Here is a 55,218-nt window from a genome sequence, read left to right as displayed (position 1 = left end):
CCTGATGGTCGTCGAGTGAGGCGCGGATGTTCGACAAGATCCTGATCGCCAATCGGGGCGAGATCGCCCTCCGCGTGATTCGCGCCTGCCGCGAGATGGGAATTGCATCAGTCGCGGTCCATTCGACCGCCGACGCCGATGCGATGCACGTCCGCATGGCCGACGAATCCGTCTGTATCGGGCCCGCGCCGTCGTCGGCCAGCTATCTCTCGATGCCCGCCATCATCTCGGCCTGCGAGATCACCGGCGCGCAGGCGATCCATCCGGGCTACGGCTTTCTGTCCGAAAACGCCGCCTTCGTGCAGATGGTGGAAGACCACGGCATCACCTTCATCGGCCCGCGCGCGGAACATATCCGCATCATGGGCGACAAGATCACCGCCAAGGACACGATGAAGAACCTGGGCGTGCCCTGCGTGCCCGGCAGCGACGGGGGCGTCGATGACGTGGAGGCCGCCCGCAAGGTCGCCGCGGCGATCGGCTATCCCGTCATCATCAAGGCCACGGCGGGCGGCGGCGGGCGCGGCATGAAGGTCGCCCAGGATGAAAAGGGGCTGGAGGTCGCCTTCCGCACCGCCCGGGCCGAGGCCAAGGCCGCCTTCGGCAATCCCGATGTCTATATCGAGAAATACCTGCAAAAGCCGCGCCACATCGAGATCCAGGTCTTTGGCGACGGCAAGGGCCGCGCCGTCCATCTGGGCGAGCGCGACTGTTCCCTGCAGCGCCGTCACCAGAAGGTGCTGGAGGAAGCCCCCGGGCCCACGATCACTCCGGCCGAACGCGCCCGGATCGGCCAGATCTGCGCCGAGGCCGTGGCCAAGATCGGCTATGCCGGCGCCGGCACCATCGAGTTCCTCTATGAGGACGGCGAGTTCTACTTCATCGAGATGAACACCCGCCTGCAGGTCGAACACCCGGTGACCGAGGCGATCTTCGGGGTGGACCTCGTCCGCCAGCAGATCCTTGTCGCCGCGGGCTACGAGATGGAGTTCCGCCAGGAAGACCTGTCGATCCGCGGCCATTCCATCGAGGTTCGGATCAACGCCGAAAAGGTGCCGGGATTCTCGCCCTGCCCTGGCCGAATCACCCAGTATCACGCCCCGGGCGGCCTTGGCGTGCGGATCGACAGCGCGCTTTACGACGGCTATTCGATCCCACCCTACTATGACAGCCTGATCGGCAAGCTGATCGTGCATGGCCGCGACCGGGCCGAGGCCCTGGCCCGGCTGGATCGCGCCCTGGGCGAACTGATCGTGGACGGCATCGACACGACCGTGCCCCTGTTCACGGCGCTCTTGCAGGAACCCGACATTCTGGCCGGCAACTATTCGATCCACTGGCTGGAGCGCTGGCTGGACCACAAGTTCGGCTGACCGGACCCATGCTGACGCCGGCGCAACTGCTGAAGGGCTATGCGCGCGGCGTCTTTCCCATGGCGGAAAGCGCCTATGACCCCCGGCTTTACTGGTATGATCCGCCGCTGCGGGGAATCCTGCCGGTGGGCCGGGTCCACGCCTCGCGGTCGCTGCTGCGCGACCTGCGCCGCGGGGGCTGGTCGGCGCATCTGGATTGCGACTTCGGCCATGTGCTGGATGCCTGCGCAGACCGGGAGGCGACCTGGATCAATGCGCCGCTGATGCGGCTCTATCACCAGCTTCACCGGGCCGGCCATGCCCATGCGCTGGAGGTCCGGCATGACGGCGCCTTCGCGGGTGGCATCTTCGGCGTGACCCTGGGGGCGGCGTTCTTCGGGGAATCCATGGTCTCGGCCCGGACCAACGGGTCCAAGATGGCGCTGCTATGGATGTCCAGCCATCTGAAGCGCTGCGGCTTCACCCTGTTCGACACCCAGTTCCTGACCCCGCATTTGGCCCGCATGGGCGGCCAGGAAATACCGCGTGATCAGTATCACAGGCTTCTGGCCCGGGCCCTGGCGCGGCACGCCAGCCTGTCCGCGCATCCCCTGCCCTCGGCCGATCAGCTTTGGCAGGAAATCACCCAGACGTCATAGCGGGTATCGTCAAGCGCCGACAGCGCGGGCGAGGACGCGATCATCCAGCCGCTGAACAGCGTGACGTTCTGTGCCGTGTCGGTGATCGTCAGTTGCGCATAGGCATCCGAACTGGGATCGCCGGCGGGATAGCGGCACTCGCCCAGACGGACCTCCAGCCGGCCATAGCGGACGGCCTGCCCGACCTGGACCGGCAGATCGGTCGTGCGGCCGGAAATCTTGTCCAGCCCCCGCAGCAGTGCACCATCTGCCCGCGCGACTTCCTGCGCGGCGGCCGGGCTTGCCAAGGCCGCCAACAGAAGGGCGGCACGGATCACGGCTGGGCCTCTTCGTCTTGTGCCTGACTGTCAACGAATTTCATCATCAGCGACAGCAGGCTGACGGCGCCCTGCACATCCTCGATCTCGTCTCCCGGCGCAAGATTCTCGGGGCTGCCGCCGGGCTGGATCAGGATATAGGCACCGCCCAGCAAACCGTCCGTCTGGATCAGCGCCGCGCTGTCGGACGGCAGGGCAATGCCCTCGGGGATCGTCAGCCGCGCGTCGGCCATGTAGGTCTGGGGGTTCAGCTGGACATCCGAGACGCGGCCGACCCGAACCCCGGCGAGGCGGACCTCGGTGCCCACGGCAATGCCGTCCACGTCAGGAAAGGATGCCCTCACCTCATAGCCCGGCTCTCGCGCGAAGCCGTCGCCAAAGCCCCAGATCAGGAACCCGGCGGCAGCCGCCAGAACGGCGGCACCGGCCAAAAGTTCGGCCCGATGCTCGACCGCAGGCGCCATCTTATTCCGGCCGCCAGGCGTCGTAATCGCGCCGTGCCGGCTGGTCCGCGTGATAAAGCGACCCCTCGGGATAATAGGCTCCGGGCGTCCCGGTCTGGTTCTCGCGATGCGGTTTTTCCCAAGCCTTGTGCTGCAGCGGAGCCTTGGTGGGCGGCTCGTTCCAGGTGTGGTGCAGCCAGCCATGCCATTCCGGGCTGACCCGGCTGGCCTGGGATTCGCCGCTGAAGATCACCCAGCGGCGCGAGCCGTCCTTGTTCTGGTAGAAGATGTTGCCCTCGGCATCCTCGCCGACCTTGATGCCGTTCCGCCAGGTCCAGAACTGGGTATTGATCGTCTGGCTGTTCCACCAGGTCAGGGCGCGAAGCAGGAAGGACATCAGCGGAAACCTCTTAGTCTTGGCTGGCAACGATATGGCGCAAAGCGCGGCGAAGATCCAGCCTGCCCGCGCATCTGCGGCGCATCGAGAAAGGGGGCCTTGCGGCCCCCTCCGTCAACCAGCCGAAGCCGTTTCCTTCTTGGGATCGGCGTGGATCAGCAGCGGCTTGGTCGCGGCGTTGTCCACCGCTTCCTCGTTCACCACGACCTCCTCGACACTGTCCATGCCGGGCAGTTCGAACATGGTGTCCAGCAGGATATCCTCCATGATGGACCGCAGCCCGCGTGCGCCGGTCTTGCGCTTGATGGCGCGCCTGGCGATGGCCTGCAGCGCGTCCTCGGTAAAGGTCAGCTGCACGCCTTCCAGATCGAACAGGCGCTGATACTGCTTGACCAGGGCGTTCTTCGGCTTGGTCAGGATGATGATCAGCGCTTCCTCGTCCAGGTCGGTCAGGGTCGCGATCACCGGCAGACGGCCCACGAATTCCGGGATCAGGCCGAATTTCAGCAGATCCTCGGGCTCAAGCTCCTTGAACAGCTCGCCCACGCCGCGGTCGTCGTTTTCCTTGACCGAAGCGCCGAAGCCCATGGCCGTGCCCTTGTTGCGCTGCGCGATGATCCGGTCGAGACCGGCAAAGGCGCCGCCACAGATGAACAGGATGTTGGTCGTGTCCACCTGCAGGAATTCCTGCTGGGGATGCTTGCGCCCGCCCTGCGGCGGCACCGAGGCCACCGTTCCCTCCATGATCTTCAGCAGGGCCTGTTGCACGCCCTCGCCCGACACGTCGCGGGTGATCGAGGGATTGTCGGACTTGCGGGTGATCTTGTCGACCTCGTCGATATAGACGATGCCACGCTGTGCGCGCTCGACGTTGTACTCGGACGCCTGCAGCAGCTTCAGGATGATGTTCTCGACATCCTCGCCCACATAGCCCGCCTCGGTCAGCGTGGTCGCGTCGGCCATGGTGAAAGGCACGTCCAGGATGCGGGCCAGGGTCTGGGCCAGCAACGTCTTGCCGCAGCCGGTCGGGCCGATCAGCAGGATGTTCGATTTGGCAAGTTCGATATCGCCCTTGGTGCCGTGGTTCAGCCGTTTGTAGTGGTTGTGGACCGCCACGGACAGAACCCGCTTGGCATGTTCCTGGCCGATCACGTAATCGTCCAGCACCCCGCAGATTTCCCGGGGCGTCGGCACCCCGTCGCCCGATTTCAGCCCCGAGGACTTGGTTTCCTCGCGGATGATGTCCATGCACAGTTCGACGCATTCGTCGCAGATGAACACGGTCGGGCCCGCAATCAGCTTGCGCACCTCATGCTGGCTCTTGCCGCAAAAGCTGCAATAGAGCGTGTTCTTGCTGTCACTGCCGGACTGGTTCGCCATCGTCCACGTTCCTCGATTGCCGCAGGTCTGCCTACCTGCGGGCGGCACCGGTTGCCCTGCGCCGCGTCTGAATTGATCCGTGGCAGATGGGCCGCCACGGGGTCTGTCCTTTATGTTAGGGTTGACGCGCTTCCGTCACAATCCCCAACAAGTCTATTTCTTTTCGGGTTCCGCCTTGCCGCGCGGGGCGACAACCTCGTCTATCAGGCCCCATTCCTTCGCCTCCTCGGGCGACATGAAGCGGTCACGCTCCAGCGCCTCCTCGACCTCGGCCAGGCTGCGGCCGGTATGGGTCACGTAAATCTCGTTCAGGCGGCGCTTCAGCTTTTCGGTCTCGCGCGCGTGGATCAGGATGTCGGTCGCCTGCCCCTGGAACCCGCCCGAGGGCTGGTGGACCATCACCCGGCTGTTCGGCAAGGAATAGCGCAGCCCCGGTTCGCCCGCCGCCAGCAGCAGCGACCCCATCGAGGCCGCCTGCCCCACGACCAGCGTCGACACGCGCGGACGGATATATTGCATGGTATCATAGATCGACAGACCCGAGGTCACGACGCCGCCGGGGCTGTTGATATACATGCTGATGTCCTTGTTCGGATTTTCCGCTTCCAGGAACAGCAACTGTGCGCAGATCAGCGTGGACATGCCGTCATGGACGGGTCCCGAGACAAAGATGATCCGTTCCTTGAGCAGCCGCGAGAAGATGTCATAGGCCCGTTCCCCGCGCGAGGTCTGTTCGACCACCATGGGAACGAGGGTGTTCATGTAGAATTCTGCCGGATCGGTCATCGTCTGTCCTTGCCTTGTGTCCCTGTTCCCGCGATTCGCCAGGGCGCATGTCCCATCTGTTAGCCGCGAAAGGTTGACAGAGTCTTAGTAACGGGCAAGGTCCGCCGCAAGGCATGGAACGAACTTCGCCCCAATGGGCAGCAGGAGGCACGCGTGAAGCTGATCGTCGGCCTGGGCAATCCCGGCGCAAAATACGCGGCGAACCGTCACAACATCGGCTTCATGGCCGTTGACCGGATCGCCGCCGATCACGGCTTTTCCCCGTGGAAGGCGCGCTTCCACGGGCTTGCCGCGGAAGGGCGGCTTGGGACGATGCGCGTCACCCTGCTCAAGCCGCAGACCTTCATGAACCTGTCGGGCCAGTCCGTGGGCGAGGCGATGCGCTATCTGAAGCTGACGCCCGCCGAGGTGATCGTGATGCATGACGAACTGGACCTTGCCCCCGGCAAGTGCCGCGTCAAGCAGGGTGGCGGCCATGCGGGCCATAACGGCCTGCGGTCCATCCACCAGCATATCGGCGCCGATTATGGCCGCGTCCGGCTGGGAGTCGGCCATCCGGGCGACAAGGAGCGGGTCGCGGGCCATGTGCTGTCGGACTTCGCCAAGGCGGATCAGGGCTGGCTGGACGATCTGCTGCGCGGCGTCTCGGACGGGGCAGCGGCCCTGGCCCAGGGTGACGGTCCACGCTTCCAGAACCTGGTGGCGGCGCGGCTGCAGCCCGCGCGGAATAGCGGCACCCGGCCCGCGCCGGAAAAGCCGGCACCTGCCATCCCTGCTCCGGCACCGGCCCCAGCGGTCGAACCCGCCAGCCTCACGGACAAGTTGCGGCAACTGAGCGAGCGATTTCGCCAGACATGATCTGGGGGGCTTGGCTGACTCGCCGCATGGCTGTAGCCTGTCAAGGGGAGGACGCGCCATGGAACCATCGCTGAACGTGCTGGGAACCCGGCTCGAACCGTGCTCGATGAAGCCGCTGACCGGGTTCTATCGCAACGGCTGCTGCGATACCGGACAAGGCGACGCGGGTAGCCACACCGTCTGCGTCGTGGTCGATGCGGAATTCCTCGCGCTGTCGAAATACCTGGGCAACGACCTGACGACGCCCCGGCCCGAGTTCCGCTTCGAGGGCCTGAAGCCGGGTGACCGCTGGTGCCTTTGCGCGGCACGGTTCCTGCAGGCGGCGCAGGAATTCGCCGCCCCCGGCGTGGTGCTGGAAGCGACCCATGTCCGCGCCCTGGACATCATCCCCCTGGAACTGCTGAGGGCTCATGCCGTCGACGCGCAGGGCTGATCTTGCCGCTGTCGCGCTTGCCTGCCTGCTTCCCACCGCCGGCCTGTCGCAGCAGTTGGCGGACGGCACACCGATCCATGCCGACGATGGGCGCAGGCTTGCCGAATACCACGCCGCTGCGGGCGAGGCGTTGCTGGACGCCTTTTCGGGCGGCGATCCCGCCGACCTGGCGACGCTGGCCGGTGTCCTGCGAGGCGATCCGCTGCCGCCGGAAGGGGCCAGGGCGGTGATGCCGGGCGACTGGTCCTGCCGGGTCATCAAGATGGGCCGGCTGCTGCCGATCACCGTCTATCAGCCGTTCCGCTGCCGGATCGGCAGCGACGGCAGCCTAGAGAAGCTGACGGGTTCGCAGCGGACCAAGGGGCAGATCCACCAAGACGGCGAGCGGCTGGTCTATCTGGGCACAGGCTTCATCGCGGGCGATACGCCGCCGCCTTATGCCGACCTGCCGCCCTTTTCCGCTGGCTCGGACCCGCAGAGGGTGCCCGAACTGGGGGTGGTCGAGATGATAGACGAAAACAGGGGCCGGGTGATGTTTCCCGACCCCCATCTTGAATCCCGTTTCAATGTTCTGGCGCTAAGCCGTTGAGGCCGCTCAGATCCTGATATCGGCGCCCAGGTGCTTGGCAACGGTGAAGATGTCCTTGTCGCCGCGTCCGCACATGTTCATCACGATGATATGGTCGCGCGGCAGATCGGGGGCGATCTTCATCACATGGGCCAGGGCATGGCTGGGTTCCAGCGCCGGAATGATGCCTTCCTGCGCGCAGCAGAGCTGGAAGGCGGCCAAAGCCTCGTCATCGGTGATGCTGACATATTCGGCGCGGCCCGTGTCGTTCAGCCAGGCATGCTCCGGCCCGATGCCCGGATAATCCAGGCCCGCGCTGATCGAATGGCCTTCCAGGATCTGCCCGTCGTCATCCTGCAACAGATAGGTGCGGTTGCCGTGCAGCACGCCCGCGCGCCCGCCCGAGAGGCTTGCGCAATGCTGCATCCGGTCGTCCACGCCCTTGCCGCCGGCCTCGACTCCGATGATGCGGACTTCCTTGTCGTCCAGGAAGGGATGGAACAGCCCCATGGCGTTCGACCCGCCGCCGATCGCCGCGACGATTGTATCGGGCAGACGACCCTCGCGGGGCAGGATCTGCTCCTTGACCTCTTTCCCGATGATCGACTGGAAATCGCGCACCATCGCCGGATAGGGATGCGGGCCCGCGACCGTGCCGATGCAATAGAAGGTGTCGCGCACATTGGTCACCCAATCGCGCAGGGCGTCGTTCATCGCGTCCTTCAGCGTGCCGCGGCCGCTGGTGACGGGCACCACCTCGGCCCCCAGAAGGCGCATCCGGAAAACGTTCGGCGCCTGGCGTTCCACATCGGTGGCGCCCATGTAGACGATGCATTTCAGGCCAAAGCGCGCGCAGACGGTGGCGGTCGCCACGCCATGCTGGCCCGCACCGGTTTCGGCAATGATCCGCGTCTTGCCCATGCGGCGGGCCAGCAGGATCTGCCCCAGCACGTTGTTGATCTTGTGCGCGCCGGTGTGGTTCAGCTCGTCGCGCTTCATGTAGATCTTGGCGCCGCCCAGGTACTCGGTCAGGCGCTCCGCGAAATACAGGGGCGACGGGCGGCCGACGTAATGCGTCCACAGGTCGTCCATCTCGGCCCAGAACTCGGGGTCCGTCTTCGCGCGCTCGTATTCGGCTTCCAGGTCCAGCACCAGCGGCATCAGCGTCTCGCTGACGAAGCGGCCGCCATAAATGCCGAACCGCCCCTGTTCGTCGGGGCCGGTCTTGTAGCTGTTCACCAGATCATCTGCCATGGGACGCGCCTTCGCTGGAATACTCTCGGAAGCCTAGAGGGCTTTCTTATAGCCGATATGGCTGGGGGTGAAGCCCAGCCGGTCATAGAAGCGCTGCGCATCAAGCCGCGACTTGTTCGTCGTCAGTTGCATCTGGCTGCAGCCTGCATCACGCGCGCGCCGTTCGGCATCCGCGATCAGTTGCGCACCGATCCCCATGCCTCGACGGTCCGATGCGACCCTGACGCCCTCGATCTGGGCACGAAGGGCGGCAGAGGAGGAAAGCCCCGCAATGATGAGAAGCTGGTAGCAGGCCACGATGTCATCGTCCGTCGTGCCGACGATCAGGTGATTGTTCCCCTGTGCCTGCATGGCGTCGAAGGCTGCAAGATAGACGCTCATGTCCGTAGTCTCGCGGTCCTGGCCCAGCATGTCATCGGCCAGCATTGCGGCGACGGCCGGAACATCGTCGCGACCTGCGGGACGGAAACGGACGATCATCCGGCGGCCGCGATAAATGCGCGGATCAGCCCCTCGTCCTTCAACCCGGGCTCGGATTCCACTCCTGACGAGACATCGACGGCCGGAGCACCGGTCAGGCGGATCGCCTCGGCCACATTCTGCGCCGTCAGCCCGCCCGCCAGCATCCAGGGGCGCAGCCACTTGCGCCCGACCAGCAGGCGCCAGTCGAAGGACAGGCCGTTGCCGCCGGGAAGATCCGCGCCCTTGGGCGGCTTGGCATCGACCAGCAGCATGTCGGCCACCAGCCCGTAATCGGTCAAGGCGGGCAGGTCCGAAGGACCCGACAATCCCACGGACTTCATGACCGGCAGGCCGGTCAAGGCCTTGACGGCGGCGACCCGGTGAGGCGACTCGGACCCATGAAGCTGGATGATGTCCAGCGGCACCTTTGCCAGAGTTTCCTCCAGCATGGCGTCATCGGGATCGACGAACAGGCCGACGCGGGCCACGCCGACCGGCACATGTGCCGCCAACTCCGCCGCCTCATCGACAGAGACAGCGCGCGGCGATTTCGGGAAAAAGACAAGGCCGACATAACGCGCCCCGGCCTCGGCCGCAGCGACGATATGTTCCGGCCTGCGCAGCCCGCAGATCTTGACCTGAGCCATCGTCAGCGGTTGGCGGGCAGCGTCGTGCCGGACGCGGGCTCGGCCGAGGCGACGGGGGTGGCGGGCGCCGCGGCAGGCTTCGGGCGATCGAGGATCGCCAGAACCTCATCCTTCGGGGAGGCGTGACGTTCGCGCAGGTGGCCTACCTCATTTTCCAGACGGGCGGCACGGGCGGCCTTGGCGCGCAGTTCGCGCCGGATATGCGATTCACGCAGCCATTCCCACACCAGTCCGGCCAGCATCCCAAGCGCGAAGGCCAGGAAGATCACCAGGAACAGGGGAAGGTCAACCGACCAGCGCCCGCCCAGGTATTGGCCGAAATTCGCCGGGAAGGCGGACAGCGTAACGATGTCGCGGTTGGCCAGGGCAACCGCGATCAGGATGATTGCCAAAGCCACGATGAAGATCAGACGAAGAAAGCGCATCGACAGTCCTTGCTTGCGGCCGCAAACCGCGGCCGGGTTTCCTGCGGCGGTTTAGCGCCGTCAGGCGTCCCCGTTCAACCGATCGCGCAGCAATTTTCCGGTCTTGAAGAAGGGCACGTATTTCTGGTTCACATCGACGGCCTCGCCTGTCCGGGGGTTTCGTCCCGTCCTGGCGTCGCGCTTCTTGACCGAGAAGGCGCCAAAGCCGCGCAACTCGACCCGGTCCCCCCGAGCCATGGCGTCGATGATCTCCTCGAAGACCGTGTTCACGATCCTTTCGACGTCACGCCGGAACAGATGCGGGTTTTCGTCAGCGATAAGCTGGATCAGTTCGGAACGGATCATCATCCCCCCAGTAGTGTAGCGGCTGCAAGACGTCGTTCGCGGGACTTGCGATACAGGCAACGCAGGAAAAGGTGCCCAGTTTCAATAGCGATGCCAGTTTTGGCCCGGCCGCGCAAGAGAACTGAAGGCCCCCGGGACGTCGTTTCGGCACGAAAACGCCCGCCCCTGCAACCGCAGGGACGGGCCATGTCGGATGGCTGAAACCGGGATCAGTTGCCGCGGTTCAGCGCGGCGCCCAGGATGTCGCCCAGCGACGCGCCCGAATCCGAGCTGCCGTACTGGTCGATGGCTTCCTTTTCCTCGGCGATCTCGCGGGCCTTGATCGACAGGCCCAGACGACGGGTCTTGGTGTCGATGTTGGTGACCCGCGCATCGACCTTGTCGCCGACGCCGAAGCGCTCGGGGCGCTGGTCCTGACGGTCGCGGGCCAGATCCGAACGGCGGATGAACGACTTGACGCCGTTGTATTCCACCTCGATCCCGCCATCCTCGATCGCGGTGACCTCGACGGTCACGACCGAGCCACGCTTCACGCCGTCAACGGCTTCGGCCATGTGCTCGTTTTCCAAGGCCTTGATCGACAGGCTGATGCGTTCCTTCTCGACGTCCACGTCCTGGACGACGGCCTTGACCACGTCGCCCTTGCGGAAGTCCTGGATCGCGTCCTCGCCGCGGGCATCCCACGAGATGTCCGACAGGTGGACCATGCCGTCGATGTCGCCTTCGAGGCCGACGAACAGACCGAATTCGGTGATGTTCTTGACTTCGCCCTCGATGACGGTGCCCGACGGATGGGTTTCCGCGAAGACTTCCCACGGGTTGCGCTGCGTCTGCTTCAGACCCAGCGACACGCGGCGCTTGGCCTCGTCGATCTCCAGCACCATCACTTCGACTTCCTGAGAGGTCGAGACGATCTTGCCCGGATGGACGTTCTTCTTGGTCCAGCTCATTTCCGACACGTGGACCAGGCCTTCGACACCCGCTTCCAGCTCGACGAACGCGCCGTAGTCGGTGATGTTGGTCACGCGGCCCTGGTGGACCGAGCCGATCGGGAACTTGTCGCCCACGGTATCCCACGGATCGGCCTGCAGCTGCTTCATGCCCAGGCTGATGCGGTGGCTGTCCTTGTTGATCTTGATCACCTGGACCTTGACGGTCTCGCCGATGTTCAGGATCTCGGACGGGTGGTTGACGCGGCGCCATGCCATGTCGGTGACGTGCAGCAGGCCGTCAACGCCGCCCAGATCGACGAAGGCACCGTATTCGGTGATGTTCTTGACGACACCGTTCACGGTCTGGCCTTCGGTCAGGTTGGCGATGACCTCGGCGCGCTGTTCGGCGCGGCTCTCTTCCAGGATGGCGCGGCGCGACACGACGATGTTGCCACGGCGACGGTCCATCTTCAGGATCTGGAACGGCTGCTTCAGACCCATCAGCGGGCCGGCATCGCGCACGGGGCGGACATCGACCTGCGAACCGGGCAGGAAGGCCACGGCGCCGCCCAGGTCGACGGTGAAGCCGCCCTTGACGCGGCCGAAGATGGCGCCTTCGACGCGCTCTTCATCGGCATAGGCTTTTTCCAGGCGGTCCCAGGCTTCCTCGCGGCGAGCCTTCTCGCGGCTAATCGAGGCTTCGCCGCGGGCGTTTTCCACGCGGTCCAGATAGACCTCGACCTCGTCGCCGACCTTCAGGTTCGGCTCTTCGCCGGGATTTGCGAATTCCTTCAGATCGACGCGGCCTTCCATCTTGTAGCCGACGTCGATGATGGCCTGACCCGCCTCGATGGCGATGACACGGCCCTTGACAACCGAACCTTCGTCCGGCGTGTCGATGTCGAAGCTTTCGTTCAGGAGGGCTTCGAATTCCTCCATGGTCGCTTTAGCGCACATATATATTCAGTTTCCTTTACAACGATGTCACTGGCCATGCGGTTGGCTCCGCCGGTCTTTATGGCGCCTTTCGGGAACGACAAAGGGTCGCGGCTTGACGCCCGACCCGTTTCAATGCGGCCTGTTCTGACCATTTCGCCCCAAAGACTGGCGCTCGTATAATCGGCTTTTGCCTGTAACTCAATGCAAAAGTGCAGGAACAGGGGGATATGTCCTTGTGGAGATATCGCTTGCCGCACTGTGGGCAGGCGCGATAGGTTCTGCCGAACATATCGAACGAGGTTCCGATGCGCCCTTCCCTGCTTGCCGCGGCCGCCCTGACCCTGACCGCCCTGCCCGCCTGGGCCGAGGATGTCAGCGTCTTCGCCGCCGCATCCCTGAAGAACGCGCTGGACGAGGTGGCGGCGCAGTTCACCAAGGACACCGGCGATACCGTGACGATTTCCTATGCAGGCTCTAATGCGCTCGCCAAGCAGATCATCCAAGGCGCGCCCGCCGATCTTTTCCTCTCGGCCAACAGCGAATGGGTGGACGAGGTCGAGAAGGCCGGCCTGGTCATGGCGCGCGGCGACATTCTGGGCAACCGGCTGGTGCTGATCGCCCATGGAGCAAATGCGGCGCCGGTGCAGATCGGGACCGACACGGATCTGGCCGGGCTGCTGGACGGCGGCAAGCTGGCGATGGCGCTGGTCGATTCCGTTCCCGCCGGGCAATACGGCAAGGCGGCGCTGGAAAACCTTGGCCTGTGGAACAATGTTCAGGCGGACGTGGCGCAATCCGACAACGTGCGCGCGGCCCTGGCCCTGGTCGCGACCGGGGAAGCGCCCTACGGCATCGTCTATGCCACCGACGCCACGGCCGAGGACAACGTGACCGTCGTGGGCGAATTTCCTGCCGACAGCTATCCGACGATCACCTATCCGGCCGCCCTGCTGAGGGGGGCTGCGGACGACGCCGACCGCGCCTTCTATGACGCCTTGTCGGGCGGCGCTGCCGATGCAATCTTCCAGAAGCATGGATTCACGGTGACCGACTGACTTGACCGACTGGCTGACCCCCGAGGCGTGGCAGGCCGTCCGCCTGTCGCTGAAGGTTTCGCTGTGGGCGGTGGCGGTCAGCCTGCCCGCGGGCATCCTCGTGGCCTACGCCCTGGCGCGGTGGCGCTTTCCGGGTCATGGGCTGCTGAACGGCCTGGTGCACCTGCCTCTGGTGCTGCCGCCGGTCGTCACGGGCTATCTGCTGCTGCTGACCTTCGGGCGGCGCGGCACGGTCGGCCAATGGCTGGACCAGATCGGCATCGTCTTCGCCTTCCGCTGGACGGGCGCGGCGCTTGCCGCCGCCATCATGGCGTTTCCCCTGATGGTCCGCGCCATCCGCCTGGCCATCGAGGCCGTCGATCCGAAGCTGGAACAGGCGGCCTCCACCCTGGGGGCGCCGCGTCCATGGGTCTTCCTGACCGTGACCCTGCCGCTGATCCTGCCGGGCATCCTTGCGGGGGCCATCCTGGCCTTTGCCAAGGCGATTGGGGAATTCGGGGCAACCATCACATTTGTCTCGAACATCCCCGGCCAGACGCAGACCCTGCCCTCGGCCATCTATGCCTTCCTGCAGGTGCCGGGGGGCGAGGCTGCGGCAGCCCGGCTGGTTGTCATCGCCGTCGTCATCGCCATGGCCGGGCTGTTCCTGTCGGAGTGGCTGTCGCGCCTGATCGCGCGCCGCATCCGGGGGACGTGATGCTGAAGGTCGCGCTGCGCCATGCCTTTCCGGGCTTTACGCTGGACGCCGCCTTCGAGGCGCCCGCCGGGCTGACGGCGCTGTTCGGGCAGTCGGGATCGGGCAAGACGACCATTGTCAATGCCGTCGCGGGACTGCTGCGGCCATCGTCCGGTCGCGTCACGGTCGGGGACACGGTTCTGACCGACAGCGACCGGGGCATCTTCCTGCCGCCGCATCGGCGCGGCATCGGCTATGTCTTCCAGGAGGCGCGGCTGTTCCCGCACCTGACCGTCCGCCAGAACCTGCTGTTCGGCCACTGGTTCACCGCGCCCGGGCGCACATCCGACCTGTCCCGCGTCGTCGAGATGCTGGGCATCGGCCATCTGCTGGCCCGCCGTCCCGCCGCCCTGTCGGGCGGCGAACGCCAGAGGGTCGCGCTTGGCCGAGCAATCCTGTCCCACCCCCGCCTGCTGCTGATGGATGAGCCTCTGGCCGCGTTGGACCAGCCCCGGAAAGAGGAAATCCTGCCCTATCTGGAGCGCCTGCGCGATCATGCGGGACTGCCGATCCTCTACGTCAGCCATTCCACGGCCGAGGTCGCCCGCCTTGCCACGACGGTCGTGCTGGTCGACGGGGGCCGCGTGACAGCTGCGGGGCCGGTTGCCGACATGCTGTCCGATCCGGCCACCGCGCCCTTGTTCGGCTCGTCGGACATCGGGGCCATCCTGGCCGCGCGGGTCGATGCGCAGGAGGCCGACGGACTGACGCGGCTGGCCACGTCTTCCGGCCCGCTGTTCCTGCCCCGCGTCGCGGCACCGGTCGGCGCCCCGCTGCGGCTGCGGATCCTGGCGCAGGACGTTATGATCGCGACCGCCGCACCGCAGGGGATCTCGGCGCTCAACGTGATCCCGGCCCGGGTACGCGATCTGACCGACAGCGGCGGCAGCGTCCTTGTGCGACTGGAGGCTGGCGACCAGGTGATCCTGGCGCGGATCACGGCGCGCTCGGCCAGGGCGCTGCACCTGGCGCCCGGCCTTGCGGTTCACGCGGTGCTGAAGGCGGTTTCGGTGGCTCCCGGCACGATCGGCTTTTCCGCCGGCTGATGGGCAACCCAGATCCCGCTTTCGTGGGAAAAGTATTCGTATTCTGGCGGGCGGAAGGACGGCTCGTCCATGGGCGCGACATGGCGTTCGATGGTCAGCAGCGGCCCGTCGATCTGCAGCACCGCAAATTCGTTCTGCCGGTCCGACGGGCGGCCGCACAGCGCCGTGCCCGCCTGGATCTGCAGCACGCCCGGATGCGCCGTCTGGTCCAGCATCGCGCCGGTCGCCCAGACATGCAGATGGCCTGACAGCACGATCCGCGCGCCCGCACGCTCCAGCCGGGCCAGGGCCTCGGGCGCGCGGCGGGTCAGTTCCTTGTCCACCTCCGCCAGGTGCTCCAGCGGGTGATGCAGGGCGACCACGTTCATGGACAGCGGGTCAAGGCCCCCGACCAGCCGCCCGATTTCTCCCTCCCGGATGACGCCGCGCTGGACGGCACAGGGATCGACGCTGTTCAGCGCCAGGACACGCACCCTGCCCGCCTGCCGCGTGGGCGTCAGTTCAGGCCCCATCGCGCGGCGATAGCCCGCATAAGGCGCCAGGTACCGGACAAGGACGTTGTAAAGCGGCACGTCATGGTTGCCCGGCACAGCCATCACCGGTGCCTGGATGCGCGACAGGAAGGCCGCCGCCTGGTCGTACTGGTCGCGCCGGCCGCGATGCGTCACGTCGCCGGTCACCACCACCAGATCGGCGCCGGCGCCATTGACGCGCTCCAGCAGGTGGTCGGTCAAACCGGCGCGGTGAAAGCCGAAATGCAGATCCGACAGGTGGACGATCCGTGTCACGCCTTGGCGTCCTTGGTCTTGCTGCTGCCATCGGCAGGCACAAGCACCTTCAGGGCACCGTGGCGGACCTGCAGGTGGAAGGGGCTGACCATGCGCGTCTTCTCGCCGTCATGGGCGATGAGTTGCTGGCGCCTGCCGGTCTCGATCGTCAGGCTGTCGGTGATGATGAGGTCAAAGTCGTTGTCCTTGGCGCTGAGCCCGAAGGCCAGCCGGAAGGCCGATTGCAGCAGCGGCAGGGGACGTCGCGCCTTGGCGATCAGCACCGCGAAATTGCCCGCGCGGATCGCATCCGCCCCGTCCAGCCCGAAGGAGTCCAGCTGATACGCGCTGTGGGCGACAAAGACCAGGGCCGTGGTGAAATGGCGCTCTTCCCCGCCGACGCGGGCGACAAGATGCATCGGGTGACGCAGCCGCCGCATCGCCACAAGCACCGACCAATAGGCCGCAAGGCGCGACCGGCCCCACCTCTTGTAGATGCCCTCGCGCGTCTTCAGGATATGCGGATAGGCGCCCAGGCTGACATTGTTCAGGAAGATCAGGTTCTCGATCTGGCCGACATCGACCGGTTTTGCCTTGGCGTCCAGCAGGGTCGCCAAGGCATCCTCGATAGTTTCGCCCACGCCCAGGTCGCGCGCGAAATAGTTGAAGGTCCCGCCCGGCAGCACGCCCATCAGCGTATCGGTGCCCGTCAGGGCGCCCGCGACCGCCGCCTGCGTGCCGTCGCCGCCAAAGGCCAAGACGATATCGAAGCCATCCTCGACGGCTTGGCGGGCCAGACGCGACAGTTGATCCCCCCGGTCCGTCAGGCGCAGGGCCAGTTCGGCGACCTTGCCCGTCAGCGCGTCCCGTATGGCGGCGACCTGTTCATCGCCGTCCTTCTTGCCCGATCCGCGATTGGCGATCACGCATAAACGGCAGGCGGAAAGATCCACCTTCTCGGCTGTGTCGCGCATCCGTCCCCCAGTGTGATTTCCACCATCAACACCCGGGACATGGGGGCGGTTTCATGACATCCCGATCAAAGACGCTGCGCGGCCTCGTGGACCGAGGGACGCAGGCCCGCGCCGCCCGCCTGCACATAGGACTTCAACTGGTCGCGCATCCGGGGCTCCCAGTAATCCTTCAGGTGGGCGGCGATCTTGTCGGGCGCATGGCCTGGCTGGGTGTCGAAAAAGGTGGCGATCTGGTTGGCCATGGTGACCATCTTTTCAGGCGACATCGGAAACCTTGGCATCCAGCCGTTCGGGGTGGGTAAACAGGTCGAAGCCCTCGCCGCGCGCGAAGGCGGCAAGGGTCAGCCCTGCGCCTTCAGCCAGGCGCAGGGCGTGCAGCGTGGGGGCAGAAACGGCGATCAGAATGGCGCAGCCCGCCATGACGCATTTCTGCACCATCTCGGTGGAGACCCGGCTGGTCAGGACGATGGCGCCCTGCGCGGGGTCCATTCCCTGCCGGGCCATCGCACCGATCAGCTTGTCCAGGGCGTTGTGGCGCCCGACATCCTCACGCGCCAGGACGACGCCTCGGCCCGGCAACAGGAAGCCCGCCGCATGGACGGCGCGGGTGCGGTCGTGTAGAGGCTGCCAGCCGCGCAGGGATTCGGTCGCGGCGGCGATCTCCTCGACAGTCAGAATGGGACCCGCCTGCTCCAGATCCGGCAGGTTGCGCACCGCCGCCTCGATGCTGTCGATACCGCAAAGGCCGCAGCCGACTGGCCCGGCGAGCGTCCGGCGGCGCGCGGCAAGGGCAGCGCCCCGATCCTCGGCCAGCCACATCTGCGCCTCAATCCCCTTGGGATGGGCGATCACGTCGCAACTGGCGATCTGGTCGATGCCGGTCACGATTCCCTCGGTCAGGGAAAAGCCCACGGCGAAGTCCTGCACATCCGCAGGCGTCGCCATCATCACGGCATAGGTCGTGCCGTCATAGACCATGGCGATGGCGGTTTCCTCGGGCAGCGCGCGCGTCACCGCAACGCTGCTGCCCCCACTTAACAAGGCGGGCCGGTGATGGGTCGCATCCATGGCCCCGAAGGGCGGCGGCAAGTCCATGCCCTACTCCGCCGCGGTCAGGATGCGCCGCGACCGTTCGGCCTGCTCGTTGTAGCTTTCCTGCCATTCCGACGGACCGTTCGAGGGGCTGACCTGCACCGCCGTCACCTTGAATTCCGGGCAGTTCGTCGCCCAGTCCGAGAAGTCGGTGGTCACCACATTGGCCTGCGTCGCCGGGTGATGGAAGGTCGTATAGACCACCCCCGCCGCCACGCGGTCGGTCAGGGTCGCGCGGAGCGTCGTTTCCCCCGCGCGGGACGCCAGCCGCACCCAATCCCCGTCGTTGATGCCGCGGTTTTCGGCGTCATGCGGGTTGATCTCCAGCACGTCCTCGGGGTGCCAGACGACGTTTTCGGTCCGCCGGGTCTGCGCGCCCACGTTATACTGCGACAGGATCCGGCCGGTGGTCAGCAGCAGCGGGAAGCGCGGACCGGTGCGTTCGTCGGTCGCCACGTATTCGGTGACCATGAAATGCCCCTTGCCGGATACGAAGCCGTCCACATGCATCAGCGGCGTGCCGTCCGGCACCTTCTCGTTGCATGGCCACTGGACCGAACCCTTCTCCTCCAGCACGTCGTAGGTAACGCCGGCGAAGCTGGGGGTCGTGGCGGCGATCTCCTCCATGATCTGGCTGGGATGGGTATAGTGCCAGCCCGCGCCCATGGCATTTGCCAGAAGCTGCGTGACTTCCCAGTCCTCATAGCCGTTGCGGGGGGCCATCACCTTGCGGACGCGGTTGATGCGGCGTTCGGCATTGGTGAAGGTGCCGTCCTTTTCTAGGAAGGACGAGCCCGGCAGGAAGACATGGGCATAGTTCGCGGTCTCGTTCAGGAACAGGTCGTGGACGATCACGCATTCCATCGCCGCAAGGCCAGCCGCGACGTGATGGGTGTCGGGGTCGGACTGCAGGATATCCTCGCCCTGGCAATAGAGGCCCTTGAACGTCCCCTCGACCGCCGCGTCCAGCATGTTGGGGATGCGCAACCCGGGTTCGGGGTCGATCTCGCAACCCCAGGCCTGCTCATAGATCGCGCGGACGTCTGGCAGCTTGACGTGGCGATAGCCGGGCAGCTCGTGGGGGAAGCTGCCCATGTCGCAGCTGCCCTGCACGTTATTCTGGCCGCGCAGCGGGTTCACGCCCACGCCCGGGCGCCCGATATTGCCGGTCAGCATGGCAAGGTTGGCAATGCCGATCACGGTGGTCGAGCCTTGGGAATGTTCCGTCACCCCCAGGCCGTAATAGATCGCGCCATTGCCTCCGGTTGCATAGAGCCGCGCCGCCGCGCGCAGGTCGGCCGCGGGAACGCCGGTCAGCAGTTCCACATTCTCGGGCGCGTGACGCGGGTCGCTGACGAAATCGACATAGAACTGGAACTCGTCCCAATCGCAGCGAGTGCGGATAAAGTCCTCGTCGAACAACCCTTCGGTCACGATGACATGCGCCATGGCGGTGACCACGGCGACGTTGGTGCCGGGCTTCAGCGGCAGGTGATACTGCGCCTCGACATGGGCCGAACGCACGATATCGGTGCGGCGCGGATCGACCACGATCAGCTTGGCGCCTTCGCGCAGGCGCTTCTTCAGCCGGCTGGCGAAGACCGGGTGACCGTCCGTCGGGTTCGCGCCGATGATCACGACGACATCGGCCTGTTCGACCGAATCGAAATCCTGCGTCCCGGCGGATGTGCCGTAGGTCTTGCCCAGCCCGTATCCGGTGGGCGAATGGCAGACGCGGGCGCAGGTGTCGGTGTTGTTGTTGCCGAAGACCGCGCGGGTCAGCTTCTGAACCAGATAGGTTTCCTCGTTGGTGCAGCGGCTGGAGGTGATCACGCCCACCGACTTGCGGCCGTACTTTTCCTGGATGCCCCGCAGCTTGTTCGCCGCGAAGGTCATGGCCTCGGCCCATTCGACCTCGCGCCAGGGCTGGTCGATGGTCTCGCGGATCATCGGCTTCAGGACGCGGTCCTTGTGCTGGGCATAGCCATAGGCAAAGCGGCCCTTGACGCAGCTATGGCCCCGGTTCGCCTTGCCATGCTTGTAGGGCACCATGCGGACCAGTTGGTCGCCGTTCAGTTCCGCCTTGAAGCTGCAACCCACGCCGCAATAGGCGCAGGTGGTGATGACAGACCGTTCGGGCGTCCCAAGTTCGATCACCGATTTTTCCTGCAAGGTCGCGGTCGGGCAGGCCTGCACGCAGGCGCCGCAGGACACGCAGTCCGAGGTCAGGAAATCGTCGCCGATGGCGCCCGCCTTGACGCGGCTGTCGAAGCCCCGCCCCTCGATCGTCAGGGCGAAGGTGCCCTGCACTTCCTCGCAGGCGCGGACGCACCGCGAACAGACGATGCACTTGGCAGGGTCGAAGGTGAAATAAGGGTTGCTTTCGTCCTTGGGCGTGTAATGCGCGTTCACCCCCACGCCGTCGCGTGGCGCGAAGTGGTTGAGAAGCGTGGCCCCTTCGGGCGCCTTGTAGCGCACGTCGCGCAGGCCGACATTGCCCGCCATGTCCTGCAATTCGCAGTCGCCATTGGCCGCGCAGGTCAGACAGTCGAGCGGGTGGTCGCTGATGTAAAGCTCCATCACCCCCTTGCGCATCCGGCGCAGCTTGTCGGACTGCGTATGGACGATCATGCCTTCCATGACCGGCGTGGTGCAGGAGGCAGGCGTGCCGCGGCGGCCTTCGATTTCCACCACGCACAGGCGGCAGGACCCGAAGGCCTCCATGTTGTCGCTGGCGCACAGCTTCGGGACCATGATCCCGGCCTCGGCTGCGGCGCGCATGACCGAGGTACCCTCGGGCACCGTCACGTCGATCCCGTCCACGATCAGTGTGACCGGCAGCCCGACCTTGGCAGGCGTACCCATGTCGCGGTCGTCGCCCGGCGGGTATTGCGGGATGATGAAGTCTCTCATTCGGCTGCCTCCTTGAAGGTGGCGAAATCGTCGGGGAAGTTGGTCAGGGCGGACATGACCGGGAAGGGCGTGAAGCCACCAAGCGCGCAGAGCGAGCCGTCCTTCATCGTCTCGCACAGGTCGGTCAGCAGCGGGATCGCGGCCGCGTCGCCCTGCGCGATGCGGTCGATGGTCTCGACCCCTCGGACGGCGCCGATCCGGCAGGGCGTGCATTTGCCGCAGGATTCCACGGCGCAGAACTCCATCGCGAAGCGGGCCATGTGCAGCATGTCCACGGTATCGTCAAATACGACCAGTCCGGCATGGCCGATCAACCCGCCCTTCTGGTCGAATTCCTCGTATCCCATCGGCGTGTCGAATTTCGATACCGGCATATAGGCGCCCAGCGGACCACCGACCTGCACCGCCTTGACGGGCCGGCCGCTGGCCGTGCCGCCGCCGATGTCGTTCACGACCTCGCCCAGGGTTATGCCGAAAGCGGTCTCGAACAGCCCGCCACGCTTGACGTTGCCGGCGATCTGCAGGGTCACGGTACCACGCGACCGGCCAAGGCCGAAATCGGCATAGTGTTTCGCGCCTTTCTCGAAGATCACCGGCACGGTCGCTAGCGAGATCACGTTGTTCACAACCGTGGGTTGGCCCAGGAAGCCCTGCACGGCGGGAAGCGGCGGCTTGGCGCGCACGGTGCCGCGCTTGCCTTCCAGGCTGTTCAGCAGGCTGGTTTCCTCGCCGCAGACATAGGCGCCCGCTCCCGTCCGGACCTCCATGTCGAACGCACGGCCCGAGCCGAGCACGTCGGCACCCAGCAGGCCGCGCTGGCGGGCGAGCCTCACGGCCTGCGTCAGGATATGGATCGCATCCGGGTATTCCGAGCGCAGATAGACATAACCGCGCGTCGCGCCCACGCCTATCCCCGCGATGGCCATGCCTTCGATCAGCGAAAACGGATCGCCCTCGATGATCATGCGGTCAGCGAATGTGCCGCTGTCGCCTTCGTCGGCGTTGCAGACGATGTATTTCTGCGAAGCTTCGACCTCGGCCACGGTCTTCCACTTGATGCCCGTCGGAAAGCCCGCGCCGCCGCGACCGCGCAGGCCGCTGTCCAGGACCTCCTGCACGATCTGGGCCTTGGTCATGGCCAGCGCGCGGCGCAGGCCCGCAAGACCGCCGTTGGCCTGGTAGTCGTCCAGATCCAGGGGGTCGATCAGCCCGCAGCGGGCAAAGGTCAGGCGCGTCTGGCGGGCGAACCAGTCGATGTCGTCCACCCGGCCCAGACCGTTCAGCTTGCCATCCAGCAGATCGGGCACCTGATCGGCAGTCACATTGCCATAGCCGATCCGGCCTTCGGGCGTGTCGATCTCGACCAGAGGCTCCAGCCAGACCATGCCGCGGGTGCCGTTGCGGACGATCTGCACATCCAGCCCTCGGGCCGTGGCCTCGCGCGCAAGCGCATCGGCCACGTCGTCCGCGCCAAGCGCCTTGGAAGCGCTGTCCAGGGGAACAAAGATCTTCATGCGCCCACCTCGGCCAGGATGCGGTCCATGCGCGCATCATCGACGCGGCCGATGACCTTGCCATCCACCATGGCGGCGGGGGCGCAGGCGCACATGCCCAGGCAATAGACCGGCTCGACCGTCACGGCCCCGTTCGGGGTCGTGCCGTGCCAGCCAATGCCCAGCTTTTGCAGGGTGGATTCGGCCAGGGCATTGGCGCCCATCGACTGGCAAGCCTCGGCCCGGCAGATCTTCAGAACATGGCGGCCTGCCGGATGATCGCGGAAATCGTGATAGAAGCTGATGACGCCATGCACCTCGGCCCGGCCCAGGTTCAGGATGTCCGCCAGCACCGGCACGGCGGCCTGCGGCACGAAGCCCCAGGTATCCTGCAACGCGTGCAGCATCGGCAGAAGTGGCCCTTCCAGAGAGGCGAGCGGCGCGACGACGCCCCGGATCTCCTCCTCGGTCGGGGCTGGCGCATGGACATGCATAGGCTGGCCTTTCAACGATCCTTCGGTAGGCATCTAAGCAGCGGGCACAATCCGAAATCAATATCGTTGTTTCGTCAATTGATAGGGTTTATCTATCAACGGCCATGCGCCGCGCCTCGGTCAGCAGGGCTTCCAGCACGGGCGTATGGGGTTCGCGCCATGGCGCCACCAGGCCGACGGAATGGCTGGCCCCCGACCCGTCCAGCGGCACCATGCGCAGGGGTTTTCCCTGCGTCAGGAAGGCGGCGATATCTTCGGGCAGGATGGTGATCCATCCCCCTTCCAGCACATGGGCGACCAGGACCACCGTCGAACTGGATTCCACCGTCGCCTGCGGGGTGACACCTGCCTCGATCAGGTTGCGGTTGATGATCCTGCGGTTCTGCATGTCGCTGGTCAGCAGGCACAGCCGATGCCCCGCCAGATCCGACCAGGCGACGCGGTCCTGCCCGGCAAGCGGCGAGTCCTCGCCGCAGACCAGCATGTAGCGTTCGTCGTAAAGGCTGACGGTGCTGACCCGGCCCAGCGGTTCGTTGTCGAGGTAGGAAATTCCCGCGTCCACATCCAGGTCGTCGATCATCTGCAGAATCTCGACCGAGGTGCGCGACAGGATCGTCATGCCGACATTCGGGTGTGCCGCCCCGAAGCGCGCGCTGATCCGCGCGGCCCAAGTCAGCGCGGTGGGGATCACGGCGATGCGCAACTGGCCCGACAGCCCATGGCGGGTTGCCCGCATCTCCTCTCGCAACTGGCGGGTGTCGCCGACGATGCGGCGCGCCCAGACCAAGGCGGACTGGCCCTCGGGCGTCAGGCCGCCGAAGCGGGAACCCCGAAAGACCAGCAGGACACCCAACTGCTCCTCAAGCTGCTTGATGCCCGCCGACAGGGTGGGCTGCGTGATGCCAAGGCTGGCGGCGGCGCGTCCGAAATGGCGTTCCTTGGCGACGGCCAGGAACATCTCCAGCTTGTCAATCATGCCACCCCCTTGGGCCTGCTACTGGGCCGGTGCCGCCTGAGCATCCTCCATCCTGTCCTTGCGGCCCAGAAGACGGCGCATCAGCACATAGAAGAGCGGCGCGAACAGGATGCCCAGCACGGTCGAGGCGATGGTCCCGCCGATCACCGTGGCGCCGATGGCGTTGCGGCCATTGGCCCCCGCCCCCGTGGACAGCAGCAGCGGCAGCACGCCCAGGGTGAAGGCGATCGAGGTCATGATGATCGGGCGGAAGCGCTGGCGCGCGGCCTCGACCACGGCCTTGAACAGGGGAACGCCTGCCTCGGACTGTTCGCGCGCGAATTCCACGATCAGGATGGCGTTCTTGCCGGTCAGCCCGATCACGGTCAGCAGGCCCACCTGGAAGAACACGCCATTATCGAAGCCGCCCAGGTAAGCGCCCGCAAGCGCGCCCAGGACGCCGATGGGCATGACCAGGATTACCGCCAGCGGAATGGACCAGCTTTCATAAAGCGCGGCCAGGCACAGGAAAACCGCCGCCAGCGACAGGGCGTAAAGCAGCGTCGTCTGGTCGCCGGATTCCTGTTCCTCCAGCGACAGGCCCGTCCAGGCCACGGCAAAGCCCGGCATCTGAGATACGAGGTTCTCGACCTCGGCCATCGCTTCGCCCGTGCTGACGCCGGGGGCGGGGCTGCCCTGGATCTGCATGGCCGGGATCCCGTTATAGCGGTTGAGGCCCTGCGGCCCGAAGTTCCATTCCCCGGCGGAGAAGTTCGAGAACGGCACAAGCCCGCCGCTGGCGTTCCTGACGCGCCACTTGTCGAAGTCGCTGGGGGTCGAACGCGACGTCGCCTCGCCCTGCACATAGACGCGCTTGATGCGGCCGCGATCCACGAAGTCGTTGACGTAGCGGCCCGTCCAGGCCACCTGCAGCAGGTCCGCCACATCGGTCGCCGTGACGCCCATGGCCCCCGCCTTCCGCCAGTCGATGTTCAGCTTGAACTGCGCCGCGTCCTCGAGCCCCGAAGGCCGGGCCTGGGCGATCACCTGGCTTTTCGAGGCCATGCCCAGGAACTGGTTGCGTGCCTCCAGCAGTTCCTCATGCGACTGGCCGCCGCGCGCCTGCAGGTAGAAGTCGAAGCCCGAAACGTTGCCAAGCTCGATCACCGAAGGCGGCACGATGGGAAAGACCATGGCGTCCTGGATGCCACTGAGGGCGCCGAAGGCGCGGCCCGCCACCGCCTGCACCGACTGCGCAGGATCGGGGCGTTCGTCCCAGTCCTTCATGCGCACGAAGGCCATGCCGACATTCTGCCCCTGCCCCGCGAAGCTGAAGCCCACGACCCCGAACATCGAATCGACCGAATCCTTTTCTTGGTTCAGGAAGTAATCCTGCACCTGGTCGATGACCGCGCCGGTCCGTTCCGCCGTGGCGCCCGTCGGCCCCTGGATCAGGACGAACATGATCCCCTGGTCTTCGTCCGGCAGGAAACCCTCGGGCGTGCGCAGGAACAGCAGCACCATCGCCGCGCCAAGCGCCGCATAGACCAGCAGCACCCGCAGCGGACGGCGCACGATCCAGCCGACCGCGCCGGTATAGCCGTCCGTGGTGCGGTCGAAATTGCGGTTGAACCAGCCGAACAGCCCGCGCTTCGTGTGATGGTCCTTGGACCGCAGCAGCGTGGCACACAGCGCGGGGGTCAGCGTCAGCGCGACCAGCACCGACAGCGCCATCGCCGAGACGATGGTGATCGCGAACTGCTGGTAGATCACCCCGGTCGAGCCGCCGAAGAAGGCCATCGGCACGAACACCGCCGACAGCACCAGGGCGATGCCGATCAGCGCGCCGGTGATCTGGCCCATGGACTTGCGGGTCGCCTCGCGCGGCTCCACACCCTCTTCCTCCATGATGCGTTCGACGTTTTCCACCACGACGATGGCGTCGTCCACCAGCAGGCCGATGGCCAGGACCATGGCCAGCATGGTCAGCGTGTTGATGGTGAATCCGAAGGCCGCCATGATGCCGAAGGTGCCCAGCAGGACGATCGGCACGGCCAGCGTCGGGATCAGCGTCGCCCGCCAGTTCTGCAGGAAGACATACATGACGATGAAGACCAGCACGATGGCCTCGATCAGCGTCTTGACGACTTCCTCGATGGAGATTTCCACAAAGGGCGAGGTGTCGAAGGGAATGACGTATTCCACCCCCTCGGGAAGGAACTCGGCGAACTCCTCCATGCGCGCCTTGACGCGTTCGGCGGTGTCCAGCGCGTTCGCCCCCGGGGCGAGGCTGAGCGCCATCCCGGCGGCGGGCCGTCCATTATAGGTCGCCTCGGTGGCATAGCTTTCGGACCCGATTTCCACCCGGGCCACGTCGCGCAGCAGGACAAGGCCGCCGTTCTCCTCGGCCCGCAAGACGATCTGGCGGAAATCCTCGGGCGTGGTCAGAAGCGACTGCGCGGTGACCGTGGCGTTCAGCTGCTGCCCATCGACCGTGGGCAGGTCGCCAAAGGCCCCGGCCGAGATCTGCGTGTTCTGCGCCGACACGGCGGCCACCACGTCCGACGGCGCGATCTCGTAGGCTGCCAGCTTGTCCGGATCCAGCCAGATGCGCATGGCATAGGGCGATCCGAAGACCTGCACGCTTCCCACGCCCTCGACCCGGGACAGGTCGTCCACCAAGTTCGAAAACATGTAGTCCGACAGGTCGGTCTGATCATAGCTGTCATTGCCGATCAGGCCGATCACCATCAGGAAACCGGCGGTCGATTTCTCGACCACCACCCCCTGGCGCTGCACGGGCTCGGGCAGCAGCGGCGTGGCTTGCGACAGCTTGTTCTGGACCTGGACCTGGGCGATGTCCACGTCGGTTCCCGTCTCGAAGGTCAGGGTCGTCTCGGACGCGCCCGCGGAGGAGGAACCGGACGAGATATAGCGCAGCCCGTCAAGGCCGGTCATCTGCTGCTCGATCACCTGTGTCACGGTATTCGAGATCGTCTCGGCCGAGGCGCCGGGATAGGTCGCGCGGATCGTGACCGAGGGCGGGGCGATCTGCGGATACTGCGCGACCGGCAGCGTCAGGATCGACAGGATGCCGATGCCCATGATGATGATCGAGATGACCCAGGCGAATACCGGACGGTCGATGAAGAAACGGGCCATGATCTGTCACGCCTTGCTTGTCTGGACCGTCAGTTTCCTGACGCGTCAGCGGTGTCTTCCGCGCCCGGCACGGCGGGGGACGGCTGTCCTTCGGCAGGGGCTGCGGCATCTGCCGCTGCCCGTTCCTGCGGCACCACCGTGGCGCCAGGCCCGATCCGCTGCAGCCCCGCCACGATCACGCGGTCGCCGGGCGCAAGCCCGTCCGTCACCACCCACCGGCTGCCGCGATCCTGAGCGATCTCAAGCACGCGTTCCTCGACCACGTTCTGATCGTTGACCACCATTGCCACGGGGCGGCCGCGCCTATCGCGGCTGACGCCTTCCTGGGGAGCCAGGATCGCGTCCTTCAGCTGTGCCTGCGGGATGTCGGCCAGAACGAACATGCCGGGCAGCAGAAAGCCGTCGGGATTGGCGAATTCCATCCGCAAGGTGATGACGCCGGTGGTTTCGTCCACATGCGGCTCGGCCGCGGTCAGGGAACCGGTATGTTCATAGGTGCTGCCGTCGGCCAAGCGCAGCGTCACTGTCCGGTCGGCGCCCTCGGGCAAGGCGGCCTCGGGGCCCATGCGCTGCCAGCGAATGATCTCGGCCGCCGATTGCGTCACGTCCACGCGGATCGGGTCGATGCGGCGGATGACGGCCAGCGGGGTTTCCTGCCCTGCCGTGACCAGCGCACCGGGGCTGACCTGCGCCAAGCCGATCACGCCGTCGATGGGCGCGGTGATGGTGGTGCGGTCCAAATCGATCTGGGCCGCCAGCAACTGCGCCTCGGCTGCCTTGACGGCTGCCTCGGCGGCATCGCGGGCGGCGATGGCGCTGTCCTGCGTCTGTTCGCTGGCCACGCGCCGGTCGCGCAGGGTCACGGCGCGCTCGGCTTCTCGACGTGCGGCGTCGGCCTGGGCCTGGGCCTGGGCCGACGCCGCGCGGGCCTGCGCGACGGCGGCCTCGTAGGTGCGGGGGTCGATGCGATACAGGGGATCGCCCTTGGCCACATGGCTGCCTTCCTCGAACAGGCGCTCGACGATCAGGCCGCCGACCTGCGGGCGCAGTTCCGCCTCGGCCGAGGCAACCGCGCGGCCCGGAAGAGTGGCGGTCAGGGTCACGTCCTCGGCCTTCAGGGTGACAACGGTGACCGCGGGGGGCGGCATCTCTCCGCCCGGAGCCTGGGCGGAAAGGCCATGCGGGGCCGCTGCCGCGACCATGCCGGCAAGAACAAGGATTCGTGTCAGCGTCGCCATGGCTGTCCGTCCGTCTGGGATAAGAAACCGATGCTCGCGCCTGCCTGTTCGCGAAGGCAGCCGCCGCTGCCGATAACGCTATCGTCAAGCGGCCCGAAGGACAACGGGTCCGTTGCGATTTCCGGCCGTTGTGTCGGCGCTTGCCTGATCGTTCGACAAAAGGCACCTTGGGTCCTGACAGGGCAAGAGGGAGGAGCCAATGCCAGCCTATCTGATCGCGGACGTGAAGGTGACGGACGATGCCTGGGTGCCCGATTACGCGGCCCGCGTCCACGAGATCGCGGCCAGGCATGGCGCCCGCTATCTGTCGCGGTCCGGCAATGTCGATACGCTGGAGGGGACACCCCTGGGCGGCACGCTGGTCGCGCTGATCGAATTTCCGTCCAAGGAAGCCGCGCGGGCCTTTGCGGCCGATCCCGAATACCTGCCCTTCGGCGAGGCGCGCAAGGCCGGCAGCATCAGCAACTTTCACCTGATCGACGACACCGACCTGGCGGGCGCCATTCCCTATCTGCCGAAAGGTTGAAGCATCGCATTGCCGCGCCTGCATAAAGGTGCAAGGAACAGCCACGGCCTTCTGCGCCGGTCTGGTTCGGAACACCCGATGCACTTTGCCTATGGCCCTGCCCTGATCCGGGTGAACATGCCCGACCGCCCCACGCTCCTGGCCGAAGCGAGGCGGCGCTTCCGCTCGGGTCAGGGCTTTGCCCTGGCGACGATCAACCTGGATCACCTGGTCAAGCTGCGTCAGGACCGCGCCTTTCGCGAAGCCTACGCCGCGCAGGATCTGGTGGTGGCTGATGGCAATCCCATCGTCTGGCTGTCGCGGCTGGCCGGGCGGCGGGTCGGGCTGGTGGCAGGCTCGGATCTGGTGATCCCGCTGGCGCAGCTTTCGGCGCAGGAAGGCGTGGGCATCGCGCTTGTGGGCACGACCGAGGCCGCGCTGGCTGAAGCGGCCGACGAAATCGCCCGCCGCGTGCCCGGCTGCCGGATTACGCTGCGGATCGCCCCGCCGATGGGGTTCGACCCCGACAGCGCCGCGGCGCGCGATCTGCTGCACCAGGTGCGCGACAGCGGCGCAGGGCTGTGCTTTCTTGCGCTTGGCGCACCCAAGCAGGAACGGCTGGCGGCGCGAGGGCGGCAGGAAGCGCCGGGCGTCGGCTTCGCCTCGATCGGCGCGGGGCTGGATTTTCTGGCCGGAAACCAGAGGCGCGCGCCCGAATGGGTCAGGCGCATCGCAATGGAATGGGCGTGGCGGATGCTGTCGGCGCCCAAGCGGCTGGTGCCCCGCTATGCCCGTTGCGCCGCCATCCTGCCATCCGAGGCCGTGGCGGCGTTGAAGCAGCGGCGCTGATCAGCAGCCGGTCCGGTCCAGCACCACGGCCACGGTGCGCAGCAGGATCGAAAGGTCGCTGCCAAAGGACAGGCCGCGCTCGTAACGGTCGTCATACCAGGCGCGGGCGGCAAAGGTGGTGCGGTTGCGCCCGGCGGTCTGCCAGAAACCGGTGATGCCGGGGCGCAGGCGATAGTAGCCCTGGCCTGAATACATCGTTTGCTGGTCGGGCATCATGGGACGCGGGCCGACCAAGCTCATTTCGCCGGTCAGCACATTCCACAGTTGCGGCAGTTCATCCATCGAGCTTGCGCGCAGCAGGCGGCCGAAACGGGTCACCCGGGGATCATTGCGCAGCTTCTGCGTCGCGTCCCATTCCTGCCGAGCCTGCGGATTGTCCGCCAAATAGGCTTCAAGCCGCTGGTCCGCATCATGGACCATGCTGCGCAGCTTCCACATGCGGAAGATCCGGCCGTCGCGACCGACACGCTTTTGCGAATAAAAGGGATTCTTGCCATCCAGCATCACCGCAAGCGCCAGAAGCAACACCAGCGGCAGCACCACGGGCGAGGTCAGAAGGACCAGAACCGTGTCCAGCGGGCGCTTGATCAGGCTGCGATAAAGCCAGGGGCGGGATTTTTCGAGGGAGGGGGCGGCCGCGACATGGGCCAGAACAACTGACTGGGACTTAACCGACATCTTTACCTGTACATCACTTAAACGAACATGCCCCGAACCAAGGAGGCGGTCACCGACAACGATCTGAACATAGCATCCCGCTAAGCCGCTGAATATCGATAAAACTTGAATTAAATAGTTAATAACCTGCCATTTTGGACAGTTTGTCTGCCATTTCCACCTCCGGGCTGGCCACAGAGGGATTCGGACAACCCTGGATGGACCAAAGGCCCGGACCTTCGGTGCGGGGCGATTCTGCCGCCCGATGCTGTGACCGGCTTGCATGCTTTCGGACTTTCCCCCGGCGATCGGTTGAATTGCATCCGTTTCCGCCTATGCTGCGTTGCAACATGCCTGCCCCGCAGAACGGATAAGGAAAAGCATGTCATGACTGATGAAACCCGCCGCCGCGCCGAAGACATTCGCACCGAGATTGAGGATCTGACCCGGACCGCCTTGCCGGAACCAAAGGCCGATCCCCTGTCCGTTCGCGCCGCCGACCCTCAGCTTGCCGCCGAGATCCGCCGCCGCATGGACGAGATCGATCTGGCCGACACCGGATCCATTGTCCGCTTCGGCACCCGCGCACAGGCCGGGCTGCAGGAAATCAGCCAGAAGATGCTGGCCGATGTCAAAAGCAAGGAAGTGGGTCCGGCGGGTGAAAGCCTGCGCAGCATCGTGACGACCATCCGCGGCTTCTCGACCAGCGAACTGGACGTGCGCCGGACCCGCAGCTGGTGGGAAAAGCTGCTGGGCCGATCCGCGCCCTTTGCCAAGTTCGTGGCGAACTATGAACAGGTCCAGACCCAGATCGACCGCATCACAGTGGAACTGGAGCGGCACGAACAGACGCTTCTTAAGGACATCAGGGCGCTGGATCTGCTGTATGACCACACGCTGAACTTCTATGACGAGCTTGCGCTCTATATCGCCGCGGGCGAGGAGAAGCTGCGCGAGCTGGACAGCAGGACCGTTCCCGAGCTTGAGGCCAGGATCAAGGCCGCGCCCGAGGATGATCAGGTGTTGCACGCACAGGCGCTGCGCGATCTGCGCGCGGTCCGCGACGATCTGGAACGGCGCGTCCATGACCTGAAGCTGACGCGGCAGGTAACGATGCAGTCCCTGCCCTCGATCCGCCTGGTGCAGGAAAACGACAAGTCGCTGGTGACCAAGATCAACTCGACCCTGGTGAACACCGTGCCGCTGTGGGAAACGCAACTGGCGCAGGCGGTCACGATCCAGCGCAGCGCCGAGGCCGCGCGCGCCGTCAAGGAAGCCAGCGACCTGACCAACGATCTGCTGACCCGCAACGCCGACAACCTGCGTCAGGCGAATGTCCAGATCCGCACGCAGACCGAGCGGGGCGTCTTCGACATCAACGCGGTCAAGGCCGCCAATGCGCAGCTGATCGCCACTATCGAGGACAGCCTGCGCATCGCCGACGAAGGCCGTGCCCGGCGCGCCGCGGCAGAAAGCGAGCTGACCAAGATGGAGGCAGAGCTTCGCGACACGCTGGCCCGTGCAACGGCGCAGCGCCAGGAAGGCCGCACGGCGTCGGGGACGCCTGCGCGGAGATGACGGCGGGGCGGCTCAGGCGTTGGAACCTGCTGCCCCTGCTGGGGCTTCTGGCCGTGGCCGCCTGCGGAGGCCCCGAACCCGTGCCGCCGGTTGCTGACACGCGGCCCGTGGTCCGTCCCGATCCCGGCCCTTCGCAAGAGGAATTGCGCAAGGCGCGCGCCGAACGCAATCGCGCCGCGAATGCCGCCGCGGCCGAGGCGCTGGTCAAGGCAAGCGCCACCAGCACCGCGCAGCGGGACTTTTATGACCGTGCCGAACGCGCCCTGCGCGCGCAGGGCAGGCTGCGGCGCGACCGGGTGCCGATGGACGCGCCCATTGACGCCGAGACGCTGACGCGCAATTTCATCGCCGTCGCCCTGCGGGACGAATACGGCCAGGGCGGGATCCAGGCAGGCGATGGCGGCGCGCCGGCGCCGCTGCGCCGCTGGCAGGATCCCGTGCGCCTGCAGATCGAATTCGGCACGACGTCTGACGTGGCGACGCGTCGCAGCTACCGGATCGAGGTCAGCCAGTATGCCGCGCGCCTGGCCGAGGCAACGGGCCACCGTGTATCCTTGACCGACAGCGGCGGCAACTTCGTCGTGATGGTGCTGTCAGACGACGAACGCCGCGCCATCGGACCGCGCCTCGCGCAGCTTGTGCCGGGCATTCCCGCGCATGACATCGCGGCCATGCAGGATCTGGACGCCGACAATTTCTGCACCGTCTTCGCCTATTCGCGCGGTGCCGCGCCGGTCTATTCCAATGCCGTCGCCCTGATCCGGGCCGAGCTTCCGCCCCTGCTGCAAAGTTCCTGCATCCACGAGGAACTGGCCCAGGGCATGGGCCTGGCGAATGACAGCCCCGAGGCTCGCCCCTCGATCTTCAACGACGACGAGGAATTCGCCCTGCTGACACGCCATGACGAATTGCTGCTGAAGATCCTCTATGACCCGCGCCTGCGCCCCGGCATGTCAGCCGCCGAGGCCGAGCCGGTCGTCCGCCAGATCGCGACCGAACTCATGGCGCAGAACATCTGACAGCGTCTTGCGCGCCGGCTTGCCGGCCCTAACATGCGCCAAGGCATCCCTGAGGAGGCGAACATGGCAATCTTCGACATTCTGGGCGGCGAGTTCATCGAGGTCATCGAATGGACCGACGACACCCGCGATACGATGGTCTGGCGCTATCCGACCGTCGGCAACGCAATCAAGTACGGCGCCAAGCTGACCGTCCGCGAAGGCCAAGCCGCCGTCTTCGTCCATGAAGGGCAATTGGCCGACACCTTCGGCCCCGGCCTCTACATGCTGGAAACCAACAACCTGCCGGTCCTGACGCGGCTGCAGCATTGGGACCACGGCTTCCGCAGCCCCTTCAAGTCCGAGATCTATTTCGTCAACACCACGCGCTTCAACGACCTGAAATGGGGCACGCGCAACCCCATCATGGCGCGCGACCCGGAATTCGGCCCGGTCCGCCTGCGCGCCTTCGGCACCTACTCCATGCGCGTGACCGACCCCGCGCACTTCATGACCGAGATCGTGGGCACCGATGGCGAATTCACCAGCGACGAGATCACCTTCCAGATCCGCAACGTGATCGTTCAGGAATTCTCTCGCGTCATCGCCGGGTCCGGCATCCCTGTTCTGGACATGGCGGCGAACACCGGCCAGTTGAGCCAGTTGGTCGCCAAGGCGATCCAGCCGACGATCACCGCCTATGGACTGGAGATCCCGGAGTTCTACATCGAAAACATCAGCCTGCCCCAGGACGTCGAGAAGATGCTGGACAAGCGCACCTCCATGGGCATCCTGGGCGACCTGGACCGCTTTGGCCAGTATGCGGCCAGCGAGGCGATGGTGAATGCCAGCCAGAACCCCGGTGCCGCGGGGGCGGGCATGGGCGCCGCCATGGGTGCGGCGCTCGGCGCCGGCATGGCAGCCCGGCCCGCGCCGGGACCGTGGGGCAGCGCGCCGCAAACGGCGCCTGCAGCACCGCCGCCCTTGCCACCGGGAGCCGATGCGTTGTGGCATGTTGCCCTGAGTGGCCAGGCCGAGGGGCCTTATGATCGCGCGCATCTGGAACGCCTGGCCGCCGAGGGGCGCCTGATGCGCGACACGCTGGTCTGGACGCCCGGCCAGGACGGCTGGCGGAAGGCTGGCGAGGTGACGGACCTTGCCCCACTGTTCCCCGCCATGCCGCCGCCCCTGCCCGGCTGACGGCCCGATGCCGACACCGCAGACCGAACACCGCTATCCTTGCGAACAATGCGGGGCCAGCCTGCGCTTTCAGCCGGGCCAGCGAATGCTGGTCTGCGACTGGTGCGGCCACCGGCAGGTGATCGGCGACGGCGCCGCCCGCGCCCCGTCCCGCCAGCCCCAGGCCGGGGCCGAGGATGCGATCCTTGCCGATCCCGAAACCGGCCGGGCGCTGCAATGGGATACCGGCCACAAGGCACCGGATCTGGTCGAGATCCCGCTGGAACAGGGTCTGCGACTGGATGCCGGCTCGGACATCTCGACCACCGTCCGGCTGCTCTCCTGCCCGAACTGCGGCGCCCAGATCGAGATGGGCGAGGCCACCCATGCCAGCGCCTGCCCGTTCTGCGCGACGCCCGTGGTCACCGACACCGGCACCAGCCGCAAGATCAAGCCGCAGGGCGTTCTGCCCTTTCGCGTCACCGAGGATCAGGCCCGCAAGGCGATGGAGGACTGGCTGGGCAATCTGTGGTTCGCGCCATCCGGGCTGACCGCCTATGCCCGGCGCGGGCGCAAGATGCGCGGCGTCTATTCCCCCTTCTGGACCTTCGATGCACGGACCCGGTCGGATTATGTCGGGCAACGCGGCGATCACTACTACGAGACGGTCTATGTGACCCAGCAGGTCAATGGCCGCAGCCGGCAGGTCGCGCGGCAGGTTCGCCGCACGCGCTGGCGACCCGCTGCGGGACAGGTGGCGCGGGACTTCAACGACGTGCTGGTGCTGGCTTCGGCCTCGCTGCCGCGCAAGTTCTCGGACGGGTTGACGCCTTGGGAACTGTCGCATCTGCGCCCCTATCGCCCCGACTATCTGGTCGGGCTGGAGGCCGAGGCCTATACGATCCCGCTCTCCGACGGACACGAGATCGCCCGGGCCGAGATGGCGGGCGTGATCCTGAACGATGCCCGCCGCGACATCGGCGGCGACGAACAGCGGGTGGATCATATCCAGACCGATTACCGGGACGAGACGTTCAAGCATATCCTGCTGCCGGTCTGGACCGCAGCCTACCGCTACAACCGCAAGAGTTATCGCTTCGTGGTCAACGGCCAGTCCGGCCGCGTCGTGGGCGAACGGCCCTGGTCGGTTTGGAAAATCACCGCGGCGGTGATCGCCGCTCTGGTTGCGCTAGCGGCTTTCCTGTATCTGGCCGATGCAGGGGGCTATATCGACCTGGACGCCGTGTTGCAGGGTCAGGATATCGTCATCCAAGGCTATTGAGGAGGGGAACGATGATCCTGTGCGCGGGCGAATCGCTGATCGACATGGTGCCGCAGGATGGCGCCTTCCGGCCGCTGGCGGGCGGGTCCGTCTATAACACCGCGGTTGCGCTTGGCCGCCTTGGCGAACCTGTGGCCTATCTGTGGCCCATCAGCCGCGACCCGTTTGGCGACATGCTCCTGCGTCCCTTGGCCGAGGCAGGAGTGAACACCGACCTTTGCCCCCGTACCGACCGGCTGACGACCTTGGCCCTGGTGACGCTGACGGGCGGCGAGGCGCGCTACTCCTTCTACGACGAAGGCTCGGCCGGGCGGATGCTGGCGCCCCAAGACATTCTCCCTCTGCCCGATCAGATCGAGGCGCTGTTTGCGGGCGGCATCAGCCTGGTTCCCGATCCCTGCGGCGCAGCCATTGAAGCCTTGATCGACCGCGACGGCGACCGGCTGCCGGTGATGCTGGATCCGAACATCCGGCCCTTCTTCATCCCCGATGCCGAGGCTTATCGCGCCCGCCTGTCCCGGCTGATTGCGCGCGCCGATATCGTCAAGCTGTCCGGCGACGATCTGGAATGGCTGTTCCCGAACCTGCCGCCCGAGGAAGCGGCGCGTCAGGTCCTTGCCGAAGGACCGCGCATCGTCCTGCAAACGGGCGGCGCGGCAGGCGCGCGGGCGCATTGGGCAGGCGAACCTGTGGCGGCGCCGGCAATCCGCACGATGGTTGCCGACACGATCGGCGCGGGCGATACGTTCAACGCCGGCGTTCTTGCCAGCCTGCGCCGCCAAGGTGTGCTGACCAAGGCCGGGCTTGCCGCCATCACCGCCGACCAGATCGCCGCCGCCCTGGCCCTTGGGGCGCAGGCGGCAGCCATCACGGTCTCGCGCCCGGGCGCCAACCCGCCCTGGGCGCATGAGATGCCCGCCTGACGACCCTTTCCGATCACTGCACCTGGGGCTAGAGTCACCGCATGGATATCCTGGACAAGATCAAGGCCTACAAGCTGGACGAGATAGCCGCCGCCAAGGCCGCCCGTCCGCTGGCCGATGTCGAGGCCGCCGCCCGTGCTGCCTCGGCCCCGCGCGGCTTCGCCCGCTCACTGACGCAAAAGGCCGCGACCGGCGCCGCGCTGATCGCCGAGATCAAGAAGGCCAGCCCCTCGAAAGGCCTGATCCGGCCGGACTTCGATCCCCCGTTGCTGGCCCAGGCCTATGAAGCTGGGGGCGCCGCCTGCCTGTCGGTTCTGACGGACGCGCCCAGTTTTCAAGGGGCGCCAGGTTTCCTGATGGCAGCACGCCAGGCCTGTTCGCTCCCCGTCCTGCGCAAGGACTTCCTTTATGACACCTATCAGGTGGCCGAGGCGCGGGCTTGGGGCGCGGATTGCATCCTGATCATCATGGCCTCGGTCGATGACAGGCTTGCGGCCGAATTGGAGGACGCGGCCTTCCACTGGGGGATGGATGCGCTGATCGAGGTCCACAACGCCGCCGAACTGGACCGGGCGCTGCGCCTCAAATCGAGCCTGATCGGAATAAATAACCGCAATCTCAAGACCTTTGATCTGTCTCTTGACGTAACGCGCGAACTCGCGCCCCGCATTCCAGCCGATCGCAATATCGTCTGCGAAAGCGGGCTGTTCACCGCCGAAGACCTGGCCGCGATGATGCAGGTGGGCGCCCGGCGCTTCCTGATCGGCGAGAGCCTGATGCGGCAGGCCGACGTGACGGCGGCTACCCGCCAGATCCTGGACGTGGCGGCATGAGCCTGACCCATTTCGACGCCGCCGGGCAAGCGCATATGGTCGATGTCTCGGCCAAGGAGGTGACGGCGCGCGAAGCCGTGGCCCAGGGCTGCGTCGTCATGATGCCGGAAACGCTGGCGCTCGCCCAAGGCGGCGCAAAGAAGGGCGACGTTCTCGGCGTAGCGCGGCTGGCTGGGATCATGGCGGCAAAAAGGACGGCGGATCTGATCCCGCTCTGCCATCCGTTGCCGATCAGCAAGGTCTCGCTTGACCTTGTTGCCGACGACACCCTGCCCGGCATCCGCGTCACCGCCACGGTCCGCACCACGGGGCAGACCGGGGTCGAGATGGAAGCCTTGACTGCGGCCTCGGTGGCCTGCCTCACGATCTATGACATGCTCAAGGCCGCAGAAAAGTCGATGACCATCAAAGACATCCGCCTAGTAAGTAAAAGCGGCGGTAAGTCAGGGAACTACGAGGCGAAATTGTGATATCGGTCGAAGACGCCCTGGCTCAGGTCCTTGCCCTCGCGCCGCCCGCGCAGGCCGAGCAGGTTTCCATCGACCAGGCCTTGGGCCGCGCCTTGGCAGAGCCCGCCGTGTCCCGCCTCACTCAGCCGCCCTTCGACGCATCGGCCATGGATGGCTATGCGCTTCGCATGGCGGACATGGAACAGTCGCTGACCGTGATCGGAGAGGCTGCCGCGGGGAGCCCCTGGGACGGTCAGGCGGCCCCGCTGACGGCCGTGCGCATTTTCACGGGTGCACCGGTCCCGGCAGGCTATGACGGCGTCGTGATGCAGGAGCATGTGGACCGGGACGGTGATCGCATCAGGGTAACAGCCCGCTCGAGCGGCACCAATATCCGCAAGGCCGGCGACGACTTCCACGCCGGTGACAGCTTCGCCCCGGCACGCAGGCTGACCCCGCCGGACATTGCGCTGCTTGCCGCAATGAACATTCCGACCATATCGGTAGCCAGGCGTCCCCGCGTGGCGATCCTGGCTGGTGGGGATGAACTGGTGGTGCCCGGATCGCAGCCAGGACCCGGGCAGATCGTCAGCTCCAACGACCTCGCCATGGCGGCGCTGGTACGCGAGGCCGGTGCAGATCCGGTGATCCTGCCGATCGCCCGCGATACGGAAGAAAGCCTGTGCACAGGCTTTGCCGCTGCATCGGGCGCGGACCTGCTGGTCACCATTGGCGGGGCCTCCGTGGGCGACCACGATCTGGTTGGCAAGGTGGCGGCGGATCTGGGCCTGCAGCGCGCCTTCTACAAGATTGCGATGCGCCCCGGAAAGCCGCTGATGGCCGGCCGGCTTGGAGGCATGCCTATGATAGGCCTGCCAGGAAATCCTGTTTCTGCAATCGTTTGCGGAATTTTGTTCGTCCAACCTCTCATTGCTGCCATGCAAGGGCTGCGCCCCAGTCACACCCTGCTGAAGGCGCGGCTTGCCGTTGATCTGCCACCCGAGGGTGACCGGCAGCACTATTTGCGCGCCACCTTGGCAGAGAACGAGGATCTGCCGCTGATCACCCCGTTTCCCAGCCAGGACTCCGCCCGGTTGTCGCTGATGGCACAGGCGGATGCGTTGCTGATACGGCCCGCGAACGATCCAAGCCGCCATGCTGGAGACATCGTCAGCTTTATCCCCCTTGGCGGCTGAGGGTTAACGAATTTTTCAGTTTCCGATGCTCTCTTCGTTGACGCGATTCTGCTTTTGAGATAGAACAGATACGGAACAAGACGATGCCGGGGATCGACGGAATGCTGACCAAGAAGCAAATCCAGCTGCTGGATTTCATTCAGAAGCGCATGGCGCGCGACGGGGTTCCGCCCTCCTTCGATGAAATGAAGGAAGCTTTGGACCTGCGATCCAAATCCGGCATCCATCGCCTGGTGACTGCGCTGGAAGAACGGGGCTTTATCCGAAGACTTCCGCATCGCGCCCGTGCGCTGGAGATCGTGCGCTTGCCGGAGGCCTTGGCCGACGCAGCGGAAACAAAGCAGGGCTTCACCCCTCGCGTCATTTCAAGCAACCGGCCTCCGCGCCCTCGCGGCGCCCTTACGGTTGCCGACAGCCCGGCGGTCGAGCTTCCCCTGATGGGGCGTATTGCCGCCGGTGTTCCCATCGAAGCGATATCCGAGGTTTCGCACCACGTCGCGGTGCCGGGAACCATGCTCAGCGGCCGCGAACACCACTACGCATTGGAAGTTCAGGGCGACTCGATGATTGAAGCCGGGATCAACGACGGCGACGTGGTGGTGATCCGCGAGCAGGATACCGCGGAAAACGGCGATATCGTCGTTGCCTTGGTGGAAGGACTTGAGGCAACGCTGAAACGCTATCGTCGCCGCGGCGGCATGATCGCGCTGGAAGCGGCGAACCCCGCCTATGAAACCCGCATCCTGCCCGAGGAGAGCGTTCGCGTTCAGGGGCGGCTGGTCGGTCTGATTCGCAGCTACTAGGATCTTTCGGGCCAGCGCGATCTAGTGATGGTCAAAGAAACCATCACCCGCGCGGCCCAGCAGTTCCTCGGCAAGGTCGGCTCCCATCGGGGTTCCCTCACCAAGCGTACCTTCCCGATGGCCGCTGATAGCTGCTGAACCGTCAGGGCGCAGGATTTCGCCCCGCAGCAACAGACGATCATCCCTGATCTCGGCCAGACCTGCGATTGGAGTCTGGCAGGACCCGTCAAGCCGCGCCAGAAAGGCACGCTCGGCAGTGACGCGATATCCGGTGCCGACATGATGAATCGGGGCCAGAAGACTTGTCGCCATCTCGTCGTCCCGGCGCCGCTCGACCCCAATGGCTCCTTGGGCAACGGCCGGCAGCATCTCGGCCGGATCGATGGCATTGCGGGCGACATGCGGCATGCCAAGCCGCGACAGTCCAGCCATGGCCAGGAAGGTTGCGGCCGCTACCCCCTCGTCCAACTTCTGCAGGCGGGTTTGCACATTGCCGCGAAACTCGACCAGATGCAGGTCCGGGCGGCGATGCGCCAGTTGCGCACGGCGGCGCAGGCTGGAGGTGCCGACGACGGTGCCCGCGGGCAAGTCGGGGATCGAGGCATAATTTGGACTGACAAAAGCGTCGCGCACATCCTCGCGCGGCAGCAGGCAGTCGATCACCAAGCCCTCGGGCTGGATCGTCGGCATATCCTTCATCGAGTGAACGGCGATGTCGATTTGTCCGGCAAGCAGCGCATCCTCGATCTCGCGCGTGAACAGGCCCTTGCCGCCGATCTCCTTCAGCGGCCGATCCGTGATCCGGTCGCCGGTTGTCTTGATGATGACGATCTGAAAGGCGTCTGTCGGCAGGCCATGCGCGGCGGCCAGCCGGTCACGCGTCTCGTGTGCCTGCGCAAGCGCCAGCTTGGATCCTCGGGTGCCGATCTTCAGGGGGCGGGTGTGGTCGGGCATCTGCATCATGGCGCCCGGCATAGCCGTCGGGAGGCTGCTTGACAACGCCCGGTCCCTCGCCTTGAAGGAACCGAAGGAGGCCCCATGACCAAACTTCTGCTGCGCGCCCTGGCGGGCGAGACGCTGCCCACTCCGCCGATCTGGATGATGCGCCAGGCGGGCCGCTATCTGCCGGAATACCGGGCCACGCGCGCACAGGCGGGCGATTTCCTATCGCTGTGCTATACGCCCGACCTCGCGGCCGAGGTGACGCTGCAGCCGATCCGCCGCTTTGGCTTCGACGCGGCAATCCTGTTTGCCGATATTCTGCTGGTTCCTCAAGCACTCGGGGCCGATCTTTGGTTCGTGACGGGCGAAGGGCCGCGGCTATCCACGGTGACGTCGGCCACTGAGGTTGCGAGGCTGAAGCCGGCTGACCAGGTCCATGACCGCCTGGCGCCGGTCTATGAAACCGTGCGCATCCTGTCTCGCGAGTTGCCGCAGGAAACGGCGCTGATCGGCTTTGCCGGAGCGCCCTGGACGGTTGCGACCTATATGGTTGCGGGTCGCGGAACGCCCGACCAAGGCCCGGCCCATGCCTTGAAGGACCAGGACCGCGAGACCTTCACCGCGCTGATCGACCGAATCACGGATGCCACGATCCTGTACCTGTCGGCCCAGATCGAAGCCGGGGCCGAAGCCGTCAAGCTGTTCGACAGTTGGGCGGGCAGCCTGAAGGGCCGGGATTTCGACGACTTCGCCATCGCTCCCGCGCGGCGCATCATCGCCGCCCTGAAGCAGCGCCATCCCCACGTGCCGATCATCGCCTTTCCGCGAGAGGCGGGCGAGCGTTATGTCGGCTTTGCCCGCGCGACAGGGGCGGACTGCGTTGCGCTCGACAATTCGGTCAGTGCGGAATGGGCAGCGCGCCATGTGCAGGTGGACGGCTGCGTGCAGGGAAATCTCGATCCGCGGCACATGGTGACGGGCGGTCCTGACCTGGTGGCCGAGGCGCAGCGGATCACCCGTGCCCTGCGAGGCGGGCCGCATATCTTCAACCTGGGCCACGGCATCACGCCGGACGCCAATCCCGACAACGTCTCCGCGATGATCGAGGCCGTGCGCAGCGCATGATCTGGGTTGCGGCCACGCTGATCGCGGCCACGGCGCAGACCGTCCGGAACGCCGCGCAGGCGGGGCTGACGCGGGATGTCGGCACGGGCGGGGCAACGGCCGTCCGATTCGTCTTCGGCTTTCCCTTCGCGGCCTTGGCTTTCGTCGCCGCATCGGTCTGGATGCCGCTGCCGAGCCCGGATCTTCGGGTGATCGGCTGGGCCTCGCTTGGCGCCGTCGCGCAGATTGCCGCGACGGCCTTCATGCTGCTGACGATGCGCGACAGGGGCTTTGGCATTGCGACTGCGCTGATGAAGACCGAGCCCGTGACGCTGGCCCTGATCGGCGCCGTCATCCTGGCCGAGCCGCTTGGCCCGGCCAGGCTTGGCGCCATCATCCTGGCGACCCTTGGTGTCGTGCTGGCCTCGGGCGCAAGCTGGAGCCGCGCCGCCTGGGGCCCGCTGGCATCCGGCGTGCTGGCTGGCGCCCTGTTCGGGCTGTCGTCGATCGGCTTTCGCGGCGCCCTGCTGGCACTGCCCGATGGCGGCTATGTCCTGCGCGCCGTCACGGTGCTGACGATCACGCTGGGCCTGCAGGCCGCCATCATGCTGGCCTGGTTGGCCCTTGGCGATCGCGCGGCCCTGCGGGGGATCGTGTCGCAATGGCGCATCTCCCTTGGCGCCGGGGCCCTGGGGGCTTTTGCCTCGCTGTTCTGGTTCATCGGCTTTGCCCTGACGCCCGCCTCGAATGTCCGCACCCTGGCACTGGTCGAGGTCGTGATGGCGCAAATCGTTTCAGGGCGCGTTTTCCGGCAAACCGTCCGGCCGGTGCAGCTGATCGGCATGGCCCTGATCATGGCGGGGGTCGGCTGGCTGCTTGTGGTTGCAGCGGGCTGATCATCCTGCCGTCGCGCCACGACAGGAGGGATCGCAGCGGCGATCAGCACCTGCAGCATGGACAGCCCAACCGCCTCCCCAAAGCTCCGCCGGGGGCGTCAGACCCATTTGGCCAAGGGAGGCAGGCTCATCAGCACGGCGTCGGCATTGTGGCCGGTTTCCAGCCCGAATTTCGTGCCCCGGTCGTAGACAAGGTTGTATTCCGCATAAAGGCCGCGATGGACCAGTTGCGCGTCGCGGTCCCCATCCGACCAGGGCTGTCCCATGCGAGCCTGCGCCAGGGGCAGGAAGGCGGGCAGGAAGGCCTCGCCCACAGCGCGGGTGAAGTCGAAATCCGCCTGCCAGTCGCCCGTGTTCAGGTCGTCGAAGAAGATACCTCCCACGCCCCGCGCGCGACCGCGATGCGGGATGAAGAAGTATTCGTCCGCCCAGGCCTTGAACCGGTCGTAGTAGTCGGCACCGTGCAAATTGCAGGCGGCTTTCAGCGTTGCGTGGAAATGGGCCGTATCCTCGGGGTATTCGATGCAAGGGTTCAGATCCGCCCCGCCCCCGAACCACCAGGCGCCCGGCGTCCAGAACATCCGCGTGTTCATGTGAACTGCCGGGGCGTGGGGGTTCTGCATATGCGCGACAAGGCTGATGCCGCTGGCCCAGAATCGCGGGTCGCGGTCGATCCCGGGCACCCCGCGCGAGGCCATCGCAGCCTGCGCACGCGGGGCAAGCGCCCCGTGGACCTCGGACCAGTTGACGCCGACCTTCTCGAACACGCGCCCGCCGCGCATGACCGACATCAGCCCGCCGCCGCCATCATTCTCACGCGCAGTCGGGGTGACGGTGAAGCGGCCCTCGGGGGCGGCGCCGGGCCCGCGATCCTCCAGCGCCTCGAAGGCCGCGACGATGCGGTCGCGAAGCTCTCGGAACCAGAGGGCGGCGGTATGGCGTTGATGCTCCATGAGGTTCTCCAAACTTGATTTGCCAGCCTGAAAACGCGGCGTTAGCATTCCTTGTCCGCTGTAATGAGACCCGACATGTCCCGCAACACCGCCCTTGCCGCGATGCTGACCCTGCCCCTGGTTGTTGCCGCATGCGGGACGCCGCAGGAACGCTGCATCAGCCAGAATACCAGTGAATACCGCACCGTCAGCCGCCTGCTGGCCGAGGTCGAGGGCAATCTTGCGCGGGGCTATGCCTGGGAGGAACGGCAGGTCGTCCGCGACTACCTGACCCAGTGCCGCAGCTATCGGTACGACTGGGACGGCCGCGCCATCTACGGCTACGAACCCTGCTGGCGCGATTACGTGGACATCGAACGCTATCGCGTGCCGATCGACCCCGCGGCAGAGCAGCGCAAGCGCGACAACCTGGCTGCCCGCCAGGCCGTTCTGGCCGAACGCGCGGCATCGGCCGTGCAGGCCTGCCGGGCCGCCTTCCCCGAGGAGCAGGGCTGATCGTCAGGCGGTCTGCACCGCCACCCGGTCAGCCAGGCTGCGGCCGCCATCGACGGTGACGATCTGGCCCGTGACAAAGCGGGAAGCGTCGCAGCACAGATACAGCACGGTGTCCACAAGCTCGTCAGCGGCGGCGATGCGGCCCATCGGTGTCGCCGAGACGATGCGGTCGCGCAATTCGGGCTTTTCGCGCAAAGAATCCATCAGTTCGTGCGACATGACGCTGCCGAAGCGCACGCCGTTCACGCGAATCCTGTGGGGCGCCAGCGCCAGCGCCATGCCCCGCGTTGCCTGTTCCTGCGCGGCATAGGCGATGGAATAGCCCAGCATGGTGGGCACGGGATGCTGCGCGGCCAGCGTGGACAGGTTGACGATCGCCCCCGCCGATCCCGCATCGGGGGCTTCCTGGGCCTGCTTTATCATGCGCTTGGCGACGATCTGCGTCATCCGCAGCCCGGCCATCATGTTCTCGCGCAGCAGTTGTTCCAGGACATCCGGGTCGGTATCCAATGGGTCCGACGCCTTTACCATGCGATGCGCGTTGACCAGGATATCCACCCGGTCGAAGGCATCCAGCGTGGCCGACAACAGGTTCGCCATGGCCAGCCTTTCCGACATTCGCCCCGAAAAGCTGCGCACATGCGGATCATTCTCGTCGAAATCCGACATGGCGACGGTCAGCGCGGCCTCGTCCGCATCGGCAAACATCACATTGGCGCCGCGTTCGACGAAGTGGCGGGCGATGGCCAATCCGATCCCGCGTCCGGCGCCCGTGACGATGGCCGTCCTGCCCTGGACCCCACCGCCCATCAGCGCCGCCCCTTGCGCGCGGCACCGCGATTGGCGGCCGTCGCCTCGAATACCTTGAAGCGGTTGTCGCCGCGAATTTCGTGGACCTGCCCGAAATGCTGCGCCAGGACGGCTTCATAGGGCAGATGCCGATTCGCGACCATCCACAACCGCCCTGCCCCGGTCAGCAGCCGCGCCGCCGCCGCGATGAAGTCCGCGCCGATCCGCGGATCGGCGGCGCGTCCGTCGTGAAAGGGAGGGTTCATGATGACGCCGTTGACAGGCTCCTTCAGCGAGAAATCCCGCGCGTCGGCCCAGTGGAACTGCGCACGCGGGTCGCTGATGTTGTCGCGGGCCGATTCCAGCGCGGCATGATCGGCCTCGACCAGGTGGATGACCTCGATCCCCGGCCGGGCCAGCGCCTGTGCCGACAGCCACCCCCAACCCGCGCCCAGATCGACCACCCGGGTCGGCATCCGGTCCGGCAGCGCCGCCGCCAGCATGGCCGATCCGGGATCGATGCCATCGGCCGAAAAGACGCCGGGCCGGGTCACGAAGCCCGGCGCAACCTCCTGCGTGCGGGCGGGCCAATCGTGAGGCAGCCAGTCGTTGCCCGGGATCGTCACGCGGAAGATCTTGCCATGCGCCTTGCTGTGCACCTCATCCACCGGGGCCAGGGCACGCAGTTCCTTGAGCATGGAATCGATACCGTCGGTCTTTTGTCCGTCGATCCACAGCGTCGCGCCGGCCTGCAGGCGCGAAGCGGCATCCGCGATCCGGGCGCGCCCCTGGGCCTTGGCGCGCGGCAGGACGACAAGCGCCGCGTCGAAATGGCCATTGCACTGCGGCGCGACGCGATAGCCGCGCGCGGACAATGCCTGATGATCCGGGAAATGCCCCTGCTGGATCTGCGTGCGGGCGGGATCCAGCGGCGACAGGTCGTCGCCACCCCGCGCCCCGATTACAAGAAAATCGCCTCCGGGATGTCTATCCGGAAGCGCGAGGGCCAGACGCGTCGCTGTCACTGTTATTCTTTTTCCATCGTGCATTGCAGCGGATGCTGCTGCCGCCGCGCCAGTTCCATGACCTGCGCGACCTTGGTTTCGGCCACCTCGTGCGAGAAGACCCCGACGACCGCAACACCCTTGCGGTGAACGGTCAGCATGATCTCGATCGCCTGGGCGTGGGTCATGCTGAACAGCCGTTCCAGCACATGAACCACGAATTCCATCGGCGTGAAATCGTCGTTGAGCATCAGGACCTTGTACATCGGCGGCCGCTGTGTCCGGGTGCGCGGCTTGACCACCAGTTCTACCTGGTCGTCGGATCCGTCGCCATCTGTCATCCAGTGCGCCATGCTGTCCGATCTGATCGTAAGTATCATAATGCGATCATCAATATAGTCCATTTTGACGCCGATGAAACCCCGGCCGGACCGGATGGCACAGGCTAAAATAACGCAAATCGGCAGTTACATGGGGGGCGCTGCCGTGCTATTATCCGATTGTTAAGCAATGGCATGCGAAAAACGACATGCCGCCAGAGGCAGAGAGACCGCGACAGTGATCCCAATTTTCCAGAAAGCCCGGCTTTGGGCTATCCTCTTGCTGGCCATCCTGGCACCGGCAACTCTGTCGGCCGCCCCCTTCGCCGCCTATGTCATCGACGCGCGAACCGGTCAGCCGATCTACCGACAGAACGAGGATACGCGGCTGCATCCCGCGTCCCTGACCAAGATGATGACGCTGTACATGGCCTTTACCGCGGTCGAACGCGGGCAGGTCCGGCTGGATTCGCAATTCCCGGTCTCCAGCAACGCCGCGTCCGAGCCGCCCTCGAAGCTGGGCCTCCGAGCGGGCCAGAGGATCGAGCTGCGCTACCTGATCCGCGCCGCCGCGATCAAGTCGGCCAACGACGCCGCCACCACCATCGGCGAAGGTCTTGCGGGATCCGAGGAGGCCTTCGCCCGGCAGATGACGCAGATGGCCCGCGCTCTGGGCATGCGGAACACCAACTTCCGCAATGCCCATGGGCTGACGCAGGAAGGGCACTATTCGACCGCCCACGACATGACCATCCTGGGGCGGCGGCTGTTCTACGATTTTCCGCAGTACTACAACATCTTCTCGCGCCGCTCGGCGGATGCGGGAATTGCGCAGGTCGCCTCGACCAACAAGCGCTTCCTGGATTCCTACCAGGGCGCGGACGGGATCAAGACGGGCTATACTCGCGCGGCGGGCTTCAACCTGACCGCCTCGGCACAGCGCGGAAACAAGCGGCTGGTGGCGACCGTCCTGGGGGGCACCTCGACCGCGCATCGCAACCAGGTGATGGCGCAATTGCTGGACGCGGGCTTCAACCGCGTGCCGAACCGGGTGCGCGAAGTCCGGCCCGAGGCGCCGAACCTTCTGGCGCAGCGTGTCGTGCGCCGCGCCCAGGTCGAGCCGAGCGTCGCCGCCACGCAGCCCGATCCGCAGCGGCTGGTGCTGAGCGCCTCGGCCCCGCCGGTGCGCGTCAGCCGGTCTGCCGCAGCCTCGACCGCGGCCATCGCGCAAGCGCCTGCGGCTCCGGTCCCGGCCGAGCCTGAGGCGACGGGGGGGCTGTCGCTTGCCGCCAGCGCCCGTCCCGCAAGCCGGCCCGGCACGGCCGTTGCTGCAGCGCCGGCGGTTTCCGAAGCCGCGCCGCAATCGGCCAGCCTTGCCGCGCCGGTCCTGTCGCAATCGGTCCGCCCTGCCCGCGCGCCGCGGTCCCGGTCGGCCAGCACGGCGGCCACCCTCACCAATGCCGCCGCGGAACCCGCAGCGGTCACCCGCGCCGTAGCCGAGGCCATGCCGCAGGACGGCGGAGCCTCGCTGTCGCTGCTGGAGTCGCCCGCGCCGAAGCCGCGGTCGGAAACGGTGATCCTGGCTGCCATGGGCGAAGGCGACGTTGCCGAACCCGAGGCGCTGGAAATCGTGTCGCGTGCCGCCAACAGCGGGCGCGGTTGGGGCGTGACGCTTGGCATGTTCAAGTCGAAGACCGAGGCCGAGCGGTTGCTGCTGCGCAGCGCCCTTCAGGACGGCGCCATCCTGAACGGGGCAGCACGTCATGTTGCCGATACCAAGCGCGGCTTCCAGCCGAGCTTTGCTAACCTGACGAAAGCCAATGCCCAACTGGTCTGCGAACGCTTCGCCAGCCGGTCGCAGGAATGCAGCGTCGTCGGGCAGTAGGCCGGGCACACCGTCGAAAGCAACAAGGGGCGGAGGTCACTCCGCCCCTTTGTCGTTGTGCCGGCTGTCCTAGTCCGGCCTTGGACGGTCGTCCCATTTGTCGCTGAGGATCCGTTCGGCATCGCCCTTGGGATCCTCGAACTGGCGCGACCGCAGGGCCCAAATGAAGGCCACAAGGCCTGCGGCGCCCAGACCGAGCGATATGGGGATCAGGATCGACAGGATCTCCATGGTCTACTCCTTTCCGTCGCGAAGCCGCAGGGCGTTCAGCGTCACCGTGATCGAGCTGAGCGACATCGCCAGGGCCGCGATCAGCGGAGTCACCATGCCGGCCACGGCCAGCGGCACCGCCACGATATTATAGGTGATCGAGATCGCAAAGTTCTGGCGGATGCGACGGGTGGCGCGGCGCGCGGTCGCAACGGCATCGGCCACGGGGGCAAGGTCGCTGCCGGTCAGGACCATGTCGCTGGCGACCCGCGCGGCGTCCAGGGCGCTTGCGGGCGAGATCGAGGCATGGGCGCGGGCCAGCGCCGCCGTGTCGTTCAGCCCGTCGCCCACCATCAGGACGCGCGCTCCCCGGGCGGCAAGATCCGCAACCATGGCCTCTTTACCCCGCGGATCGACGCCGGCATGGAAGTCGTCGATGCCTAGCCGCGCGGCCAGATCAGCCACCGCCGCCGGGCGGTCGCCCGAAATCAGCACGACCCGCAGCCCCGCCTTGCGCAGCATCGCCACGCAGTCCTCGGCTCCGGGCCGCAATTCATCGGTAAAGTCCAGCCGGACCGGCTCATGCCCCTCGACCGCCAGCCAGGTGGCGCTCGTGGGAAGGTCCTTGTCATCATCGGCCACGCCCAGCCAGTCGGCGCGGCCAAGCCGGACCGCCCGTCCCTGCCAGCGGCCCGAGACGCCGAAGCCCGGATGTTCGGTCACGTCCGACAGGTCGGCGGCGGGGTAATCGGCCAAGGCATCCGCCAGCGCGCGAGACAGGGGATGGGCCGAGGCCTCGGCCAACGCGCGCGCGACGGGGCGCAGGTCAGGCGCCAACGGATCGGGCGAGACGAGCACCGGACGGCCCCAGGTCAGGGTGCCGGTCTTGTCGAAGACAACCGTGTCCACCTCGGCCAGTCGCTCCAGGGCGGTGCCATCCTTGATCAGCAGCCCGCGGCGGAACAGCCGCCCCGAAGCCGCGGTGGCGACGGCCGGGACCGCAAGGCCAAGGGCGCAGGGGCAGGTCACGATCAAAACCGCCGCCGCGATATTGATGGCCAGGCGCAGGTCGCCCGTGGCCCAGATCCAGCCCGCAAAGCTGCACAGCGCCATCACGTGCACGCTGGGCGAATAGGCCTTGGCGACCCGTTCGGCCAGCGAGGTATAGCGCCCGCGCGCAGCCTCGGCGGCCTCGACCAGGGCGGTAAGGCGCGCTAGGGACGAATCCCGCCCTGCGGCCGTGACGCGCAGCGTAAGAGGACCCGTCAGGTTCACCTCGCCCGCCGAGAGCATCTGGCCGGGGGCGGCCAGCACGGGCAGCGTCTCGCCGGTCAGCAGGGCGCGGTCGATCTCGGACCGTCCCTCGACGATCTCGCCGTCCGCGGGGATGCGGGCGCCCGGACGGACGCGGATCAGATCGCCGGGGCGCAGCGAGGCGATCGGCACGACCTGCTCGGCACCGTCGGCCAGCAGGGTGGCGCGCGGAACCTCCAGCGCGGTCAGTTCGGCCGCGGCGGAACGGGCGATGGCGCGGGTGCGGTGGTCCAGATACCGTCCGATCAGCAGGAAGAAGCACAGCATGGTCACGCCATCGAAATAGGCGTGATGCCCCGACTGCATCGTCTCATAGACCGAGATCGCGCTGGCCAGCACCAGCGCCAGCGAGATCGGCACGTCCATTCCAAGGCGGCCGACCCGGATCGCGGACCAGGCGCTGCGGAAGAACGGCTGGCCCGCGAAGAACACCGTCGGCAGGGCGATGGCGCCGCTGATCCAGTGGAACAGGTCGCGGGTCGCGGCCTCGGCCCCCGACCAGACGGCGACCGACAGGATCATGATGTTCATCATCGCGAAACCCGAGACGCCGATCCGCATCAACAGGTCGCGGCCCTGCCGGTCGGCCGTGGTGGCCGACAGCGCATCGGGGTCAAGCTCGTGCGCCTCGTAGCCCACGCCCGCCAGGACCGGGATCAGGTCGTCGGCGCTCAGGCCCGGCGCATCAACGGTGACGCGGCGCAGGGTCAGGTTGACGCGGGCGCCGCGCACGCCGGGATGGGCGGCCAGCGCTGTTTCCACATCGGTGATGCAGGTCGCGCAATGGGCGGTGGGCAGCGACAGGATCAGCGTGCCATCGGCGTGGTCGGCCCGGTCGGCCAGGCGCTGCGCCAGGGGTGCTGCATCGCAGGCGGGACAAGCGCTGAAGCCGGATGCGGTCAGGTCGGCCATATTACTTCACCTTTGCCCCGGCATGATGGTCCAGCCGCTGGCGGAATTGCGTGCCATCCTCGGCCACCGCCTGGACATGGATGTTCCAGTTTCCCGGCTCCAGATCCAGGGGGGCGCGGTAAACGCCGCCCGCGACGTGGAAATCCGGCGTCACGTCCGCGCGCTTGTGCGTCGGCCGCCCGATGGTGGCCGAGAAGTCGCGGAGGATCGGATGCCTGCCATGCCTGTCCAGGATCTGGATGGCCAGTTCCCCCCCGTCATGGCTGGCCCTGGCTGTCCAGCCAAGGCCCTGCTGCGCCTGCCGTTCCCGGTCGAACTGCTGCGAGGCGACATAGCTGTTCTTCACCTCCAGCCCTGGAAAGCTGCCCACGGCGAGGACCGCCATGACGACATTGACGGCGATGATGACGCCGAAAGCGGCCAGCGTGATGATCAGGACGTGGCGGCCCGTCAGTTCCCTTGCCATGTCATTCGCCCTTTCCGTGGAAAACCGTGGCGACGGTTGCGGTAGTTCCGTCAGTTTCGTCCTGGACGACCAAGTCCAGCGAGGTCGTTTCGGCCAATGCGAGCGGCGACCCCGCAGGGGCCGTCACATACAGCCTGCGGCTCAGCGTCTCGTCCGCCGGCACATCTACCACGCCCGAGGGCGCGCCTTCGATGGCGACAACCAGCTCATCGGCCCCTTCCACATCGAAGCTGAAGGCGCGGGTTTCGTGCTGCTTGTTGCGCAGCCGCACTTCGTAGGTGTTGCGGATCGCTCCGTCCGACATGGTGACGAACAGCGGGTTGCGCACCGGCGAGACGTTCAGCTCCAGCGGCGAGCGGATGAACAGGGCCACGATCAGCGCCATGCCGATTCCGGCCCAAAGCGTGAAATAAAGCAGCGTGCGCGGGCGCAGGACATGCTTCCAGACGGGCTTGGGCGCGGCTCCGGCGCGTTCGGCGGTCTCGTCCTTCAGCGCCATGTAGTCGATCAGCCCGCGCGGCTTGCCGATCTTGTCCATGATCTCGTCGCAGGCATCGATGCACAGCGCGCAGGTGATGCATTCCATCTGTTGGCCGTTGCGGATGTCGATGCCCATGGGACAGACGTTCACGCAGGCCATGCAGTCGATGCAGTCGCCAGCGGAATTGGCGGGGATCGGCCCGCCAACGCCCGTGGGCACGCCGGGATAGGGGACGGGCGGATACTTCCCGCCTGCGACCGGCCCTGCCGCGTGGCTGGTTGCCTCGGCTGCTTCGGCCACGGCCGGGCTGCGGTGGCGGACATTACTCTTGCCGCGCGGCTCGCCCCGCCATTCGCGATAGGCGACGGTCAGGGTGTCCTCGTCCATCATCGCGGCCTGAATTCGCGGCCAGGGGCAGGCATAGATGCAGATCTGTTCCCGCGCGAAGCCGCCGAAGACGAAGGTCGTCGCCGTCAGGATCGCCATGGTTGTATAGGCGACCGGATGGGCCTGGCCCGCCAGCAGGTTGCGCAGCAGTGTCGGTGCATCGGTGAAATAGAAGATCCACGCCCCGCCGGTCAGCAGCGCGATGATCAGCCAGACCGTCCATTTCGCGGCCCGTAACCTGATCTTCTGCGCGTCCCATTTCTGGCGCTGCAGGCGGATTCGGGCATTGCGGTCACCTTCGATCCAGCGTTCGACCAGAATGAACAGGTCGGTCCAGACCGTCTGCGGGCAGGCATAGCCGCACCACACCCGTCCCAGGGCCGAGGTGAACAGGAACAGGCCAAGACCCGCCATGACAAGAAGGCCCGCCACGAAATAGAATTCGTGCGGCCAGATCTCGATCCAGAAGAAGAAGAACCGGCGGTTGGCAAGATCGACCAGGACCGCCTGGTCGGGCATCGAAGGCCCCCGGTCCCAGCGGATCCACGGCATGACATAATAGATCGCCAAGGCCACTGCCATGACGACCCACTTGAGGTTTCTGAACCGCCCCTTGACCCGCTTCGGGAAAATCGGCTCGCGCGCCGCATAAAGGCTCGGGGGGTCCAACTCTGGGCTGGACATGTGAAGAATCGCTCCTGTTTCGCGACTGCCGGTCTAGACCGGGGGCGCGTGCGATTCCTTGACCTGCATCAAATGCAATGGGCTTGATGCTTTCGGATCCTTTGCTGCGCGGCTAACCTGCGCCCGACAGAAGGAGTGCCCCATGCTGACCATCCACGGCGTCACCCGTTCGCGCGCCTCGCGCATCATCTGGCTGTGCCACGAGATCGGGCTGGAGTTCCGGCAGATCCCGGTCATCCAGGCCTATCGGCTGGCCGACCCCGATGCGCCGGATGCGCCGCTGAACACGCATTCTCCCGCCTTCCTGGCTCTCTCGCCTGCAGGAGCGATCCCCGTGATCGAGGATGACGGCTTGGTCCTGTCGGAATCCCTGGCCGCGACCCTGTATCTGGCGCGCAAGTATGGCGGCGACGTCGGCCCAGCCGATCTGGCCGAGGATGCGCAGATGATGCAGTGGAGCTTCTATGCCGCGACCAGCATCGAGCCAGACGCGCTGACCATCCTGTTCCTGCACGCCCGCTCGCGCCTGCAATCGGGCGAGGACCAGGCCATCGTCGCCAACGCGGCCGAGCGCCTGGTCCGCCCCCTGAAAGTGGTCGAGGATTATCTTTCAACGCACAAGCACCTGGTCGGGGGCCGCTTCACTGTGGCTGACATCAACCTGGCCGAGATCCTGCGTTACGCCCAGAGCTATGGCGATTTGATGAGCCAGTTTCCCGCGACAATGGCTTGGCTGGAAACCTGCCAGGCCCGTCCCGGCTTCCGGAAAATGTGGCAGGAGCGGTTGGCGGAACCGGAGTAAGCCCTTAGATCGTAATGCCGGGCTCCCGTCGATAACCGTTTCGCCGATGGCATGATGGACGATGGCGACCCTTCCCAGGGGCTGCGCGGCAAGCGCGGGTCTGGCCTTGAGCCTGCTCGCGTGAGATAGTCCGGCCAGCCGACCGAAGAACAAGAGCAGATACAGATGGCCGACGACCTTCTTTCCGCCGTTGACGCGACCGACAGCTATTCCGCCGCCTCGATCGAGGTGCTGGAGGGGCTGGAGCCCGTGCGCAAGCGCCCCGGCATGTATATCGGCGGCACCGACGAACGCGCGCTGCATCACCTGGTTGCCGAGATCCTCGACAACTCGATGGACGAGGCGGTGGCAGGCCATGCCAGCCGCATCGAGATCGAGCTTCTGGCCGATTACAGCGTCACCATCCGCGACAACGGACGCGGCATCCCCATCGACCCGCACCCCAAGTTCCCGGGAAAGTCCGCGCTTGAGGTGATCCTGTGCACCCTGCATGCGGGGGGCAAGTTCTCGGGCGATGCCTACCAGACCTCGGGCGGCTTGCACGGGGTGGGCGCATCCGTCGTGAACGCGCTGTCGGACAGCATGGTCGTGCAGGTTGCCCGCAACCGGGAACTGTTCGAGCAGCGCTTCTCGCGCGGGATCCCGCAAGGCCCGGTGGCGAAGATCGGCGCCGCCCCCAACCGGCGCGGCACGACGGTGACCTTCCACGCGGACGAGGATATTTTCGGCCATCACCGTTTCAAGCCCGCGCGGTTGCTGAAGATGGTCAAATCCAAGGCCTATCTGTTCAGCGGCGTCGAAATTCGCTGGAAGTCCGAGATCGATGACGGCGAGACACCGCGCGAGGCTACCTTTCATTTCCCCGGCGGCCTGGCGGACTACCTGGCCGAGACGCTGACCGGCGCCAGCACTTATGCCGACCGCCCCTTTGCGGGCAGCGTCGACTTCCGCCGCTTCAATGCGCCGGGCAAGGTCGATTGGGCGATCAACTGGACGCCCGCGCGTGACGGCTTCATCCAGTCGTACTGCAACACCGTCCCCACCCCCGAGGGCGGCACCCACGAGGCCGGCTTCTGGTCCGCAATCCTGAAAGGCGTGCGCGCCTATGGCGAGCGGGTCAACAACAAGAAGGCCGCCCAGATCACGCGCGAGGATCTGCTGACCGGCGGCTGCGCCTTGGTCAGCTGCTTCATCCGCGAGCCGGAATTCGTGGGCCAGACCAAGGACCGCCTGGCCACGACCGAGGCCGCGCGCCTGGTCGAAAACGCCGTTCGCGATCATTTCGACACCTGGCTGGCGGCGGATACCAAATCGGCGGGCGCGATCCTCGATTTCCTGGTGTTGCGGGCCGAGGAACGCCTGCGGCGCAGGCAGGAAAAGGAAACCGCCCGCAAGTCGGCCACCAAGAAGCTGCGCCTGCCGGGCAAGCTGGTCGATTGCAGCGCCACCAGCCGCGAGGGCACCGAACTGTTCATCGTCGAGGGCGACAGCGCGGGCGGCAGCGCCAAGATGGCGCGGGACCGGACCAACCAGGCGTTGCTGCCGCTGCGGGGCAAGATCCTGAACGTGCTGGGCGCGGCATCGTCGAAGATGGGGGCCAACCAGGAAATCAACGATCTTTGCCAGGCGCTTGGCGTTGGCATCGGATCCAAGTTCAACGTCGATGACCTGCGCTATGACAAGGTCATCATCATGACCGACGCCGACGTGGACGGCGCCCATATCGCCTCGCTGCTGATGACCTTCTTCTTCACGCAGATGCGGCCGATGATCGACAAGGGGCACTTGTATCTCGCCTGCCCGCCGCTTTACCGGCTGACGCAGGGGGCGCATCGCATCTATGTCGCGGATGATGCCGAAAAGGAGCGGATGCTGGCCAAGGGATTGGGTGGCAAGGGAAAGATCGACGTGCAGCGATTCAAGGGCCTTGGCGAGATGGACGCCAAGGACCTGAAGGACACCACGATGAACCCCAGGACGCGCAAGCTGATTCGGGTCAGCATCGACGATGAAGAAGGCGGCGAGACCGGCGATCTGGTCGAACGCCTGATGGGCAAGAAGCCCGAGTTGCGCTTCGAATACATCCAGGAGAATGCGCGCTTCGCGGAAGAACTGGACGTCTGACATGCGGCAGTATCACGAAGCATTGCGGACCGTGCTGGACCAGGGTCACGAAAGCTCGGACCGGACCGGCACCGGC

The 55,218-nt window shown here is 66.2% G+C and carries 58 protein-coding genes (2 of these 58 cut by a window edge); 27 read left to right on the top strand and 31 right to left on the bottom strand.

Annotation, left to right across the window (positions count from 1 at the left end; genetic code table 11):
• The 3 genes in view from accB to aat are tightly spaced (at most 8 nt apart) and all read left to right on the top strand, a layout consistent with a single transcriptional unit that may run on beyond the window.
• Window positions 1-19, top strand: partial view of an acetyl-CoA carboxylase biotin carboxyl carrier protein gene (accB, locus tag OU682_RS08595; protein WP_268941660.1) — the 3' portion only. 491 nt of this gene lie to the left of the window's left edge; 19 of the gene's 510 nt are visible here — the last part of the coding sequence; the start codon falls outside the window, past its left edge; its stop codon occupies window positions 17-19.
• A 7-nt stretch (window positions 20-26) separates the two neighbouring features.
• Complete coding sequence (gene accC / locus OU682_RS08590; RefSeq protein WP_268941658.1) at window positions 27-1,373, top strand: acetyl-CoA carboxylase biotin carboxylase subunit; 1,347 nt, start codon at window positions 27-29, stop codon at window positions 1,371-1,373.
• 8 nt (window positions 1,374-1,381) lie between these two features.
• On the top strand, window positions 1,382-2,011 hold the full coding sequence (gene aat, locus OU682_RS08585) for a leucyl/phenylalanyl-tRNA--protein transferase (RefSeq protein ID WP_268941657.1): 630 nt from the start codon (window positions 1,382-1,384) through the stop codon (window positions 2,009-2,011).
• On the opposite strand, the gene OU682_RS08580 is transcribed toward aat, so the two are convergent.
• From OU682_RS08580 to OU682_RS08560, 5 genes are all read right to left on the bottom strand, one after another.
• On the bottom strand, window positions 1,978-2,328 hold the full coding sequence (locus tag OU682_RS08580; protein WP_268941656.1) for a DUF2155 domain-containing protein: 351 nt from the start codon (window positions 2,326-2,328) through the stop codon (window positions 1,978-1,980). The two genes, aat and OU682_RS08580, sit on opposite strands and share 34 nt — an antisense overlap.
• Window positions 2,325-2,792, bottom strand: coding sequence for an outer membrane lipid asymmetry maintenance protein MlaD (gene mlaD, locus OU682_RS08575; protein ID WP_268941655.1), 468 nt, complete (start codon window positions 2,790-2,792; stop codon window positions 2,325-2,327). Before mlaD ends, OU682_RS08580 begins: the two co-directional genes overlap by 4 nt.
• Before the next feature lies 1 nt (window position 2,793).
• Window positions 2,794-3,168, bottom strand: a complete 375-nt coding sequence (locus tag OU682_RS08570; protein ID WP_268941654.1) for an NADH:ubiquinone oxidoreductase subunit NDUFA12 — start codon at window positions 3,166-3,168, stop codon at window positions 2,794-2,796.
• A gap of 114 nt (window positions 3,169-3,282) precedes the next feature.
• A complete protein-coding gene (clpX, locus tag OU682_RS08565; RefSeq protein WP_268941653.1) occupies window positions 3,283-4,548 on the bottom strand; it encodes an ATP-dependent Clp protease ATP-binding subunit ClpX in 1,266 nt (421 codons plus the stop codon).
• Between the two features lie 153 nt (window positions 4,549-4,701).
• Window positions 4,702-5,334, bottom strand: coding sequence for an ATP-dependent Clp protease proteolytic subunit (locus OU682_RS08560; RefSeq protein WP_268941652.1), 633 nt, complete (start codon window positions 5,332-5,334; stop codon window positions 4,702-4,704).
• A 153-nt stretch (window positions 5,335-5,487) separates the two neighbouring features.
• Between OU682_RS08560 and pth the strand changes: the two genes are divergently transcribed.
• From pth to OU682_RS08545, 3 genes are read left to right on the top strand one after another with little or no spacing between them, the layout of a single operon-like run.
• Window positions 5,488-6,192 carry an aminoacyl-tRNA hydrolase gene (gene pth, locus OU682_RS08555; RefSeq protein ID WP_268941651.1) on the top strand — a complete coding sequence of 235 codons (705 nt, stop codon included), beginning with the start codon at window positions 5,488-5,490 and terminating at the stop codon, window positions 6,190-6,192.
• 58 nt (window positions 6,193-6,250) lie between these two features.
• Window positions 6,251-6,625, top strand: coding sequence for a DUF2237 family protein (locus tag OU682_RS08550; RefSeq protein WP_268941650.1), 375 nt, complete (start codon window positions 6,251-6,253; stop codon window positions 6,623-6,625).
• Window positions 6,603-7,214 carry a DUF4893 domain-containing protein gene (locus tag OU682_RS08545; protein WP_268941649.1) on the top strand — a complete coding sequence of 204 codons (612 nt, stop codon included), beginning with the start codon at window positions 6,603-6,605 and terminating at the stop codon, window positions 7,212-7,214. The genes OU682_RS08550 and OU682_RS08545 overlap by 23 nt, the downstream gene beginning before the upstream one ends.
• A 6-nt stretch (window positions 7,215-7,220) precedes the next feature.
• Here the strand turns inward: OU682_RS08545 and trpB are convergent, their stop codons facing one another.
• From trpB to rpsA, 6 genes are all read right to left on the bottom strand, one after another.
• Window positions 7,221-8,447 carry a tryptophan synthase subunit beta gene (gene trpB / locus OU682_RS08540; protein WP_268941648.1) on the bottom strand — a complete coding sequence of 409 codons (1,227 nt, stop codon included), beginning with the start codon at window positions 8,445-8,447 and terminating at the stop codon, window positions 7,221-7,223.
• Between the two features lie 33 nt (window positions 8,448-8,480).
• On the bottom strand, window positions 8,481-8,924 hold the full coding sequence (locus OU682_RS08535) for a GNAT family N-acetyltransferase (RefSeq protein ID WP_268941701.1): 444 nt from the start codon (window positions 8,922-8,924) through the stop codon (window positions 8,481-8,483).
• Entirely contained in the window at window positions 8,924-9,556 is a 633-nt protein-coding gene (locus tag OU682_RS08530; RefSeq protein ID WP_268941647.1) for a phosphoribosylanthranilate isomerase, read from the bottom strand. The genes OU682_RS08535 and OU682_RS08530 overlap by 1 nt, the downstream gene beginning before the upstream one ends.
• A gap of 2 nt (window positions 9,557-9,558) precedes the next feature.
• A complete protein-coding gene (locus OU682_RS08525) occupies window positions 9,559-9,981 on the bottom strand; it encodes a lipopolysaccharide assembly protein LapA domain-containing protein (RefSeq protein ID WP_268941646.1) in 423 nt (140 codons plus the stop codon).
• A gap of 60 nt (window positions 9,982-10,041) precedes the next feature.
• Window positions 10,042-10,326 carry an integration host factor subunit beta gene (ihfB, locus tag OU682_RS08520; protein ID WP_268941645.1) on the bottom strand — a complete coding sequence of 95 codons (285 nt, stop codon included), beginning with the start codon at window positions 10,324-10,326 and terminating at the stop codon, window positions 10,042-10,044.
• 209 nt (window positions 10,327-10,535) lie between these two features.
• Window positions 10,536-12,215 carry a 30S ribosomal protein S1 gene (gene rpsA, locus OU682_RS08515; RefSeq protein ID WP_268941644.1) on the bottom strand — a complete coding sequence of 560 codons (1,680 nt, stop codon included), beginning with the start codon at window positions 12,213-12,215 and terminating at the stop codon, window positions 10,536-10,538.
• A gap of 287 nt (window positions 12,216-12,502) precedes the next feature.
• Between rpsA and modA the strand changes: the two genes are divergently transcribed.
• The 3 genes from modA to modC are packed head-to-tail and all read left to right on the top strand — an operon-like array spanning window position 12,503 to window position 15,034.
• The gene (gene modA, locus OU682_RS08510) at window positions 12,503-13,252 is read left to right on the top strand and encodes a molybdate ABC transporter substrate-binding protein (RefSeq protein WP_268941643.1); all 750 of its coding nucleotides are present in this window, start codon (window positions 12,503-12,505) and stop codon (window positions 13,250-13,252) included.
• Window position 13,253: 1 nt separating this feature from the next.
• Complete coding sequence (gene modB / locus OU682_RS08505; RefSeq protein ID WP_268941642.1) at window positions 13,254-13,949, top strand: molybdate ABC transporter permease subunit; 696 nt, start codon at window positions 13,254-13,256, stop codon at window positions 13,947-13,949.
• Window positions 13,946-15,034: a molybdenum ABC transporter ATP-binding protein gene (modC, locus tag OU682_RS08500; protein WP_268941641.1), complete on the top strand. Its 1,089-nt coding sequence runs from the start codon at window positions 13,946-13,948 to the stop codon at window positions 15,032-15,034. The genes modB and modC overlap by 4 nt, the downstream gene beginning before the upstream one ends.
• Here modC and OU682_RS08495 read toward each other — a convergent pair.
• From OU682_RS08495 to OU682_RS08450, 10 genes are all read right to left on the bottom strand, one after another.
• Window positions 14,974-15,822 (bottom strand): metallophosphoesterase family protein, encoded by an 849-nt coding sequence (locus OU682_RS08495; RefSeq protein ID WP_268941640.1) that lies wholly within the window; start codon window positions 15,820-15,822, stop codon window positions 14,974-14,976. The two genes, modC and OU682_RS08495, sit on opposite strands and share 61 nt — an antisense overlap.
• Window positions 15,819-16,775 carry a diacylglycerol/lipid kinase family protein gene (locus OU682_RS08490; protein WP_268941639.1) on the bottom strand — a complete coding sequence of 319 codons (957 nt, stop codon included), beginning with the start codon at window positions 16,773-16,775 and terminating at the stop codon, window positions 15,819-15,821. The genes OU682_RS08495 and OU682_RS08490 overlap by 4 nt, the downstream gene beginning before the upstream one ends.
• 65 nt (window positions 16,776-16,840) lie before the next feature.
• Window positions 16,841-17,041, bottom strand: coding sequence for a formate dehydrogenase subunit delta (locus tag OU682_RS08485; protein ID WP_268941638.1), 201 nt, complete (start codon window positions 17,039-17,041; stop codon window positions 16,841-16,843).
• Window positions 17,031-17,870 carry a formate dehydrogenase accessory sulfurtransferase FdhD gene (gene fdhD / locus OU682_RS08480; RefSeq protein WP_371832220.1) on the bottom strand — a complete coding sequence of 280 codons (840 nt, stop codon included), beginning with the start codon at window positions 17,868-17,870 and terminating at the stop codon, window positions 17,031-17,033. Before fdhD ends, OU682_RS08485 begins: the two co-directional genes overlap by 11 nt.
• A 3-nt stretch (window positions 17,871-17,873) precedes the next feature.
• Complete coding sequence (gene fdhF, locus OU682_RS08475; protein WP_268941637.1) at window positions 17,874-20,780, bottom strand: formate dehydrogenase subunit alpha; 2,907 nt, start codon at window positions 20,778-20,780, stop codon at window positions 17,874-17,876.
• Window positions 20,777-22,294, bottom strand: coding sequence for a formate dehydrogenase beta subunit (locus tag OU682_RS08470; RefSeq protein WP_268941636.1), 1,518 nt, complete (start codon window positions 22,292-22,294; stop codon window positions 20,777-20,779). The genes fdhF and OU682_RS08470 overlap by 4 nt, the downstream gene beginning before the upstream one ends.
• The gene (locus OU682_RS08465; RefSeq protein WP_268941699.1) at window positions 22,291-22,767 is read right to left on the bottom strand and encodes a formate dehydrogenase subunit gamma; all 477 of its coding nucleotides are present in this window, start codon (window positions 22,765-22,767) and stop codon (window positions 22,291-22,293) included. Before OU682_RS08465 ends, OU682_RS08470 begins: the two co-directional genes overlap by 4 nt.
• 88 nt (window positions 22,768-22,855) lie before the next feature.
• Window positions 22,856-23,743: a LysR family transcriptional regulator gene (locus OU682_RS08460; protein WP_268941635.1), complete on the bottom strand. Its 888-nt coding sequence runs from the start codon at window positions 23,741-23,743 to the stop codon at window positions 22,856-22,858.
• Window positions 23,744-23,761: 18 nt separating this feature from the next.
• Window positions 23,762-26,884 carry an efflux RND transporter permease subunit gene (locus OU682_RS08455; RefSeq protein ID WP_268941634.1) on the bottom strand — a complete coding sequence of 1,041 codons (3,123 nt, stop codon included), beginning with the start codon at window positions 26,882-26,884 and terminating at the stop codon, window positions 23,762-23,764.
• 29 nt (window positions 26,885-26,913) lie between these two features.
• Window positions 26,914-28,122: an efflux RND transporter periplasmic adaptor subunit gene (locus OU682_RS08450; RefSeq protein ID WP_268941633.1), complete on the bottom strand. Its 1,209-nt coding sequence runs from the start codon at window positions 28,120-28,122 to the stop codon at window positions 26,914-26,916.
• A gap of 199 nt (window positions 28,123-28,321) precedes the next feature.
• Between OU682_RS08450 and OU682_RS08445 the strand changes: the two genes are divergently transcribed.
• Both OU682_RS08445 and OU682_RS08440 read left to right on the top strand, forming a co-directional pair.
• A complete protein-coding gene (locus OU682_RS08445) occupies window positions 28,322-28,648 on the top strand; it encodes a DUF1330 domain-containing protein (RefSeq protein WP_268941632.1) in 327 nt (108 codons plus the stop codon).
• Window positions 28,649-28,726: 78 nt separating this feature from the next.
• The gene (locus OU682_RS08440) at window positions 28,727-29,476 is read left to right on the top strand and encodes a WecB/TagA/CpsF family glycosyltransferase (protein WP_268941631.1); all 750 of its coding nucleotides are present in this window, start codon (window positions 28,727-28,729) and stop codon (window positions 29,474-29,476) included.
• On the opposite strand, the gene OU682_RS08435 is transcribed toward OU682_RS08440, so the two are convergent.
• The gene (locus tag OU682_RS08435; protein ID WP_268941630.1) at window positions 29,477-30,154 is read right to left on the bottom strand and encodes a sugar transferase; all 678 of its coding nucleotides are present in this window, start codon (window positions 30,152-30,154) and stop codon (window positions 29,477-29,479) included.
• A gap of 366 nt (window positions 30,155-30,520) precedes the next feature.
• On the opposite strand from OU682_RS08435, the gene OU682_RS08430 reads away from it, so the two are divergent.
• From OU682_RS08430 to lexA, 9 genes are all read left to right on the top strand, one after another.
• Complete coding sequence (locus OU682_RS08430; protein WP_268941629.1) at window positions 30,521-31,711, top strand: toxic anion resistance protein; 1,191 nt, start codon at window positions 30,521-30,523, stop codon at window positions 31,709-31,711.
• On the top strand, window positions 31,708-32,730 hold the full coding sequence (locus OU682_RS08425) for a DUF2927 domain-containing protein (protein ID WP_268941628.1): 1,023 nt from the start codon (window positions 31,708-31,710) through the stop codon (window positions 32,728-32,730). Before OU682_RS08430 ends, OU682_RS08425 begins: the two co-directional genes overlap by 4 nt.
• 63 nt (window positions 32,731-32,793) lie before the next feature.
• Window positions 32,794-33,909: an SPFH domain-containing protein gene (locus tag OU682_RS08420; RefSeq protein WP_268941627.1), complete on the top strand. Its 1,116-nt coding sequence runs from the start codon at window positions 32,794-32,796 to the stop codon at window positions 33,907-33,909.
• A gap of 7 nt (window positions 33,910-33,916) precedes the next feature.
• Entirely contained in the window at window positions 33,917-35,170 is a 1,254-nt protein-coding gene (locus OU682_RS08415) for a TFIIB-type zinc ribbon-containing protein (RefSeq protein WP_268941626.1), read from the top strand.
• 11 nt (window positions 35,171-35,181) lie between these two features.
• A complete protein-coding gene (locus OU682_RS08410) occupies window positions 35,182-36,093 on the top strand; it encodes a carbohydrate kinase family protein (RefSeq protein ID WP_268941625.1) in 912 nt (303 codons plus the stop codon).
• Window positions 36,094-36,134: 41 nt separating this feature from the next.
• Complete coding sequence (gene trpC, locus OU682_RS08405; RefSeq protein WP_268941624.1) at window positions 36,135-36,926, top strand: indole-3-glycerol phosphate synthase TrpC; 792 nt, start codon at window positions 36,135-36,137, stop codon at window positions 36,924-36,926.
• Window positions 36,923-37,396, top strand: coding sequence for a cyclic pyranopterin monophosphate synthase MoaC (gene moaC / locus OU682_RS08400; protein WP_268941623.1), 474 nt, complete (start codon window positions 36,923-36,925; stop codon window positions 37,394-37,396). Before trpC ends, moaC begins: the two co-directional genes overlap by 4 nt.
• On the top strand, window positions 37,393-38,571 hold the full coding sequence (locus OU682_RS08395) for a molybdopterin molybdotransferase MoeA (RefSeq protein ID WP_268941622.1): 1,179 nt from the start codon (window positions 37,393-37,395) through the stop codon (window positions 38,569-38,571). Before moaC ends, OU682_RS08395 begins: the two co-directional genes overlap by 4 nt.
• Window positions 38,572-38,672: 101 nt before the next feature.
• Window positions 38,673-39,374, top strand: coding sequence for a transcriptional repressor LexA (gene lexA, locus OU682_RS08390; protein WP_268941698.1), 702 nt, complete (start codon window positions 38,673-38,675; stop codon window positions 39,372-39,374).
• 21 nt (window positions 39,375-39,395) lie between these two features.
• Here lexA and hemC read toward each other — a convergent pair whose 3' ends face one another.
• Complete coding sequence (gene hemC, locus OU682_RS08385; RefSeq protein WP_268941697.1) at window positions 39,396-40,337, bottom strand: hydroxymethylbilane synthase; 942 nt, start codon at window positions 40,335-40,337, stop codon at window positions 39,396-39,398.
• A gap of 75 nt (window positions 40,338-40,412) precedes the next feature.
• On the opposite strand from hemC, the gene hemE reads away from it, so the two are divergent.
• Window positions 40,413-41,441 carry a uroporphyrinogen decarboxylase gene (gene hemE / locus OU682_RS08380; RefSeq protein WP_268941621.1) on the top strand — a complete coding sequence of 343 codons (1,029 nt, stop codon included), beginning with the start codon at window positions 40,413-40,415 and terminating at the stop codon, window positions 41,439-41,441.
• Entirely contained in the window at window positions 41,438-42,316 is an 879-nt protein-coding gene (locus OU682_RS08375) for an EamA family transporter (protein ID WP_268941620.1), read from the top strand. Before hemE ends, OU682_RS08375 begins: the two co-directional genes overlap by 4 nt.
• Before the next feature lie 98 nt (window positions 42,317-42,414).
• Here OU682_RS08375 and hemF read toward each other — a convergent pair whose 3' ends face one another.
• The gene (gene hemF, locus OU682_RS08370; protein WP_371832219.1) at window positions 42,415-43,269 is read right to left on the bottom strand and encodes an oxygen-dependent coproporphyrinogen oxidase; all 855 of its coding nucleotides are present in this window, start codon (window positions 43,267-43,269) and stop codon (window positions 42,415-42,417) included.
• A 75-nt stretch (window positions 43,270-43,344) separates the two neighbouring features.
• Here hemF and OU682_RS08365 point away from each other — a divergent pair, with 75 nt between their 5' ends.
• Complete coding sequence (locus tag OU682_RS08365) at window positions 43,345-43,764, top strand: hypothetical protein (protein ID WP_268941618.1); 420 nt, start codon at window positions 43,345-43,347, stop codon at window positions 43,762-43,764.
• A 3-nt stretch (window positions 43,765-43,767) separates the two neighbouring features.
• Here the strand turns inward: OU682_RS08365 and OU682_RS08360 are convergent, their stop codons facing one another.
• Genes OU682_RS08360 through clpS form a run of 3 tightly spaced genes read right to left on the bottom strand, consistent with a single transcriptional unit; the run spans window position 43,768 to window position 45,898 of the window.
• Window positions 43,768-44,574, bottom strand: a complete 807-nt coding sequence (locus tag OU682_RS08360; RefSeq protein WP_268941617.1) for an SDR family NAD(P)-dependent oxidoreductase — start codon at window positions 44,572-44,574, stop codon at window positions 43,768-43,770.
• The gene (locus OU682_RS08355) at window positions 44,574-45,578 is read right to left on the bottom strand and encodes a class I SAM-dependent methyltransferase (RefSeq protein WP_268941616.1); all 1,005 of its coding nucleotides are present in this window, start codon (window positions 45,576-45,578) and stop codon (window positions 44,574-44,576) included. Before OU682_RS08355 ends, OU682_RS08360 begins: the two co-directional genes overlap by 1 nt.
• A gap of 2 nt (window positions 45,579-45,580) precedes the next feature.
• The gene (gene clpS, locus OU682_RS08350) at window positions 45,581-45,898 is read right to left on the bottom strand and encodes an ATP-dependent Clp protease adapter ClpS (RefSeq protein ID WP_268941615.1); all 318 of its coding nucleotides are present in this window, start codon (window positions 45,896-45,898) and stop codon (window positions 45,581-45,583) included.
• Window positions 45,899-46,115: 217 nt separating this feature from the next.
• On the opposite strand from clpS, the gene OU682_RS08345 reads away from it, so the two are divergent.
• A complete protein-coding gene (locus OU682_RS08345) occupies window positions 46,116-47,762 on the top strand; it encodes a D-alanyl-D-alanine carboxypeptidase family protein (RefSeq protein WP_268941614.1) in 1,647 nt (548 codons plus the stop codon).
• Between the two features lie 69 nt (window positions 47,763-47,831).
• Here the strand turns inward: OU682_RS08345 and ccoS are convergent, their stop codons facing one another.
• The 4 genes from ccoS to ccoG are packed head-to-tail and all read right to left on the bottom strand — an operon-like array spanning window position 47,832 to window position 52,216.
• Complete coding sequence (gene ccoS, locus OU682_RS08340; protein ID WP_268941613.1) at window positions 47,832-47,993, bottom strand: cbb3-type cytochrome oxidase assembly protein CcoS; 162 nt, start codon at window positions 47,991-47,993, stop codon at window positions 47,832-47,834.
• Between the two features lie 3 nt (window positions 47,994-47,996).
• Window positions 47,997-50,198, bottom strand: coding sequence for a heavy metal translocating P-type ATPase (locus OU682_RS08335; RefSeq protein WP_268941612.1), 2,202 nt, complete (start codon window positions 50,196-50,198; stop codon window positions 47,997-47,999).
• 1 nt (window position 50,199) lies between these two features.
• Window positions 50,200-50,664 (bottom strand): FixH family protein, encoded by a 465-nt coding sequence (locus OU682_RS08330; RefSeq protein WP_268941611.1) that lies wholly within the window; start codon window positions 50,662-50,664, stop codon window positions 50,200-50,202.
• Window position 50,665: 1 nt separating this feature from the next.
• The gene (ccoG, locus tag OU682_RS08325; protein WP_268941610.1) at window positions 50,666-52,216 is read right to left on the bottom strand and encodes a cytochrome c oxidase accessory protein CcoG; all 1,551 of its coding nucleotides are present in this window, start codon (window positions 52,214-52,216) and stop codon (window positions 50,666-50,668) included.
• Between the two features lie 142 nt (window positions 52,217-52,358).
• On the opposite strand from ccoG, the gene OU682_RS08320 reads away from it, so the two are divergent.
• The 3 genes from OU682_RS08320 to OU682_RS08310 form a co-directional block, all read left to right on the top strand.
• Entirely contained in the window at window positions 52,359-53,018 is a 660-nt protein-coding gene (locus OU682_RS08320; RefSeq protein WP_268941608.1) for a glutathione S-transferase family protein, read from the top strand.
• A 165-nt stretch (window positions 53,019-53,183) separates the two neighbouring features.
• Window positions 53,184-55,142: a DNA topoisomerase IV subunit B gene (gene parE / locus OU682_RS08315; protein WP_268941607.1), complete on the top strand. Its 1,959-nt coding sequence runs from the start codon at window positions 53,184-53,186 to the stop codon at window positions 55,140-55,142.
• A 1-nt stretch (window position 55,143) separates the two neighbouring features.
• Window positions 55,144-55,218, top strand: partial view of a thymidylate synthase gene (locus OU682_RS08310; protein ID WP_268941606.1) — the start only. Its footprint extends 759 nt past the window's final position; the window shows 75 of its 834 coding nt (coding positions 1-75); its start codon is at window positions 55,144-55,146; the stop codon falls past the right edge of the window.

The organism is Paracoccus benzoatiresistens (assembly GCF_026913015.1).
Lineage (GTDB): Bacteria > Pseudomonadota > Alphaproteobacteria > Rhodobacterales > Rhodobacteraceae > Paracoccus > Paracoccus benzoatiresistens.
The sequence above is the reverse complement of the archived record's forward strand: the minus strand, read 5'-3'. Positions and strand labels throughout refer to the sequence as shown.

Excerpts from the sequence above, each read along its gene's own strand:
- ccoG (WP_268941610.1), bottom strand. The coding sequence starts at position 52,216 with ATGTCCAGCCCAGAGTTGGACCCCCCGAGCCTTTATGCGGCGCGCGAG.
- OU682_RS08435 (WP_268941630.1), bottom strand. The coding sequence starts at position 30,154 with ATGTCGGTTAAGTCCCAGTCAGTTGTTCTGGCCCATGTCGCGGCCGCC.
- OU682_RS08550 (WP_268941650.1), top strand. The coding sequence starts at position 6,251 with ATGGAACCATCGCTGAACGTGCTGGGAACCCGGCTCGAACCGTGCTCG.
- modA (WP_268941643.1), top strand. The coding sequence starts at position 12,503 with ATGCGCCCTTCCCTGCTTGCCGCGGCCGCCCTGACCCTGACCGCCCTG.
- OU682_RS08415 (WP_268941626.1), top strand. The coding sequence starts at position 33,917 with ATGCCGACACCGCAGACCGAACACCGCTATCCTTGCGAACAATGCGGG.
- OU682_RS08330 (WP_268941611.1), bottom strand. The coding sequence starts at position 50,664 with ATGGCAAGGGAACTGACGGGCCGCCACGTCCTGATCATCACGCTGGCC.
- OU682_RS08460 (WP_268941635.1), bottom strand. The coding sequence starts at position 23,743 with ATGATTGACAAGCTGGAGATGTTCCTGGCCGTCGCCAAGGAACGCCAT.
- OU682_RS08335 (WP_268941612.1), bottom strand. The coding sequence starts at position 50,198 with ATGGCCGACCTGACCGCATCCGGCTTCAGCGCTTGTCCCGCCTGCGAT.
- hemF (WP_371832219.1), bottom strand. The coding sequence starts at position 43,269 with ATGGAGCATCAACGCCATACCGCCGCCCTCTGGTTCCGAGAGCTTCGC.
- ihfB (WP_268941645.1), bottom strand. The coding sequence starts at position 10,326 with ATGATCCGTTCCGAACTGATCCAGCTTATCGCTGACGAAAACCCGCAT.
- OU682_RS08440 (WP_268941631.1), top strand. The coding sequence starts at position 28,727 with ATGCACTTTGCCTATGGCCCTGCCCTGATCCGGGTGAACATGCCCGAC.
- aat (WP_268941657.1), top strand. The coding sequence starts at position 1,382 with ATGCTGACGCCGGCGCAACTGCTGAAGGGCTATGCGCGCGGCGTCTTT.
- hemC (WP_268941697.1), bottom strand. The coding sequence starts at position 40,337 with ATGATGCAGATGCCCGACCACACCCGCCCCCTGAAGATCGGCACCCGA.
- lexA (WP_268941698.1), top strand. The coding sequence starts at position 38,673 with ATGCTGACCAAGAAGCAAATCCAGCTGCTGGATTTCATTCAGAAGCGC.
- OU682_RS08490 (WP_268941639.1), bottom strand. The coding sequence starts at position 16,775 with ATGCGCGACACAGCCGAGAAGGTGGATCTTTCCGCCTGCCGTTTATGC.
- OU682_RS08375 (WP_268941620.1), top strand. The coding sequence starts at position 41,438 with ATGATCTGGGTTGCGGCCACGCTGATCGCGGCCACGGCGCAGACCGTC.
- fdhF (WP_268941637.1), bottom strand. The coding sequence starts at position 20,780 with ATGAGAGACTTCATCATCCCGCAATACCCGCCGGGCGACGACCGCGAC.
- OU682_RS08445 (WP_268941632.1), top strand. The coding sequence starts at position 28,322 with ATGCCAGCCTATCTGATCGCGGACGTGAAGGTGACGGACGATGCCTGG.
- clpX (WP_268941653.1), bottom strand. The coding sequence starts at position 4,548 with ATGGCGAACCAGTCCGGCAGTGACAGCAAGAACACGCTCTATTGCAGC.
- rpsA (WP_268941644.1), bottom strand. The coding sequence starts at position 12,215 with ATGTGCGCTAAAGCGACCATGGAGGAATTCGAAGCCCTCCTGAACGAA.
- OU682_RS08410 (WP_268941625.1), top strand. The coding sequence starts at position 35,182 with ATGATCCTGTGCGCGGGCGAATCGCTGATCGACATGGTGCCGCAGGAT.
- OU682_RS08420 (WP_268941627.1), top strand. The coding sequence starts at position 32,794 with ATGGCAATCTTCGACATTCTGGGCGGCGAGTTCATCGAGGTCATCGAA.
- OU682_RS08320 (WP_268941608.1), top strand. The coding sequence starts at position 52,359 with ATGCTGACCATCCACGGCGTCACCCGTTCGCGCGCCTCGCGCATCATC.
- OU682_RS08545 (WP_268941649.1), top strand. The coding sequence starts at position 6,603 with ATGCCGTCGACGCGCAGGGCTGATCTTGCCGCTGTCGCGCTTGCCTGC.
- OU682_RS08525 (WP_268941646.1), bottom strand. The coding sequence starts at position 9,981 with ATGCGCTTTCTTCGTCTGATCTTCATCGTGGCTTTGGCAATCATCCTG.
- trpC (WP_268941624.1), top strand. The coding sequence starts at position 36,135 with ATGGATATCCTGGACAAGATCAAGGCCTACAAGCTGGACGAGATAGCC.
- OU682_RS08360 (WP_268941617.1), bottom strand. The coding sequence starts at position 44,574 with ATGGGCGGTGGGGTCCAGGGCAGGACGGCCATCGTCACGGGCGCCGGA.
- OU682_RS08465 (WP_268941699.1), bottom strand. The coding sequence starts at position 22,767 with ATGCATGTCCATGCGCCAGCCCCGACCGAGGAGGAGATCCGGGGCGTC.
- parE (WP_268941607.1), top strand. The coding sequence starts at position 53,184 with ATGGCCGACGACCTTCTTTCCGCCGTTGACGCGACCGACAGCTATTCC.
- clpS (WP_268941615.1), bottom strand. The coding sequence starts at position 45,898 with ATGACAGATGGCGACGGATCCGACGACCAGGTAGAACTGGTGGTCAAG.
- moaC (WP_268941623.1), top strand. The coding sequence starts at position 36,923 with ATGAGCCTGACCCATTTCGACGCCGCCGGGCAAGCGCATATGGTCGAT.
- trpB (WP_268941648.1), bottom strand. The coding sequence starts at position 8,447 with ATGGCAGATGATCTGGTGAACAGCTACAAGACCGGCCCCGACGAACAG.
- OU682_RS08485 (WP_268941638.1), bottom strand. The coding sequence starts at position 17,041 with ATGTCGCCTGAAAAGATGGTCACCATGGCCAACCAGATCGCCACCTTT.
- mlaD (WP_268941655.1), bottom strand. The coding sequence starts at position 2,792 with ATGGCGCCTGCGGTCGAGCATCGGGCCGAACTTTTGGCCGGTGCCGCC.
- OU682_RS08430 (WP_268941629.1), top strand. The coding sequence starts at position 30,521 with ATGACTGATGAAACCCGCCGCCGCGCCGAAGACATTCGCACCGAGATT.
- accC (WP_268941658.1), top strand. The coding sequence starts at position 27 with ATGTTCGACAAGATCCTGATCGCCAATCGGGGCGAGATCGCCCTCCGC.
- fdhD (WP_371832220.1), bottom strand. The coding sequence starts at position 17,870 with ATGGACTTGCCGCCGCCCTTCGGGGCCATGGATGCGACCCATCACCGG.
- OU682_RS08455 (WP_268941634.1), bottom strand. The coding sequence starts at position 26,884 with ATGGCCCGTTTCTTCATCGACCGTCCGGTATTCGCCTGGGTCATCTCG.
- OU682_RS08450 (WP_268941633.1), bottom strand. The coding sequence starts at position 28,122 with ATGGCGACGCTGACACGAATCCTTGTTCTTGCCGGCATGGTCGCGGCA.
- OU682_RS08530 (WP_268941647.1), bottom strand. The coding sequence starts at position 9,556 with ATGGCTCAGGTCAAGATCTGCGGGCTGCGCAGGCCGGAACATATCGTC.
- OU682_RS08425 (WP_268941628.1), top strand. The coding sequence starts at position 31,708 with ATGACGGCGGGGCGGCTCAGGCGTTGGAACCTGCTGCCCCTGCTGGGG.
- ccoS (WP_268941613.1), bottom strand. The coding sequence starts at position 47,993 with ATGGAGATCCTGTCGATCCTGATCCCCATATCGCTCGGTCTGGGCGCC.
- OU682_RS08570 (WP_268941654.1), bottom strand. The coding sequence starts at position 3,168 with ATGTCCTTCCTGCTTCGCGCCCTGACCTGGTGGAACAGCCAGACGATC.
- OU682_RS08365 (WP_268941618.1), top strand. The coding sequence starts at position 43,345 with ATGTCCCGCAACACCGCCCTTGCCGCGATGCTGACCCTGCCCCTGGTT.
- OU682_RS08560 (WP_268941652.1), bottom strand. The coding sequence starts at position 5,334 with ATGACCGATCCGGCAGAATTCTACATGAACACCCTCGTTCCCATGGTG.
- OU682_RS08470 (WP_268941636.1), bottom strand. The coding sequence starts at position 22,294 with ATGAAGATCTTTGTTCCCCTGGACAGCGCTTCCAAGGCGCTTGGCGCG.
- hemE (WP_268941621.1), top strand. The coding sequence starts at position 40,413 with ATGACCAAACTTCTGCTGCGCGCCCTGGCGGGCGAGACGCTGCCCACT.